The organism is Agrobacterium tumefaciens str. B6 (assembly GCF_001541315.1).
GTDB lineage: Bacteria > Pseudomonadota > Alphaproteobacteria > Rhizobiales > Rhizobiaceae > Agrobacterium > Agrobacterium radiobacter.
In genome coordinates, this window is sequence record NZ_LMVK01000006.1 from 1 (window position 1) to 57,671 (window position 57,671).

At 60.1% G+C, this 57,671-nt stretch carries 49 protein-coding genes (1 of these 49 running past the window's edge); 19 read left to right on the top strand and 30 right to left on the bottom strand.

From position 1 onward, the window contains the following. Positions 1 to 544 precede the first annotated feature (544 nt). Entirely contained in the window at positions 545 to 2,491 is a 1,947-nt protein-coding gene (locus tag ASB65_RS06520) for a M23 family metallopeptidase (protein ID WP_060723386.1), read from the top strand. Between the two features lie 83 nt (positions 2,492 to 2,574). Here ASB65_RS06520 and clpB read toward each other — a convergent pair whose 3' ends face one another. The 6 genes from clpB to ASB65_RS06555 all read right to left on the bottom strand — a co-directional run bounded on the left by clpB (position 2,575) and on the right by ASB65_RS06555 (position 12,437). Continuing rightward, positions 2,575 to 5,199: an ATP-dependent chaperone ClpB gene (clpB, locus tag ASB65_RS06525; protein WP_060723387.1), complete on the bottom strand. Its 2,625-nt coding sequence runs from the start codon at positions 5,197 to 5,199 to the stop codon at positions 2,575 to 2,577. Between the two features lie 367 nt (positions 5,200 to 5,566). Further along, a complete protein-coding gene (locus tag ASB65_RS06535; RefSeq protein ID WP_060723388.1) occupies positions 5,567 to 6,358 on the bottom strand; it encodes a DUF4167 domain-containing protein in 792 nt (263 codons plus the stop codon). A gap of 383 nt (positions 6,359 to 6,741) precedes the next feature. Beyond that, on the bottom strand, positions 6,742 to 7,611 hold the full coding sequence (prmC, locus tag ASB65_RS06540; RefSeq protein WP_060723389.1) for a peptide chain release factor N(5)-glutamine methyltransferase: 870 nt from the start codon (positions 7,609 to 7,611) through the stop codon (positions 6,742 to 6,744). After that, the gene (gene prfA, locus ASB65_RS06545; protein ID WP_003508763.1) at positions 7,608 to 8,687 is read right to left on the bottom strand and encodes a peptide chain release factor 1; all 1,080 of its coding nucleotides are present in this window, start codon (positions 8,685 to 8,687) and stop codon (positions 7,608 to 7,610) included. The genes prmC and prfA overlap by 4 nt, the downstream gene beginning before the upstream one ends. A gap of 29 nt (positions 8,688 to 8,716) precedes the next feature. Next, the gene (gene ptsP, locus ASB65_RS06550; RefSeq protein WP_003508762.1) at positions 8,717 to 10,984 is read right to left on the bottom strand and encodes a phosphoenolpyruvate--protein phosphotransferase; all 2,268 of its coding nucleotides are present in this window, start codon (positions 10,982 to 10,984) and stop codon (positions 8,717 to 8,719) included. A 175-nt stretch (positions 10,985 to 11,159) separates the two neighbouring features. Continuing rightward, the gene (locus tag ASB65_RS06555) at positions 11,160 to 12,437 is read right to left on the bottom strand and encodes an aspartate kinase (protein WP_003508761.1); all 1,278 of its coding nucleotides are present in this window, start codon (positions 12,435 to 12,437) and stop codon (positions 11,160 to 11,162) included. 390 nt (positions 12,438 to 12,827) lie between these two features. Between ASB65_RS06555 and ASB65_RS06560 the strand changes: the two genes are divergently transcribed. Then, entirely contained in the window at positions 12,828 to 14,675 is a 1,848-nt protein-coding gene (locus tag ASB65_RS06560; protein WP_060723390.1) for a DEAD/DEAH box helicase, read from the top strand. A gap of 288 nt (positions 14,676 to 14,963) precedes the next feature. Here the strand turns inward: ASB65_RS06560 and ASB65_RS06565 are convergent, their stop codons facing one another. Continuing rightward, a complete protein-coding gene (locus ASB65_RS06565; protein ID WP_003508758.1) occupies positions 14,964 to 16,202 on the bottom strand; it encodes a saccharopine dehydrogenase family protein in 1,239 nt (412 codons plus the stop codon). A 59-nt stretch (positions 16,203 to 16,261) separates the two neighbouring features. After that, entirely contained in the window at positions 16,262 to 17,359 is a 1,098-nt protein-coding gene (gene nspC / locus ASB65_RS06570) for a carboxynorspermidine decarboxylase (protein ID WP_060723391.1), read from the bottom strand. Positions 17,360 to 17,641: 282 nt separating this feature from the next. Here nspC and ASB65_RS06575 point away from each other — a divergent pair, with 282 nt between their 5' ends. The 3 genes from ASB65_RS06575 (at position 17,642) to galE (ending at position 19,589) form a co-directional block, all read left to right on the top strand. After that, positions 17,642 to 17,986, top strand: a complete 345-nt coding sequence (locus ASB65_RS06575) for a DUF883 family protein (RefSeq protein WP_060723392.1) — start codon at positions 17,642 to 17,644, stop codon at positions 17,984 to 17,986. 10 nt (positions 17,987 to 17,996) lie between these two features. Continuing rightward, the gene (locus ASB65_RS06580; RefSeq protein WP_003508754.1) at positions 17,997 to 18,434 is read left to right on the top strand and encodes a hypothetical protein; all 438 of its coding nucleotides are present in this window, start codon (positions 17,997 to 17,999) and stop codon (positions 18,432 to 18,434) included. A gap of 171 nt (positions 18,435 to 18,605) precedes the next feature. Further along, entirely contained in the window at positions 18,606 to 19,589 is a 984-nt protein-coding gene (gene galE, locus ASB65_RS06585) for a UDP-glucose 4-epimerase GalE (protein ID WP_060723393.1), read from the top strand. Positions 19,590 to 19,693: 104 nt separating this feature from the next. Here the strand turns inward: galE and ASB65_RS06590 are convergent, their stop codons facing one another. After that, entirely contained in the window at positions 19,694 to 20,266 is a 573-nt protein-coding gene (locus ASB65_RS06590; RefSeq protein ID WP_003508751.1) for a PRC-barrel domain-containing protein, read from the bottom strand. A gap of 236 nt (positions 20,267 to 20,502) precedes the next feature. On the opposite strand from ASB65_RS06590, the gene ASB65_RS06595 reads away from it, so the two are divergent. After that, positions 20,503 to 22,227 carry a sensor histidine kinase gene (locus ASB65_RS06595; RefSeq protein ID WP_003508750.1) on the top strand — a complete coding sequence of 575 codons (1,725 nt, stop codon included), beginning with the start codon at positions 20,503 to 20,505 and terminating at the stop codon, positions 22,225 to 22,227. 297 nt (positions 22,228 to 22,524) lie between these two features. On the opposite strand, the gene ASB65_RS06600 is transcribed toward ASB65_RS06595, so the two are convergent. Both ASB65_RS06600 and ASB65_RS06605 read right to left on the bottom strand, forming a co-directional pair. Then, positions 22,525 to 23,514, bottom strand: a complete 990-nt coding sequence (locus tag ASB65_RS06600) for a sensor histidine kinase (RefSeq protein WP_060723394.1) — start codon at positions 23,512 to 23,514, stop codon at positions 22,525 to 22,527. Positions 23,515 to 23,609: 95 nt separating this feature from the next. After that, complete coding sequence (locus tag ASB65_RS06605; protein ID WP_003508747.1) at positions 23,610 to 24,404, bottom strand: response regulator; 795 nt, start codon at positions 24,402 to 24,404, stop codon at positions 23,610 to 23,612. A 138-nt stretch (positions 24,405 to 24,542) separates the two neighbouring features. Between ASB65_RS06605 and ASB65_RS06610 the strand changes: the two genes are divergently transcribed. Then, positions 24,543 to 24,749 (top strand): NepR family anti-sigma factor, encoded by a 207-nt coding sequence (locus ASB65_RS06610; protein WP_003508746.1) that lies wholly within the window; start codon positions 24,543 to 24,545, stop codon positions 24,747 to 24,749. Further along, positions 24,749 to 25,315 (top strand): RNA polymerase sigma factor, encoded by a 567-nt coding sequence (locus ASB65_RS06615; RefSeq protein ID WP_003508744.1) that lies wholly within the window; start codon positions 24,749 to 24,751, stop codon positions 25,313 to 25,315. The genes ASB65_RS06610 and ASB65_RS06615 overlap by 1 nt, the downstream gene beginning before the upstream one ends. A gap of 59 nt (positions 25,316 to 25,374) precedes the next feature. Here ASB65_RS06615 and ASB65_RS06620 read toward each other — a convergent pair whose 3' ends face one another. Continuing rightward, complete coding sequence (locus ASB65_RS06620; RefSeq protein WP_003508741.1) at positions 25,375 to 25,845, bottom strand: Lrp/AsnC family transcriptional regulator; 471 nt, start codon at positions 25,843 to 25,845, stop codon at positions 25,375 to 25,377. Positions 25,846 to 26,020: 175 nt separating this feature from the next. Between ASB65_RS06620 and putA the strand changes: the two genes are divergently transcribed. After that, complete coding sequence (gene putA, locus ASB65_RS06625; RefSeq protein WP_060723395.1) at positions 26,021 to 29,695, top strand: trifunctional transcriptional regulator/proline dehydrogenase/L-glutamate gamma-semialdehyde dehydrogenase; 3,675 nt, start codon at positions 26,021 to 26,023, stop codon at positions 29,693 to 29,695. A 42-nt stretch (positions 29,696 to 29,737) separates the two neighbouring features. On the opposite strand, the gene ASB65_RS06630 is transcribed toward putA, so the two are convergent. The 4 genes from ASB65_RS06630 to ASB65_RS06645 form a co-directional block, all read right to left on the bottom strand. After that, the gene (locus ASB65_RS06630; RefSeq protein ID WP_060723396.1) at positions 29,738 to 30,565 is read right to left on the bottom strand and encodes an ABC transporter ATP-binding protein; all 828 of its coding nucleotides are present in this window, start codon (positions 30,563 to 30,565) and stop codon (positions 29,738 to 29,740) included. 8 nt (positions 30,566 to 30,573) lie between these two features. Continuing rightward, positions 30,574 to 31,353: an ABC transporter permease subunit gene (locus ASB65_RS06635; protein WP_060723397.1), complete on the bottom strand. Its 780-nt coding sequence runs from the start codon at positions 31,351 to 31,353 to the stop codon at positions 30,574 to 30,576. A gap of 15 nt (positions 31,354 to 31,368) precedes the next feature. Beyond that, positions 31,369 to 32,322: a sulfonate ABC transporter substrate-binding protein gene (locus ASB65_RS06640; RefSeq protein WP_020009954.1), complete on the bottom strand. Its 954-nt coding sequence runs from the start codon at positions 32,320 to 32,322 to the stop codon at positions 31,369 to 31,371. A gap of 242 nt (positions 32,323 to 32,564) precedes the next feature. Next, entirely contained in the window at positions 32,565 to 34,094 is a 1,530-nt protein-coding gene (locus ASB65_RS06645) for an aldehyde dehydrogenase family protein (RefSeq protein ID WP_003508731.1), read from the bottom strand. A 201-nt stretch (positions 34,095 to 34,295) separates the two neighbouring features. Between ASB65_RS06645 and ASB65_RS06650 the strand changes: the two genes are divergently transcribed. Beyond that, a complete protein-coding gene (locus ASB65_RS06650) occupies positions 34,296 to 35,198 on the top strand; it encodes a LysR family transcriptional regulator (protein ID WP_060723398.1) in 903 nt (300 codons plus the stop codon). Positions 35,199 to 35,215: 17 nt separating this feature from the next. Here the strand turns inward: ASB65_RS06650 and ASB65_RS06655 are convergent, their stop codons facing one another. From ASB65_RS06655 to ASB65_RS28090, 3 genes are all read right to left on the bottom strand, one after another. Next, entirely contained in the window at positions 35,216 to 36,184 is a 969-nt protein-coding gene (locus ASB65_RS06655; protein WP_060723399.1) for a glutathione S-transferase family protein, read from the bottom strand. A gap of 105 nt (positions 36,185 to 36,289) precedes the next feature. Beyond that, on the bottom strand, positions 36,290 to 37,177 hold the full coding sequence (locus tag ASB65_RS06660; protein ID WP_060723400.1) for a DMT family transporter: 888 nt from the start codon (positions 37,175 to 37,177) through the stop codon (positions 36,290 to 36,292). Between the two features lie 169 nt (positions 37,178 to 37,346). Then, a complete protein-coding gene (locus ASB65_RS28090) occupies positions 37,347 to 37,496 on the bottom strand; it encodes a hypothetical protein (protein ID WP_153463790.1) in 150 nt (49 codons plus the stop codon). Positions 37,497 to 37,559: 63 nt separating this feature from the next. Between ASB65_RS28090 and ASB65_RS06665 the strand changes: the two genes are divergently transcribed. Next, on the top strand, positions 37,560 to 38,876 hold the full coding sequence (locus ASB65_RS06665) for a UDP-glucose dehydrogenase family protein (protein ID WP_003508722.1): 1,317 nt from the start codon (positions 37,560 to 37,562) through the stop codon (positions 38,874 to 38,876). Between the two features lie 86 nt (positions 38,877 to 38,962). Next, positions 38,963 to 39,985 carry an NAD-dependent epimerase gene (locus ASB65_RS06670; protein ID WP_003508721.1) on the top strand — a complete coding sequence of 341 codons (1,023 nt, stop codon included), beginning with the start codon at positions 38,963 to 38,965 and terminating at the stop codon, positions 39,983 to 39,985. A gap of 2 nt (positions 39,986 to 39,987) precedes the next feature. On the opposite strand, the gene ASB65_RS06675 is transcribed toward ASB65_RS06670, so the two are convergent. The 3 genes from ASB65_RS06675 to ASB65_RS06685 are packed head-to-tail and all read right to left on the bottom strand — an operon-like array spanning position 39,988 to position 43,749. Next, entirely contained in the window at positions 39,988 to 41,034 is a 1,047-nt protein-coding gene (locus tag ASB65_RS06675) for a glutathione synthase (protein ID WP_003508719.1), read from the bottom strand. Positions 41,035 to 41,044: 10 nt separating this feature from the next. Then, positions 41,045 to 42,922: a flavohemoglobin expression-modulating QEGLA motif protein gene (locus ASB65_RS06680; RefSeq protein WP_060723450.1), complete on the bottom strand. Its 1,878-nt coding sequence runs from the start codon at positions 42,920 to 42,922 to the stop codon at positions 41,045 to 41,047. Continuing rightward, positions 42,919 to 43,749 (bottom strand): N-formylglutamate amidohydrolase, encoded by an 831-nt coding sequence (locus ASB65_RS06685; RefSeq protein ID WP_060723451.1) that lies wholly within the window; start codon positions 43,747 to 43,749, stop codon positions 42,919 to 42,921. The genes ASB65_RS06680 and ASB65_RS06685 overlap by 4 nt, the downstream gene beginning before the upstream one ends. A gap of 291 nt (positions 43,750 to 44,040) precedes the next feature. On the opposite strand from ASB65_RS06685, the gene ASB65_RS06690 reads away from it, so the two are divergent. From ASB65_RS06690 to ASB65_RS06715, 6 genes are all read left to right on the top strand, one after another. After that, positions 44,041 to 44,262, top strand: coding sequence for a hypothetical protein (locus tag ASB65_RS06690; protein WP_020009963.1), 222 nt, complete (start codon positions 44,041 to 44,043; stop codon positions 44,260 to 44,262). Positions 44,263 to 44,280: 18 nt separating this feature from the next. After that, positions 44,281 to 44,841, top strand: coding sequence for a DJ-1/PfpI/YhbO family deglycase/protease (locus ASB65_RS06695; RefSeq protein WP_060723401.1), 561 nt, complete (start codon positions 44,281 to 44,283; stop codon positions 44,839 to 44,841). A 61-nt stretch (positions 44,842 to 44,902) separates the two neighbouring features. Next, entirely contained in the window at positions 44,903 to 45,343 is a 441-nt protein-coding gene (locus ASB65_RS06700; protein ID WP_020009965.1) for a PPC domain-containing DNA-binding protein, read from the top strand. Positions 45,344 to 45,397: 54 nt separating this feature from the next. Beyond that, complete coding sequence (locus ASB65_RS06705; protein ID WP_060723402.1) at positions 45,398 to 46,258, top strand: TIGR02587 family membrane protein; 861 nt, start codon at positions 45,398 to 45,400, stop codon at positions 46,256 to 46,258. Positions 46,259 to 46,265: 7 nt separating this feature from the next. Continuing rightward, complete coding sequence (locus ASB65_RS06710; RefSeq protein WP_060723403.1) at positions 46,266 to 46,676, top strand: TIGR02588 family protein; 411 nt, start codon at positions 46,266 to 46,268, stop codon at positions 46,674 to 46,676. A gap of 18 nt (positions 46,677 to 46,694) precedes the next feature. Then, positions 46,695 to 47,921, top strand: a complete 1,227-nt coding sequence (locus tag ASB65_RS06715; protein ID WP_060723404.1) for an NAD(P)/FAD-dependent oxidoreductase — start codon at positions 46,695 to 46,697, stop codon at positions 47,919 to 47,921. A gap of 6 nt (positions 47,922 to 47,927) precedes the next feature. On the opposite strand, the gene ASB65_RS06720 is transcribed toward ASB65_RS06715, so the two are convergent. Continuing rightward, positions 47,928 to 48,413: an MgtC/SapB family protein gene (locus ASB65_RS06720; protein ID WP_060723405.1), complete on the bottom strand. Its 486-nt coding sequence runs from the start codon at positions 48,411 to 48,413 to the stop codon at positions 47,928 to 47,930. Positions 48,414 to 48,585: 172 nt separating this feature from the next. Here ASB65_RS06720 and ASB65_RS06725 point away from each other — a divergent pair, with 172 nt between their 5' ends. After that, complete coding sequence (locus tag ASB65_RS06725; protein ID WP_020009970.1) at positions 48,586 to 49,086, top strand: ferritin-like domain-containing protein; 501 nt, start codon at positions 48,586 to 48,588, stop codon at positions 49,084 to 49,086. Positions 49,087 to 49,156: 70 nt separating this feature from the next. On the opposite strand, the gene ASB65_RS06730 is transcribed toward ASB65_RS06725, so the two are convergent. The 7 genes from ASB65_RS06730 to ASB65_RS06760 form a co-directional block, all read right to left on the bottom strand. Then, positions 49,157 to 51,493, bottom strand: coding sequence for a glucose/quinate/shikimate family membrane-bound PQQ-dependent dehydrogenase (locus ASB65_RS06730; RefSeq protein WP_060723406.1), 2,337 nt, complete (start codon positions 51,491 to 51,493; stop codon positions 49,157 to 49,159). A gap of 103 nt (positions 51,494 to 51,596) precedes the next feature. After that, a complete protein-coding gene (locus ASB65_RS06735) occupies positions 51,597 to 51,938 on the bottom strand; it encodes a hypothetical protein (RefSeq protein ID WP_003508699.1) in 342 nt (113 codons plus the stop codon). A gap of 494 nt (positions 51,939 to 52,432) precedes the next feature. Continuing rightward, a complete protein-coding gene (locus tag ASB65_RS06740; protein ID WP_060723407.1) occupies positions 52,433 to 53,476 on the bottom strand; it encodes a helix-turn-helix domain-containing protein in 1,044 nt (347 codons plus the stop codon). A gap of 118 nt (positions 53,477 to 53,594) precedes the next feature. Continuing rightward, positions 53,595 to 54,380: a 3-hydroxybutyrate dehydrogenase gene (locus tag ASB65_RS06745; protein ID WP_060723408.1), complete on the bottom strand. Its 786-nt coding sequence runs from the start codon at positions 54,378 to 54,380 to the stop codon at positions 53,595 to 53,597. Positions 54,381 to 54,384: 4 nt separating this feature from the next. After that, a complete protein-coding gene (locus ASB65_RS06750; protein WP_060723409.1) occupies positions 54,385 to 56,340 on the bottom strand; it encodes an acetoacetate--CoA ligase in 1,956 nt (651 codons plus the stop codon). Continuing rightward, positions 56,337 to 57,221 carry a 3-hydroxyisobutyrate dehydrogenase gene (mmsB, locus tag ASB65_RS06755; RefSeq protein ID WP_060723410.1) on the bottom strand — a complete coding sequence of 295 codons (885 nt, stop codon included), beginning with the start codon at positions 57,219 to 57,221 and terminating at the stop codon, positions 56,337 to 56,339. Before mmsB ends, ASB65_RS06750 begins: the two co-directional genes overlap by 4 nt. Positions 57,222 to 57,234: 13 nt before the next feature. Then, positions 57,235 to 57,671, bottom strand: the end of a protein-coding gene (locus tag ASB65_RS06760; protein ID WP_060723411.1) for a GMC family oxidoreductase. 1,159 nt of this gene lie beyond the right edge of the window; only the last 437 of its 1,596 coding nucleotides appear in the window; the start codon falls outside the window, past its right edge; its stop codon occupies positions 57,235 to 57,237.

Below are 57,671 nucleotides of genomic sequence, written 5' to 3' on the forward strand. Positions count from 1 at the left end.
CTTCTCATATTCAATTGTCAAAAAACAGACCGTATCAAACAGTCACAAAATCATTCCCCCAAAGCCTAAACCCCGGGAAACAAACAAGCTATCAGCCCATCCGCTTGATTTCTTTAGAACGAAAGTCGTCGTCGCCAGCAGCGCCGCCGCCCTCGTTCAGTGAGCGGACTTATAAATCCACCCCACCAAACAAGTCAACACAGCAATATCAAAAAAATCAAGAAATGTGACAGATCCCTGATTTTAAAAGGGAATTTCGTTTTCACCAGCCGATCGGCTTAAAACCGCCCCGCCGTGCCTGTGGTTTTGCACAGGAGAACAGCCCAACGGGCGGCAAGGCGGGTCTCGCGCCTTCTTTTAGCCCCCTTCCTCGCTAATTGCTTTGCCAACGAAGCGTTAATACGAGACATGCCCGCGCGTGTCCTTATATGGGCTGTTGCGGCATGTCCGCCGGTGCGTCGACCGATTTGACTCACAGCTTTGAAAGTTGCACACCTTCGCCTGAAGTTTCTGGAGAACGCATGACCGACGGGGCACAGCTGGTATGACTGCGGATCGCAATGTGATCCGGTCGCTAGGCACAGAACCGCCAATTCTGGCGGAAGGACGCCGTGCACCCGATCGCCGCGAAATTTCGCTCAGATGGCTTTCCGGCACGTTCCTGACCGGCATTACCTCTTCCATATTGATGGGCGTGGCGCTGTTTGCCGCTCTCGACGGCCGCCAGCAGCTTGCCATTCCCGCCGAAGCCTTCGCCAAGGCGGATATGGGCAACAACGCTACGGAAGCCGCCCGTCGGGGCACACGCCTCGTCGCACCGAATATCGCGGCCCGGCCATCCGACCGGTCGATCATGGAAGTCTCCACCGTTATCAATGAAGGCGACAAGGAAGTGGTCCGCAAGGTCCCCTTCTCCCACGTCAAGATCCCGCTGGCGGCAAATTACGCCAAGCAGGACGACTATCCCGCCTTCGATCCCCTGAATATTTTCGCGAGCAACGAGGACAAGGACGCATCGGCGCCCGCACCAAGCCGGACTGGAACGATCTACGGCTCCGAGGTGGAATCCGAAGTCAGCCTGAAGACAGTCGCCTTTCCCGTTCAGCACTCCAAATATCCCTTCGCCGGCTCCCTGAGTTTCGACGAGGTTGAGGAGGCGGTACGTTCGAACGGCTCGATCCTGACGGATGGCAACGAACAGCTTACCGCGCTCTATTACATCGACCCCCGCCGTTTCGATAATGATGAAGGCGATGTCGATATCACCGCCGGCCTCGCGGCCCGCGTCGTTGAACAGAACATGTCGGTTTCGACCCCGCAGTCAGCCTCGGTGCCCGTCAAGGAATATGCCGACGACGTGATCCCTGCCCGCCAGACCGAGACCATCGAAGCCGCCCTCTTTGGCGCCGGCTATTCGAAGGCACAGTCGTCGGAAATCGCAAGCCTGCTGTCGCCGCAACTCCAGTCGAACAATGTCGAAAGCGGCGACGTGCTGCGCGTCGGCATTATTCAGGAAGACGACAAGAGCGACATCGTGCGCGTGAGCCTTTACCGCAAGGGCCGCCACATGGTCACCATGGCCATTGATGACCGCAAGCGTTTCATCAAGGCCAGCGAACCGCCGAAGCTCGACGCGGTGGCGACCGCCTTCGACAGCACCCCGGCACCTGCCGCCGGTCGCGATCTGCCGAGCGTTTATGACGGTGTCTACCGTGCGGCCCTGGCTTACGGCATGAACCAGAGCATGGTTTCCCAACTCATCAAGCTTCTGGCCAGCAGCGTCGATTTTCAGGCGCAGCTCAAGCCGGCGGATACGCTGGAAGCCTTCTTCTCCGTGGAAGACGCGGATGGCAAGGCGACGGACAAGTCGGAACTGCTCTACGTCAACGCCAAGTTCGGCGACAACGAGACACGTTTTTACCGGTTCCAGAATCCCGACGATAACAGCATCGATTATTTCGACGAGAACGGCAAAAGCATCCGGCAGTTCCTGTTGCGCAACCCCGTTCCTAACGGCCGCATGACCTCAGGTTTCGGCATGCGCCGCCACCCGGTTTTGAAGTTCAGCCGCATGCATACCGGCACCGACTGGGCCGCCGCCCGCGGTACGCCGATTATCGCGACGGGCAACGGCACCGTCGAGAAGGCCGGATGGGCCTCGGGTTACGGTAACCAGACCCTGATCCGCCATGCCAATGGCTACGTCTCTTCCTATAACCACCAGAGCGCCATCGCCAAGGGTGTCACCGAGGGCTCCAAGGTCCGGCAGGGCCAGGTCATCGGTTATGTGGGATCGACCGGCCTTTCGACCGGCGCGCATCTGCATTACGAGCTGATCGTCAACGGCACCAAGGTGGACGCGATGAAGGTGCGCCTGCCGGGTGGCAAGTCGCTTTCCGGCGATGCGCTCGCGCGGTTCTCCGATGAGAGAAAACGTATCGACAATCTGCTGAATATTGACGAAAAGCCCAATCAGGTGGCGAGCCGCTAATTCGCCGGACCTTTACCGCCCGAAAAGCTGCCAAATGAAAAGGGCTCCGTTTCCGGAGCCCTTTCGTTTTATGCCGCATCGGCTTATGCCGCATCGGCCGTTTCGGCTTCGGCCTCGCCCTTTGCGGGCTTGACCTTGAACAGCAGCCGGTCGGTGCCCGAGGTCACCTTGACCCGCGAACCGTCAGGAACTTCGCCGCCGAGGATCATTTCGGCAAGCCTGTCCTGAACCGCCTTCTGGATCACCCGCTTCAGCGGACGCGCGCCGTAAGCCGGATCGTAACCCTTGTTGGCAAGCCAGCTGCGGGCATCCTCATCCAGTTCGAGCGAAATCTTGCGATCGCCGAGCAGCGAGATGAGACGCTTCAGCTGGATTTCGACAATTGCACCCATCTCATCGCGCCGCAGGCGGTGGAAGAGGATGATATCGTCGATACGGTTGAGGAATTCCGGCCGGAAATGCGACCGGACCCGCTCCATCACCAGATCACGAACCGAATCCACATCGTCATTGTCGCCCATCTGCGTCATGAATTCCGAGCCGAGGTTCGAGGTCATGATGATGATGGTGTTCTTGAAATCGACGGTGCGGCCCTGGCCGTCCGTCAGACGGCCATCATCCAGCACCTGCAGCAGGACGTTAAAGACGTCAGGATGCGCTTTTTCAATCTCGTCGAACAGCACGACCTGATAGGGCCGGCGGCGAACCGCTTCCGTCAGGGCACCGCCCTCTTCATAACCGACATAGCCGGGAGGTGCGCCGATCAGCCGGGCAACGGAGTGTTTCTCCATATATTCCGACATGTCGAGACGAACCATCGCGGTTTCGTCGTCGAACAGGAAGCGGGCCAAGGACTTGGTCAGCTCGGTCTTGCCCACGCCCGTCGGGCCGAGGAAGATGAACGAACCGATCGGCCGGTTGGGATCCTGCAGGCCGGCGCGCGAACGGCGAACCGCCTTGGACACCGCCTGAACAGCCTCGCCCTGCCCGACAACGGACTTGGCAAGCTCGTCTTCCATGCGCAGCAGCTTTTCGCGCTGGCCTTCCAGCATCTTGTCGACCGGAATGCCCGTCCAGCGGGAAACGACATGGGCGATGTTATCGGCCGTGACAACTTCCTGAACCATCGAACCGACACCGCTGCTGTCGCGGGCTTCCGCCGCAGCCAGTTCCTTTTCGAGGCCGGGAATGATGCCATAGGTCAGCTCGCCAGCGCGCTGGAACTGGCCGTTGCGCTGGGCAATTGCCAGTTCGTTGCGGGCTTCGTCCAGCCGCTTCTTCAAGTCTGCGGCGTGGCCGAGCTTCTGCTTTTCCGCCTGCCAGCGGGCCGTCAGCGCATCTGCCTTTTCTTCCGTATCGGCCAACTCGTCCTCGAGCTTCTTGAGGCGGTCGGCGGAGGACTGGTCCGTCTCCTGCTTCAAGGCTTCGCGTTCGATCTTCAGCTGAATGATGCGGCGATCCAACTCGTCCAGTTCTTCCGGCTTGGAATCCACCTGCATGCGAAGACGCGAAGCGGCCTCGTCCATCAGATCGATTGCCTTGTCGGGCAGGAACCGGTCGGTGATGTAGCGGTTGGAAAGCGTCGCAGCTGCAACAAGGGCGGAATCCGAGATACGAACCTTGTGGTGCTGTTCGTATTTTTCCTTCAACCCGCGCAGGATCGAGATCGTGTCCTCAACGGTCGGCTCATCCACCAGCACAGGCTGGAAACGGCGGGCAAGGGCCGGATCCTTTTCCACATGCTTGCGATATTCATCGAGCGTGGTGGCGCCGACGCAGTGCAACTCGCCACGGGCAAGCGCGGGCTTCAAGAGGTTGGACGCATCCATCGCGCCATCGGCCTTGCCGGCGCCGACCAGCGTGTGCATCTCGTCGATGAACAGGATGATGCCGCCGTTTTCGGCCTGCACCTCGTTCAGCACAGCCTTCAGACGCTCTTCAAACTCACCGCGATATTTCGCACCGGCAATCAGCGCGCCCATATCGAGCGCCATCAGCTTCTTGTCCTTCAGGCTTTCGGGCACATCGCCATTGACGATGCGCAGCGCAAGACCTTCGGCAATCGCCGTTTTACCGACACCGGGTTCACCGATCAGCACGGGATTATTCTTGGTACGGCGCGACAGGACCTGAATAGTGCGGCGAATTTCGTCGTCGCGACCGATCACCGGATCGAGCTTGCCTTCGCGGGCTTCCTCCGTCAGATCGCGCGCGAACTTCTTCAGCGCGTCAAAGCCCTGTTCGGCGTTGGCGCTGTCAGCCGTGCGGCCCTTGCGGATGTCGTTGATGACCTGATTGAGCGCCTGCGCCGTTGCACCCGCCTTCTTCAGGGAAGCCGAGGTGGAAGCGGAGCTTTCAATGGCAAGCGCCTGCAGAAGACGCTCGACGGTGACAAAACTGTCCCCGGCCTTCTTGGCAATATCTTCCGCGGTCGAGAACACTTTGGCGAGCGGCGCGGTGAGCGAAAGGCCACCATTTCCACCGGAAACCTTGGGCAATTTCGCAAGTGCCGCATCATTGGCAAGACGCCCTTCCTTGGCGCTGCCGCCGGCGCGCTCGATCAGCGATGCCGCCATGCCCTGCTCGTCATCGAGCAGAACCTTCAGAACGTGTTCGGGCGAAAACTGCTGATGGTTTTCGGCAAGCGCAAAGGTCTGCGCCGATTGCAGAAAACCACGAACGCGCTCGGAGTATTTTTCAATATTCATAGTCGAACCTCCATAGACCGGCCCGCCCGCTTTCGGCACGGCTCCGGGTGTTAGGGTTGAGGCTCCCTCAAAAGGCAAGCCCCGCTACGACAGCCGTGTTCAAAGGATTTCACGATCGCCGCCTCTTGAAGGTCGGTTGCCGGCGAATGCGGCTTCCGTCCTTCCTGCACGAATATGGGAGGCATTTTCATCGGTTTAAAGGGGAGAAAATCCACCATCCGGGAAATTTTCATACGAACCGACAGGCGTCAATTCGCCGCGTGAAATCCACGCTGACGGCCAGCGGAATGTTCATAGCCAATCGCAAAAAACAAAAAACTCCGGCAAGCCGGAGTTTTTCGATCGCAGAGTGGTTTGCAGAAGCTGCTTATTCGGCAGCGTTCTCAAGCGTGGCAGGTGCAGCGTCGTCACCGGCCGGCGCATCTTCGCCTTCGGCGCCTTCCGCAGCGGCGGTGCGGCGCGGGCGGCGCGGGCGCGGCCCTGTTGCACGGCGTGTCTTCGGTGCACGTTCAGCCGCCGGAGCTTCCGCCTGCTGCTGCTCTTCCTCAACGGCCACTTCCATGGGAGTGCCTTCGATGACCGGCTGCGGCGCCTGGCTGGCGTCGTAAACCGGCGGCTGCTGTTCGGCGGCCACCTGCGGCTGGCGTGGCTGACGTTCCTGCCGCTCGCGGCGGTCCGGACGCTCACGACGCTCCTGGCGCGGTTCGTTCCGCTCAGTACGCTCCTGGCGTTCGGGCTGCTGCGCGCGCTCGACCTGTTCGGCCTGCTGCTGCGGTGCAACGCCGCCTTCATCGCCGTCATTCACATCCATATCGTCGCCATCGGCACCGCTATATTCGCCGCGATCGTCGCGCTGGAAGCGTTCCTGCATCTGGGCCTGAGCCGAAGCGATGATGCGGTTATAATGTTCAGCGTGCTGCAGATAGTTCTCAGCGATCACGCGGTCGCCGGAACTCTGCGCGTCGCGCGCCAGAGCCGCGTATTTTTCCGCTATATGCTGGGCTGTGCCACGGATTTTAACATCGGGGCCGGAGCTGTCATAAGTCCTGGTGAGCGGGTTGCCGCCCTTGCGGTTGAAGTTGTTGTTGTTACCGCCACCATTGTTATTGTTGTTGCTTCCACGCCCCCGGCCGCGCTTGTTTTGCTGTCCTGGCCTCATCAATTGCTCACCTGAATTCTGTTTTGCTGACAATCTGGTTGTTTTCATGCAATTCCGGGCGGAAAACCGCTGGAAATTTTTCCTGAAATTGCTCCATCACGCGCCTTGCCGAAGATAACCCCGGGACAAGACCTCGCGTATGACGACCGGCTGCGCAAATGCTGCACCGAGCCGCCTGCGAACAAAGTTTACTGATTCACATGCCGGAAACGCCCAGCCTTTCAGGGCTCTCAAAAGAACCCGCTTCGGGACTGACCCATACCCTGACGAATCTGTGTTCGTCCTCAGCCACCCGGCATGTGGCCGCAAACTATCCCGCTTCATGCGGAAATCCAAGCCTTTTCTTTTGCTGTGCAAAAAATCCGCAGACATATCGCGAACAACTATCTCCGGAAGGTCAAAACTCTGTCGTTACCGCCATAATCCTTCACGGCGTCCAGAAGAGAGAAGCCGTGGGAAGCAAATATAGCGGAAACATCAAGCCTTTGATCGAAACCGATCTCCACACCGACAATCCCGTTTTCCACAAGAAAGCGGCCTGCATCGGCAGCGATGAGGCGGTACGGTGCAAGGCCGTCCTGACCTCCGTCCAGCGCCGTCATCGGATCGTGGTTACGAACCTCTTGGTCAAGCGTTGCGACGATATCAGTCCTTATATAAGGCGGATTCGACACAATTATGTCAAAGCTGCCAGAGATTTTTTCAAACCAGTCGCTGCGTATGGTCTCAAAGCGCGCGCCAAGATCATTTCGGGCCGCATTCCTGGCCGCCGTTTCCAGCGCATCGGCGGAAATATCGCTGCCGATGCCGGTGGCATCGGGGCATTCTTTCAACAGCGCCAGACAGATCGCGCCCGTGCCGGTGCCCATGTCGAGAATGCGGGCGCTGCCCTTGGCGGAGATGGCTTTTTTCAGCTCCGGCAACAGCGTGTCGACCAGAACTTCCGTATCCGGCCGGGGCTCGAGCGTCTCCTTTGACAGAAGAAGATCGAGGCCATGAAATTCCCGGTGGCCGAGAATGCGGTGAACGGGTTCGCCATTCGCCCGCCTGTCGATCATGGTGGCGATACGGGCGCGTTCTTCCGGCGTAACGACACGATCAGGCTTCATCACGAAATCGGTCAATGAAAAATCGATGACCTCCGCAATCAGGAGCCGTGCATCGAGAAGCGGATCATCGATCCCTGCCGCCTGCAGCCTTTTGCGGGCGGCGGCAAGCGCGCTCGCAACGCTCGCTTCGGCCGCCGTGCTCAAAGCTGCTCGCCGAGCTGGGCAAGCTGACCGGCCTGATAATCGGCGATCAGCGCATCCACGAGTTCATCGATTTCGCCCTCGATCATCCGGTCGAGCTTGTAGAGCGTGAGGTTGATGCGGTGATCGGTGACACGACCCTGCGGGAAATTATAGGTGCGAATGCGCTCGGAGCGGTCGCCGGAACCCACCTGGCTCTTGCGGTCCGCCGAACGTTCGCTCTCCACTTTCTGGCGTTCGATATCGTAAAGCCGCGAGCGCAGAACCTGCATGGCCTTGGCGCGGTTCTGATGCTGGGATTTCTCCGAACTGGTGACGATCAGACCTGTCGGAAGATGGGTGATACGAACGGCCGAGTCGGTGGTGTTGACGTGCTGGCCGCCCGCACCGGAAGCACGCATCGTATCGATGCGAATGTCTTCCGGGCGAATTTCGACGTCGATGTCTTCCGCTTCCGGCAGCACGGCAACCGTGGCGGCCGAGGTGTGGATGCGGCCGCTCGCTTCCGTTTCCGGCACGCGCTGCACCCGGTGTACGCCGGATTCGAACTTCAGCTTGGAAAATACCCCTCGCCCGCTGATCGTGGCGATGATTTCTTTGTAACCGCCCGCTTCACCCTCGCTGGCGGAAAGCACTTCGACTTTCCACCCCTTGGTCGATGCAAAACGCTCATACATGCGGAAGAGATCACCGGCAAAAAGTGCCGCCTCGGAGCCGCCGGTGCCGGCGCGGATTTCAAGGATCGCGCTTTTTTCGTCCGCCGCATCCTTCGGCAGCAACAGGACCTGCATGTCCTTTTCAAGCTCGCCGATGCGGGTCTCGATTTCCGGCAGCTCCATTTCCGCCAGGTCGCGCATATCCCTGTCGGTCGTCTTGTCAGCAAGCAACGCCTCGAGATCGGCCGCTTCGGAGACCGCCTTCTCGTATTCGCGGATCTTCTTCACCACCGGCTCGAGTTCGGAATATTCCGAAGCCAGCTTCACATAAACATCCGCTGCAGGCCCGGCCGACATACGCGCTTCGATCTCGCCGAAACGTCTTTCCAACTCGCGCATTTTTTCGACGGGAAGCTTCGCCACCAGTCACTCCAATATTGAAACAGGTCTTTTTAAATGGGAATGGAATGCGTCGCCGCAAAGCGTAACAACACCTCGCGCGCACTTTCCAGCGAATTATGGTCGTCCAGCGCCGCGTTCAGCTCATCGGCAAGGCGCGCGGCATCAAGCCCGAGCAGCATGGCCTTCACGGGGCCGATCGCCGTCGGCGACATCGAAACCGAACGAAAACCGAGACCAATCAAAGCCATGGCCGACAGCGGCTTGCTCGCCATTTCACCGCACAGCGTCACCGAAGTGTGGTGCCTTTCGCCGGCGCGCACGATATCGCGCAGAATGCGCAGGAACGGCTTGCCCAAATTATCGAAACGATCCGAAACACGAGCATTGCCGCGATCGACCGCCATCGAGAACTGGAACAGGTCATTCGAGCCGACGGAGACGAAATCCACCTCCTGCATCAGCTCATCGAGCTGCCACATCAGCGAAGGCACTTCCAGCATCGCGCCGAATTGCAGCTTTTTCGGCAGCGCGTGGCTGAATTTCGAGAGATGCTGCACTTCCTTCTGGAGAAGGTCGCGCGCGGCGCGGATTTCGGACACTTCCGTCACCATCGGCAGCATCATGCGCAATTCAGCACCGGAGGCGGCGCGCAGCAGCGCGCGCATCTGCGTGCGCATCAGGCCCGGACGGTCGAGCGACAGGCGGATCGCCCGCCAGCCAAGCGCCGGGTTTTCCTCTTCCTGGCCGCGCATATAGGACACAACCTTGTCGCCGCCGATATCCAGCGTGCGGAAGGTGACGCTTTTTCCCTTCGCCTGCCGCAGAACGGACCGGTAGAAAGCCTCCTGCTCCTCGCCCTTCGGCATGTTGGAGGCAATCATGAATTGCAGCTCGGTGCGGAAAAGGCCGATGCCGTCAGCGCCGGATTCCTCCAGCTGCGGCAGGTCCACGAGAAGGCCTGCATTCATTTTCAAGTTGACCTTCTGGCCATCCTTGGTGATCGGCTCGACATTACGAAGCGCGCGGAACTGCTCCTGCCGCTTGGCACGCAGGCGAACTTTTTCCTCATAGGCGCGCTGCAGATCCGACATCGGACGCAGATGCACCTGACCGTCATCACCATCGATGATGATGGGATCGTTATTTTCAGCAAGTGCGACGATGCCCGTCGCCTGCCCGATGATCGGAATGCCCATGGCACGCGCCACGATGACGACATGGCTCGTCACCGCGCCGTCTTCGAGCACAAGACCGCGCAGTTTTTCGCGCGGATAATCCAAGAGTTCGGCGGCACCCATGGCGCGGGCCAGAACGATGGCGTCGAGCGGGAAATCCTGCTCGGGACCACGCCCGCCGAAACCGATGAGCTGGCGCAGCAGCCGGTTGGCGAGATCGTCGAAATCATGCATGCGTTCGCGCAGGTAAGGATCGGTCAGGCGCATCATGCGCGCCTTGGTGTCGCTCTGCACCTTTTCGACAGCCGCTTCCGCCGTCAGGCCGTTGCGGATCGCCTCTTCCATGCGGCGTACCCAGCCCTGATCGTGGGCAAACATGCGATAGGTCTCGAGAACTTCGCGATGTTCTCCCTCGGTCGGCACGTCACGGCGCTGCAACATGTCGTCGATCGACAGGCGTAGCGACCCAATGGCATCGGCAAGACGCCGGATTTCCGTATCCGCATCTTCATTGAGGAGATTGGTGACGACAATGCGGGGATCATGCAGCACGACGTGACCAAGACCGATGCCTTCGCCATAGGCGTCGCCATCGATGGAAACGGCACGCGTCAGATCAAGCTCCACACCGGGGCGGGTGATCTTTTTCAACTCGCCGCTCGCCACTATTTCAGCGATAAGCATCGCGGTTGTCTCGAGCGCTTCAATTTCATCCTCCCGGTATGTTCGGCTGGCCTTGTTCTGGACCACAAGAACGCCAAGAGTGCGACCGGAGCGCAAAATCGGCACGCCGAGGAAGGAATGATAAATTTCCTCACCGGTTTCAGGAAGATAGCGGAAAGCCGGATGCGCCTGCGCATCGGAAAGATTGAGCGGCTGGGCCGAAGCGGCAATCGTGCCGACAAGACCCTGCCCCATTTTCAGCTGTGCGAGATGCACGGCATCCTTGTTGAGACCTTCGGTGGCGTAAAGTTCCAGCACGCTGTCGGAGCGCAGCACGTAGACCGAGCAAACCTCCGCCACCATGTTGCTGGCAATCTGACGGACGATCTGGTCCAGACGGTCCTGCGGTTCAAGGTGCTCCGCCATCATTTCGCGCAGCCGCTTGAGCAGGACGCGCGGACCTGCGGAAAGGTCTCTCATCGCGTTTGCTCCCCGACGCTTCCGATCCGAATGTCATAATATTCGAGAATCAAAACGTCATTTAAAAATTTATAGCGCGAGAAGCGCGTCCCGCAAGGGACACGCTTTCATGAAACGCCACATCGGAAGAACGCAACTCCGAAGAATCGGAGCATCGGGAACCGATGTCTCGGCTTCAAGCCTTATCGAGGCCGTAGGCGGAATGCAAAGTGCGGACCGCAAGTTCGGCATAGGCGCCGTCGATCAGGATCGAAATCTTGATCTCGGACGTGGTGATGGCCTTGATGTTGATATTCTTCTCGGCAAGCGCCTTGAACGCGCTGGCCGCAACGCCCGCATGGCTGCGCATGCCGATACCGATCACCGAAACCTTGGCGAGACCCGTTTCGTTCTGCGCGACGTCGAAGCCGATCTGGGCCTTGTTGTCATCCAGAACCTTCAGAGCCTTGGCAACATCGCCCGAGGGAACGGTGAAGGTCATGTCGGTGCGCGAACCATCTTCGGAGATGTTCTGCACGATCATGTCGACATTGATATGCGCTTCCGCGAGCGGCCCGAAGATCGCGGCGGAGACGCCCGGACGGTCGGCCACGCGGCGCAGCGAGATCTGTGCTTCATCCTTGGCATAGGCGATGCCGGTTACGACTTCCTGTTCCACGATTTCATCCTCGTCACAAATCAAAGTACCGGGCGGGTTGATGAGGTCGCCCATGCCCGGCGCATCGGGATCCTCGAAACTGGAGCGAACGAAGGTGCGCACCTTGTGTACCATGGCAAGCTCGACCGAGCGAACCTGCAGAACCTTCGCGCCGAGAGACGCCATTTCGAGCATTTCCTCGAAGGCGATCTTCTTCATGCGGCGAGCCTTGGGCTCGATGCGCGGATCGGTGGTGTAGACGCCATCGACGTCAGTGTAGATGTCGCAGCGATCCGCCTTGACGGCGGCAGCGATGGCGACAGCGGACGTATCCGAGCCGCCGCGACCGAGCGTCGCGATGCGGTTGTCAGGACCGATACCCTGGAAGCCGGCAACGACGGCAACCTGGCCTTCGCCCATGCGGTGGACGATATCCGAACCGTCGATCTCGAGAATGCGGGCGGCGCCATGCGCATTGTCGGTGCGGATCGGAATCTGCCAGCCCTGCCAGGAGCGCGCATTGATGCCCATGGATTGCAGCGTGATCGCCAGAAGACCCGATGTCACCTGTTCGCCTGATGCGACAACCGCGTCATATTCGCGCGCGTCGAAGAACGAAGCGGCGTTGGCGCCGGCAACCTTCGCGGCGTTCTGCACCCAGTCCACCAGCTCATTGGTTTTGCCGGACATGGCGGAAACGACCACGGCCACTTCATGGCCGGCATCCACTTCGCGTTTCACATGCCGTGCGACATTGTGAATGCGTTCGAGGTTCGCGACGGACGTGCCGCCGAATTTCATGACAATGCGAGCCATAGCCTTGACCAGTACCATCCCATTTTCCCGCCGGCTCCCTCTGGAAACGGACGGACAAGAACAAACCCAGTCGGCCCTTCCTGACAAAGAGCCTCAAGTTGCGGGTCTCTTAGCGAAAAGGCGGGGGGCACGCAATGCCGTTTATGAACCATGCGGTACGCCTTTTTCGGGAGCCTGAGCATGGAACAATGGCGCAAGGAAGCGCCGGCGGGATAAAGCACACGCAAAAGAGCGTACCGCAGTGCACTGTACAAACGGGCCCATTCGCAGTATGAGCGCGGCAATGCAACCGGCCAGATGGCCGAAATGGCCTGTATCGGCTGCCCCGGAGACTTTAGGACCTATTGGTTTCGGGCGGATGCGGGCAGCTTCATATCCGAAAGACGGTAGATGACAGACACCCAGGGTATCGCCCCGGCGATCGCGCAGGCGTTGGAAAAACGCGGCTACAAAGATTTGACCCCCGTGCAGCAGGCCATGCTTGCGCCGGAACTCGCCGACAAGGACGCGCTGGTTTCCGCGCAGACCGGTTCCGGCAAGACGGTCGCCTTCGGCATCGCGCTTGCGACCACGCTGCTGCGCGACGACAACCGCTTCGGACAGGCTTCCGCGCCGCTGGCGCTTGCCATTGCGCCAACCCGCGAACTGGCCATGCAGGTCAAGCGCGAACTGGAATGGCTTTATGAGTTTGCCGGTGTTTCCATTGCCTCCTGCGTTGGCGGCATGGACATCCGCAATGAGCGGCGGGCGCTGGAGCGCGGCGCGCACATCGTCGTCGGCACGCCCGGTCGTCTCTGCGACCACATCAAGCGCAATGCACTTGATCTGTCCTCCATCCGTGCGGTTGTGCTTGACGAAGCCGACGAGATGCTCGACCTCGGTTTCCGCGAAGATCTGGAATTCATTCTGGAAGAATCGCCCGACGATCGCCGCACGTTGATGTTCTCGGCCACCGTGCCGCGCAGCATCGCCAAGCTTGCCGAAAGCTACCAGAAGAATGCCGTGCGCATCGCCACTGCTTCCGAACAGAAGCAGCATGTGGATATCGAATATCGCGCCATGCTGGTGTCCCCGGCAGACCGCGAAAACGCCATCATCAATGCGCTGCGCTTCTATGAAGCCCGCAACGCCATCGTTTTCTGCTCCACCCGTGCGGCCGTCAACCATCTGACAGCGCGACTGAATAATCGCGGCTTTGCCGTCGTGGCGCTGTCAGGCGAATTGACCCAGAACGAGCGCACCCATGCGCTGCAGGCCATGCGCGATGGCCGCGCCCGCGTCTGCGTTGCGACCGACGTTGCCGCGCGCGGCATCGACCTGCCGGGTCTCGAACTCGTCATACACGCCGACCTTCCGACCAATTCCGAAACGCTTCTGCACCGCTCCGGCCGTACCGGCCGCGCCGGCCAGAAGGGCGTCAGCGCCATCGTGGTGCCGGTCAACCAGCGCCGCAAGGCAGAACGCCTGCTTGAGGGCGCCAAGGTCAGCCCAGCATGGGTTCGTCCGCCTTCCGCCGAAGAGATCGTCGAGCGCGACGGCGCCCGGCTTCTGGCCGATCCTTCGCTGACCGAGGCTGTAGCCGACGACGAACGCGATTTCGTCACCAAGCTCCTGGAACAGCATGGCGCGGAAAAGGTCGCCGCCGCTTTCGTGCGTCTTTACCACGCCGGACGGTCTGCACCTGAAGACATCACGGAAGTCTCGCTGGACAACAGCCGCAAGCCGCGCCGCGACAGTTTCGAGACGGTCGAAAACGATGCCCCGCGCCGCGAACGCTCCGATTTCGCCGACAGCGCGTGGTTTTCGCTGTCCGTCGGCCGCAAGCAGAGCGCCGAGCCGCGCTGGCTCATCCCCATGCTCTGCCGCTTCGGCAAGATCCCCCGCCAGGATATCGGCGCGATCCGCATGCAGCAGACGGAGACCTTCGTGGAACTGGCGGCCGATGCCGTCGACCGTTTCACCTCCGCCATCGGCAAGGACATGATGCTCGAAAAGGGCATCCGTCTGAAGGCGCTGGAAGGCAAGCCGGAAATAACCGGCGGCTTCCGCGAAGATACGCGTCCGGCCAAGGCCCAGCGCAAGTTCAGCAAATCGGACAATGCGGCCGCTCCCCGCGACGACCGCAAGACTGACGACAAGCCCTGGAAAAAGAAAAAGCCCTTCGGCGACAAGCCGAAATACGAGGGCAAGAAGGACAGGCCCTTCGAAAAGCGTGGACCGAAGCCGACAAAGGGCTGAGGTCGACCCTTCGCAAGCCTCGGAAATTTCGGATCCCGTTCATTCGGGGCCTGAGGCCGGCGGCAAGGTTTCTGCCGTCATGCCGGCCTTGAGCCGGCATCCAGCCACGGCGCTTCGCGCCGTGAGAAGACTCTCCCGCGATCAAGGACTTGATCGCGCTGGACCCCGGACTAAATCCGGGGTGACGGTGGGGTGCTACGAATTCGCCAAACTATTTGGGTCGCCTCCAACAAAAAAGCCCCGCTTTCGCGGGGCTTTTTCTATTTCCCTCAATCAAAACGCCTGCAATCAGAACTCCAGCGCGCGGTCGCCGTTTTCGTCCTTGATGCGGTTCGGAAGACCGATCTTGTTCAGAATGTTCAGGAACGGCTTCGGCGGCAGTTCTTCAACGTTCGCCATCTGCTTCACGTCCCATTCGCCTGTCGCAATCAGCATGGCGGCGGCGACCGGGGGAACGCCGGCGGTGTAGGAAATGCCCTGCGAGCCGACTTCCTCATAGGCTTCCTTGTGGTCAGCCACGTTATAGATGAAGACTTCGCGTTCCTTGCCGTCCTTGATACCCTTGACGATATCGCCAATGCAGGTCTTGCCGACATAATCGGGCGCCAGAGAAGACGGATCGGGCAGCACGGCCTTCACCACCTTGAGCGGCACGACTTCAAGGCCTTCAGCCGTCTTGACCGGCTTCTCCGACAGGAGGCCGAGGTTCTTCAGCACGGTGAAGACATTGATGTAGTGATCGCCGAAACCCATCCAGAAGCGCACATCCGCGCCGTCCATGTTCTTGGACAGCGAATGCACTTCGTCATGGCCGGTCATGTAGGCCTTCTGCTTGCCGACGACAGGCAAGTCGAATTCCTGGCCGACTTCGAACATCTGGTTCGTCTGCCACTCACCCTTCTGCCAGGAATAAACGACGCCGGTGAATTCGCGGAAGTTGATTTCCGGATCGAAGTTGGTGGAGAACCAGCGGCCGTGGCTGCCGGCATTGATATCGACGATATCGACCGAGGTGACCTTGTCGAAATAGTCATCCTTGGCGAGACGCGCATAGGCGTTCACCACACCCGGGTCGAAGCCGACGCCGAGAATGGCGGTAATGCCCTTTTCCTTGCACTCTTCCGCGCGCTTCCACTCGTAGTTTCCGTACCACGGCGGCGCTTCGCAAATCTTGGTCGGATCCTCGTGGATCGCCGTATCCATATAGGCAACACCCGTGTCCATGCAGGCACGAAGAACGGACATGTTGACGAAAGCCGAACCGACATTGATGACGATTTCCACGCCGGTTTTTTTGATCAAGGCTTTCGTCGCCTCGATATCCATCGCGTCAAGCGCATGGGCCTCAAGTTTCACATCAGTCTTGAGGCTCTTCTTTTCGCGTACGGACTCGACAATCTTGCGGCACTTTCCCAAGGTCCGTGACGCAATATGAATGTCTCCCAATACATCGCTGTTCTGGGCGCACTTATGCGCCACGACCTGTGCTACGCCACCGGCGCCGATGATCAGAACGTTCTTCTTCATTTCAGGTGATGCCTCCTTTTCCCCGCAGGGATAAGCTTCGTTGGATGTTGAAACAGGGTTTAAGACAGGCTTTGCTCGAAATCGGCAAAGTCGAATTCACGAACGGCGCGCACGGTGCCGTCCAGTTCCTTGATGGCGATCGCCGGCATCTTCACGCCGTTGAACCAGTTCTTCTTGACCATCGTGTAACCGGCCGCATCCTGGAAGGAGATGCGGTCACCGACCTTCAGCTCCTTGTCGAAACGGAAGTCGCCGAAAATATCGCCGGCGAGGCAGGACTTGCCGCAGACCATATAGGGATGTTCGCCCTCATTCGGCGACACCTTGGCGGTTTCGCGGTAGATCAGCAGATCGAGCATATGCGCTTCAATCGAGCTGTCGACGATGGCGAGGTTCTTGCCGTTGAACAGCGTGTCGAGAACCGTCACTTCGAGCGTCGTGCTCCTGGTGATCGAGGCTTCGCCCGGCTCCAGATAGACCTGCACGCCGTATTTTTCCGAGAAGGCGCGCAGACGGTCGCAGAACTGGTCGAGCGGATAATTGTCGCCGGTGAAATGAATGCCGCCGCCGAGGCTCACCCATTCGGCGCGCGACAGCAGCGATCCGAATTTTTCCTCGATCTGCGTCAACATGCGGTCGAACAGCGAGAAATCACCGTTTTCGCAATTATTGTGGATCATGAAGCCGGAAATGCGATCCATGACCTTGTCGACCTTGGCGACATCCCATTCGCCGAGGCGGCTGAAGGGGCGCGCGGGATCGGCAAGATCAAAGCTCGAGGAGCTGACCTGCGGATTCAGACGCAGACCGCGCGTGATGCCGGAAGCCTTGTCCGCGAAACGCTCGAGCTGACCGATCGAATTGAAGATGATCTTGTCGGCATTCGCAATCACCTCGTCGATTTCATAATCGGCATAGGCGACGGAATAGGCATGGGTCTCGCCGCCGAATTTCTCGCGGCCGAGACGCACCTCATAAAGCGATGACGAGGTGGTGCCATCCATATATTGCGACATGAAATCGAACACCGACCATGTGGCGAAGCACTTCAGCGCCAGCAGCGCCTTGGCGCCGGATTTTTCCCGCACATAGGCAATCTTCTCCATGTTGCGAAGAAGTTTTGTCTTGTCGATAAGGTAATAGGGCGTCTGGAGCATGTCGTTTCACATATTGATTGAAGTCAAGGTACGTCTCGATGATGGGCCTTATATGATGCTTGTGACAGGAAAACAAATGTCCGGCACCGAATTCCCGGAAAATAGCCCCCGAGCCGAAATGCCTGTGAAGAAAACCCCTTCCCTTGCGGAACCAAGCCGGCATGGGCGCGTTTTAATGACGGACAGGCGGGTTTTTCGGCCGCCGTAACGAAGGTTCGTGAGCGGCGGCAATCTGTAACATACCGCCATTCCCATCAACGATGTTCAGGAAGGACTTCACCTATGGCAAGCGTGCGTAGCAACGTGAATGACAAGATCCAGCAATCCCTCGAAAACGGTGATGCAGCCGATGTGGCGGCGCAGCTCACCCAGCTTCGCGAAGATCTGGCAAATCTTGCCAAGAGCGTGAAGGCGCTCGGCGTCGGAGCATCGCACGAGCTAAAGGCGCAGGCAGCCCGTGTGGCCGATGACGCGCTGACCGCGTCCGGCGAAATGGCCGACAGCGTCCGCAGCGAAATCTCCACGCTGAATGACAATCTGACCGACCACGTCCAGAAGAACCCGCTGCAATCGCTCGGCATCGCCGTCGGCGTCGGTTTCGTGCTCGCCCTTCTGACGCGTCGATAAGGCCGCGCTCATGCTTGAGGCATTGCTGGTCTATCTGGGGGAGACCCAGCGCGAAGGGCGCGTCGTCACAAGGCGATTGCGCGCGACCATAATCCTGTCGGTTCTGACCGGGATATTCTTTCTGATCGCCTTCATCGCCGCCGTGGTGGCGGGGTCCATCTATCTTGCCCGGCATGTGGGTGCAGGCCCCGCAGCGCTCGTCGTCGCCGGCACGGCATTCCTGCTCGGCGTCATCATGCTGGTGGCGCTGGCGATCGTCAAACGCCCGAGAGTCTATGCCGCACGACCTGCTGTCGCACCTTTGACGGCAGCGCCGCTTGCCGCAGCGCCGCTGGCCCTGCAATCGCTGCTGACACTGGCGATCCAGGCGCGTCCCTATGCAACGCTCGCCGTGGCTGTCGCGGCCGGTTTTCTGGCCACCAGGGTCAATACGAAAAAGTCCAAGTAATTTCTTGGCGACACGGCAAGGCAAACCGCGCATCCAGACGATGGATGCGCGGTTTTTTTTATGTTACCCGCGAAGGATAGACTGGTTGATGGCATCCTGCGCCACGCCGCCCTTATTTGAACAAAGTGACATAGAGTCTCGGCGCGTCCGTAATTTTCTGAAAGGCAATTGATGAAGAAGAAAGTCCTTGTCGTCGGCGGTGCCGGCTATATCGGTTCGCACACCTGCCTTCTCCTGTCTGAGCGAGGATATGAACCTGTCGTTTTCGACAATCTGTCCAACGGCCATGAGGAATTCGTCCGCTGGGGACCCTTCGAACAGGGCGATATTCGCGACCGGGCGCGGCTGGACGAGGTCTTCGCCAAACACCGGCCGGAAGCCGTTCTCCACTTCGCCGCACTGATCGAAGTCGGTGAATCGGTCAAGCAACCCGTGGCTTTCTACGACAACAATGTCATCGGCTCGCTCAACCTGCTCTCCGCCGCCATTGATGCCGGCGTCACGTCATTCGTTTTCTCCTCCACCTGCGCCACGTATGGTTTGCCGGAACAGGTGCCGATCGACGAGACGCACCGGCAGGCGCCGATCAACCCCTATGGCCGCACCAAATGGGTAGTGGAGCAGGCGCTGAAGGATTACAGCACCTATAAGGGGCTGCGCTCCGTCATGCTGCGCTACTTCAATGCCGCGGGCGCGGATTTCGAAGGCCGCATCGGCGAATGGCACAAGCCGGAAACCCACGCGATCCCGCTGGCCATCGAGGCGGCGCTCGGCCGGCGTCAGGGCTTCAAGGTGTTCGGCACGGATTACGACACGCGCGATGGCACCTGCGTGCGCGACTATATCCACATTCTCGATCTCGCCGATGCGCATGTGCGGGCGGTGGATTATCTGCTTGCCGGCGGAGAAACCGTCGAACTCAACCTCGGCACCGGCACCGGCACCACGGTGAAGGAACTGCTGGCGGCGATTTCGGAAGTCTCCGGCCGCCCCTTCCCCGTTGAATATACCGGACGCCGCGACGGCGATTCCACGACGCTTGTCGCCAATAATGACAAGGCGAAAGAGGTTCTGGGCTGGGAGCCGCGTTATTCCCTGGCCGACATCATCAAATCCGCCTGGGCGTGGCATTCCTCCCGCAACGCCGGGGAGTGAGCAATCAGCGACCAGATACAAAAAAGACACCGGCCTTCTGGCCGGTGCCTCCCGCGGGACGGCTGATGAAAGCCGGTCCCGCTCCTGCCTCCCAGGTATGGGAATTAGGGCTTGGTGGCGGACGTCGTCGTGCTGTCGGGAGCCGCCGGCACTGCCGCATTCTTTTCGCTGGCCTTCTGTTCCAGCGTCTTGAATTCGGGAGCGGCCTTCAGCGTTTCCGCCGTTTCCGTCGTCGTCAGGCGGATCGTGCCGTCCTGCGCATTACGTGTCATCGTTACCTTGTCCATGGGAACGGCAACGTCCTTTGCGCCGATGCCCAGGAAGCCGCCGACGCCAATCACAGCCGCAACGAGACCACCATCTTCTTCCATGATCAGGTTGGTGACGTTACCGATGCTTTCATCGGCCGCTGTATAGACCGACTTGCCGATATAGTCGTTGGCACTGACCTGCGTTTCGCCCTGTTCGGTCAGATAGGCGCCGCCCGTCGTTGCAGCCGCGCTGTCATTGGCCGCGGGAGCTGCAGGCGTCATGGGGGTGGCAGGGGTTGCCGGCTCCGTCTGCGCGCTCGGATTTGCCGGCGCAGGCTGGGTGGTGCCCTGAGCGATGGCCAGCGGCGCGAAAGCCGTCGTGCCCATCAGGGCGGCGGTGACGAGTATCGTAAGTTTCTTAGCCATTTCGTACCTTCCTTTCATCGTTCTCAACTGGCCGGCGGGGATGAATTTCATGTCCGCTTTTCGGCCGGTTCGTCTGGCAAACGGGTTGGTCGTTGAAATAGTTCCGATTTTTTCAATCACACCGACGCAATTGCGGCCTGCCGCAACAACCGAAGGTAAAAATCAGGCATTGCTAAAGGGGGATGGCACGGTATTATCCGTGTCGTAACAATGCCATAACTGCCGGAGTTTTTTGTATGCCTCGACCCGGCGACAGACTGAAAGACATGATCTCGGCTTTGCGTCGGCGCAGTGCGAATTTTTTCCCTACCGCCTCCATCGGCACCTATCTGGTGGTGATGGCGACTGTCATCACGCTCCCGCTCATTCTTTTCGGCGGCTATCTGATGCTCCGCCTCGAGGCGGAAAAACGCGACGACCTGCAGCGGGAAACCATCGAGGATGTGCGGGTGGTCTCCCGCAACATCGACCGCCGCCTGCAGGAAATCGCCACCTCGCTCAATCTCCTGTCGCAATTTCCGGAACTCGAGAACGGCAACCTTGCCGCATTTCAGGGACGCGTCGCAGACAGCCTGAAGCGGGAGGGCCTCTACGCCATTCTCGCCACCAAAGACGGCCAGCAGCGTCTCAACACCCGGGTGCCCTATGGCCAGCCACTCGGCAAGGTGCCGGAGGAAGCCAATCTGGCCAGGGCGGTCGACTCCCGTCGCATCACCGTCTCGGACATGTTTTTCGGCTCGACCAGCAAGGAATGGGTGTTCAACGTTACCTTGCCGCTTGGCCCGGAACTGGATTCGGCCGGGGATGCCCTGATCCTGACGCAGAATGCCAGCGACCTCAGCCGGCTGATCCCCACGGAAAACCTGCCGCGCAACTGGGCGGTCGCCATTATCGACGGGACCAATCGCGTCGTCGTTTCCAGCGCGCAGGATGAGGCGGAAGTGGGCAAACCCTTCGTCAACCCTGACGTACTCTCGGAAATGCAGGCCTTTAGCGGCAATTTTTTTGATGGCAAAGGTAATCTCTATGCCTATGCCCAATTGCCGGGCTGGCAATGGAGGACCGTGATGTGGGGGCCGCTTGCGGCGAGCCAGGCGGTGCTGGTGGATACATGGCGACAGATGATGATCGGCAGCCTTGTGCTGGTGCTGATCGCCATTGGTGGCGCCTATCTGGTCGGCCGGCAATTGCGCAGCTCCATTCGTGACCTGACCCTGATGGCCGAGCGCATCGGCGAAGGCGAAATCGTCGCCCCTGTCGATACCAAGATAAAGGAAGCGAACCAGGTCGCCATCGCACTCTCCAACGCGTCTTTCGACAGAAGCCAGTCGGAAGAGCGGCTGCAATTGCTGCTGCACGAACTGGTGCACCGCTCCAAGAACATTCTGACGCTGGTTCAGGCGATGATACGGCAATTGGGGCGCGAGAATAAAAGCATTCCGGAATTCCAGAAAGAGGTGGATCACCGCCTGCGCGGTCTTGGAATGTCGATCCGGGCATTGGCGGAGGTTCAATGGCAGGGCCTGCCTATCCGCAAGCTGATCGAGACCCACCTCGATGTTTTCGGCACCGTGGCGCAGCGCATCATGCTGGTGGGAGATGATTTCATGCTCTCTCCGGAAGCGGCGCAGAATTTCGGCCTGGTGATCCATGAGCTGACAACGAATTCCATCAAATATGGCTCATTGTCGGTTCCATCAGGAAAAATCACGGTTCGCTGGCAGTCGCTTGAAAAGGACGGGCGGCAGATGATCCATCTCGTCTGGACCGAAACGGGCGGACCACCGGCGCGAGAGCCAAGCCGCAAGGGCTTCGGCACCACGGTCATCAAAAGGCACGCGGAAGGCGCCTTCGGCGGGCAGGTGGTGACGGAATATCGCGAATCCGGCTTCGAGTGGTCTCTGGAAGCGCCGATCCGTTATTTCACGCCAAAACGATCGGAACAGACAGGCACGCACTGAGGCTGTCCGCTGGCGGACCGTCTCCGCCATACGGATAGAAAAAAGCAGCGAAAAATGGCTGATATCTTGCGTAATGTTAAAAAAACGCATTTTTCGGGAACCGAATCCGGCCATGCGTGTTTTTACTGCAGGCCAAGCAATTCCCCCGTCCCCGCCTGAAGCTTGGCTGAAAATAAACAGGTTTCACCCCTGAAAACCTGTCATAAAAATAGCACGGCTCTTTCATGGGCCGTGCTTTTTGTTTTTTATCTTCACAAAATGGAAGTTAGACCCGGCTCTGCAAGGAACAGACGGATTTCAGGTGTCCGCGCTGTCGCCGGAGGGAAATCTCAGCCGGTAGACGATCCGTTCTGGCGTCAGCTGATACTCGGCGCTTCCCCCCAATGCAGACGGAACCACCTTTTCCAGCACGACACTGCCGAAGCTGCCGCGCCGGGCCTCCGCCGGCTCTTTCGACGGCATCATCGGCTCATTCCATTCGACGACATAAAAATCACCCTCCTGGCGACATTGCAGGGTTATGGGCGGGTGGTAGGCAAGATTGCCGCTATGGCTGACGGTGTTGACAACCAGCTCATGGAAGGCAAGTCCGATATAGAGCGCACCATTCGGGTTGAGGAGAAGGTTCTCCCCTTCCATATGGATGAGGTTCGGATATTCCGGCACGTAAAGATCAAATTGCTGGCGCAGCAGCTCGAATATACGCGCACCCCGCCAGTCCGAATCCGTGATGAGATCCTGACTTTGGGCAAGAGCGTGCAGCCGCCCCCGGAACTTGCGCAGGAAATCATCCTTGGTGAGGCTGAAGCGGGCCGTCTGGCCGGCAAGGCTCTGGATGATCGCCAGCAGGTTCTTGGAGCGGTGGCTGACTTCGCGCAACAGCGAGCGCAGAAGCTGCTCGCGCCGCCTTTCCGCCGTCACTTCGCGAATGGTGGTTTTCATCACCACCTGGTCCGTTTGGTTGAAGGTGGAATGGACTTGAAACTGGAAGACGCGATCATTGCCGGCATTGACTTCCAGCATGCCGCGGCTGCCCGCCGTGTGCATGTCCTTCTTGAGTTCGGCAAGCCGCGCTGAGAGATCGTTGCCAAACAGATTTTCATCTGTCGGGTGGGAATCTGCCGGAAGTTTCCAGACATCCGGCAGATTGGCCACGAATATATAGTCGCGGTTCCAGTCCTGCAGCATGACTGTCTCACCCGAATCGAGCAAGGCGAGGACGAGCGAGTCGTGAAGTTCGCTTTCGTTCCTCTCCGCGTTATGCCATGCCAGCCGATGCAAATTCATCTCCTTGCAGAAAGCCGCGGGGCATCCCCACGACCGTAACCGCCAACGCCCGGGCACCAGACTGGTTCCCGGTCAGTCCGCGGTTTCGGCAAAATTCACGCCGCGACGCGTGAGCTTTCGTTGAAAAACAGGGCTTGGCTGATAAGCGCTTTCACCATGTCCGGATTAAACGGCTTCGTCACAAGGAAGGTCGGCTCCGGCCGCTCGCCCGTCAGAAGACGCTCAGGGAAAGCCGTGATGAAGATCACCGGGAGGGTGGTCATCTGCAGGATGTCCTTCATCGCATCGAGACCGGAGCTGCCATCGGCGAGCTGGATATCGGCGAGGATCATCTTCGGCTGGGTGCGATGGAAGAGCTCGAGCGCTTCCGTGTGGGTGCGGGCAATGCCCGTGACACGGTGGCCGAGATCGGTGACCATCTGTTCGATATCCATGGCGATCAGAGGCTCGTCCTCGATGATCATGATATCGGTCGCCACCTGCCGGGCGATTTCAGACGCCGCCTCATCGATCAGCTTGCCGACCTGATCTTCGGAGACCTTCAGAACCTCTGCGGTTTCCGATGGCGTGAATTCTTCAACAGTCGTCAAAAGGAAAGCCTGACGGGCCAGCGCCGGCACGGCGGAGAGGTTGGCCGAGGCGCGTTTTTCCCATCCAGACAGGTTTTCATCGGTCTTAATATTGATCGTGACGGAACTAAAGATCGATACGAACAATTGATAGAGCGAAACGCGATCGCCGCTTGTCTGCGGAAAAATGCTGATATCGGCGATCAGAGCTTCGAGTGTTGCCGCAACATAGGCATCGCCCGTTGATTGTGAGCCGCAAACGGCACGCGCGAACCTGCGCAGATATGGCAGGTGCGGTGCGATGCGTGTAGAAACTGACATGGAATTCTCCCCTTTCATGCGGTCTGCAGCGCAAACCCACGATAGCAACGTGCGCATCGCAAAAATAGTTCCGGATCGCCGGAACTATTTTTTTTACCGCGCATTATTTGCCACGACACAAAAGGAATACCGGACGTTATGAACATATTTCAATCGGACCAAGAATCTCCGGACAATCCAGCCGCCCCCCAGGTCCCGCACTCCGGGCGGGCGGTGATTTCCCGTAAGCTCAGGGAGCTCTACGATGCCGTTCAGGAAGAGGGCATCCCTGACAAATTCCTCGATCTTCTCGAGAAACTCGATGAAGCCGAAAATAAAGCCAAAGCCAAGGCTTCGGAGGAATGATGGCGAAAGAGCCAGAGCAGACAGAATACAATTTCAAGCGGGAAATGCTGGCGGCGCTGCCAAACCTGCGGGCATTCGCTATATCGCTCATCCGCTCGAGGGATCGTGCTGACGACCTCGTGCAGGACACGATCATGAAGGCCTGGGCCAAACAGGACAGCTACCAGCCGGGCACCAACATGCGCGCATGGCTGGTGACGATCCTGCGCAACGAGTTCTATAGCCAGATCCGCAAATCCGGCCGTGAGGTGCAGGATACGGACGGGGTCTATACCTCGCGCCTGTCAGTCCCGCCCGAACAGCATGGTTCGGTGGATCTTCAGGATTTCCGGGCAGCACTCGCAAAGTTGCCGGATGACCAGCGTGAAGCCATCCTGCTGATCGGCGCCTCGGGTTTTGCCTATGAGGAAGCCGCCGAAATCTGCGGCTGCCCGGTCGGTACGATCAAGAGCCGTGTCAGCCGTGCAAGACTGCGCCTGCAGGAATTGCTGGGCATCGAAAACGAAAACGAGTTTGGTCCGGACGCGCAGATGAGCGCGGTCACCGCCGCCGCCACGGCGCGCTGAGGAAACTGAACGGCAAAAACGGGCAGGCAGGCGCCTGCCCGTTTTTTTATGTCCGCTTTTCAGATGCCGGTTTCCTTCACCGATTGCATGACCACGAATGTCGAGGTGTTGGAGACGGATGGCAGGCTGGAGATCTTCTCACCGAGCACCCTTCGGTATTTGCGGATATCGCTGGTGCGCACCTTCAGAAGATAATCAAAGGCGCCGGCGATCATGTGGCACTCCTCCACTTCCTTGATCTTGCGCACCGCCGTGTTGAACTCCTCCAGCGCCTTTTCCCGCGTATCGGAGAGTTTCACCTCGGCGAAAGCGATGTGATCGACGCCGAGCTTCTCCGGGTTGAGCATGGCGCGGAAGCCGAGAATATAGCCCTCATCCACCAGCCGCTTCAGCCGCGTCTGGCAGGGCGTCTTGGAAAGGCCTACCCTTTTCGACAATTGCAGAACGGACATGCGCCCATCCTCGCTTAGCGCCTCGAGAATCTTGAGATCGAAGTGGTCCAGACCGTCTGTTTTCTGACTGTTTGCCATGTGATTTCACGCCAAATCTGAAAAATAAAAGTTCATATTGCCTGTTTTATCCTGAAAATAGGGCCATAGCAATTTCTGCGATGATGATATTGTCTGCGACAGGATTACAAGCGGCGGGCGGAGGACACGCTGCCGCCGACGGTCTGTCTTCAACAGCTTTTTCAGGATTTTCAGAATGGCCGATGGTGCAAGCAACGCCGGTGTAATGGCGAACGGTATCTTCCAGAATTTTGCACCGCCGGTGCGCGAGCAGAGCCTGCTACGCAAGGCAATCACCGCCGCCTATCGCCGCCCCGAAGAAGAATGCCTGACGCCGCTCATCGACGCGGCAACGGTGACGACTGAAGAGGCGAAAGCCATTCGCGACACTGCCCGAAAACTGATCGAGGCATTGCGTGCCAAGACCAAGGGCACCGGCGTCGAGGGGCTTGTGCAGGAATATTCGCTTTCCAGCCATGAGGGCGTGGCGCTGATGTGCCTTGCCGAAGCGCTGCTGCGCATCCCCGACACCGCCACCCGCGACGCGCTGATCCGCGACAAGATCGCGCGCGGTGACTGGAAGTCCCATATTGGCGGCGGGCGCTCGCTTTTCGTCAATGCCGCCACCTGGGGCCTCGTCATCACCGGCAAGCTGACCTCGACGGTCAATGACAGCGGCCTTTCGGCGGCGCTCACCAAGCTGATCGCCCGGGCCGGCGAACCCGTCATCCGCCGTGGCGTCGACATGGCCATGCGCATGATGGGCGAGCAGTTCGTGACCGGGGAGACGATCGGCGAGGCCATCAAGCGGTCGAAGCCGCTGGAAGAACAGGGCTTCCAATATTCCTACGACATGCTGGGCGAAGCCGCGACCACTGCAAAGGATGCGGAGCGTTATAACAAGGATTACGAAAACGCCATCCACGCCATCGGCAAGGCGTCTGCCGGCCGCGGCATCTATGGCGGGCCAGGCATTTCGATCAAGCTTTCGGCGCTGCATCCGCGTTACGCCCGCGCCCAGGCCGAGCGGGTGATGGCGGAGCTTTTGCCGCGCGTCAAATCGCTGATGCTGCTGAGCAAAAAATACGATATCGGCCTCAATATCGATGCCGAAGAAGCCGACCGGCTGGAACTGTCGCTTGACCTTCTGGAGGAACTGGCGCTCGACAAGGACCTCGCCGGCTGGAACGGCCTCGGTTTCGTCGTGCAGGCCTATGGCCGCCGCTGCCCCTTCGTTCTGGATTACATCATTGATCCCGCCCGCCGTTCGGGACGCCGCATCATGGTGCGCCTCGTCAAGGGCGCTTACTGGGACGCGGAAATCAAGCGCGCGCAGGTGGAAGGGCTGGAAGATTTCCCGGTCTTCACCCGCAAGGTCCACACTGACGTCTCCTACATCGCCTGCGCCCGCAAGCTGCTCGCCGCGCACGATCTCGTGTTCCCGCAATTTGCGACCCACAACGCGCAGTCCATGGCGACGATCTACCATCTCGCCGGTCCTGACTTCAAACTCGGCGACTATGAGTTCCAGTGCCTGCATGGCATGGGCGAACCGCTTTACACCGAAGTCGTCGGCAGGAAGAAGCTCGACCGGCCCTGCCGTTTTTATGCCCCCGTCGGCACCCATGAGACGCTGCTGGCCTATCTCGTCCGCCGCCTGCTGGAAAACGGCGCAAACTCTTCCTTCGTCAACCGCATTGCCGATCCCGCTGTACCAGTGGACTCCCTGCTGGAAGACCCGGTCGCGGTGGTCAAGGCCTATGCCGTTCCCGGCGCACGGCATGACCGCATCGCCGCGCCCGCCGACCTGTTCGGCCCGGAACGTAAAAACTCCGCCGGCCTCGATCTTTCCAGTGAAACGACGCTCTCTGCACTGGACAATACCCTGAAAGCAGGTGCTGCGACCGAATGGAAAGCCACAGCGCCACAGGCAGGTGGCAACACGCGCCCGGTTCTCAATCCCGGCGACCACAATGATATTGTCGGCCATGTGACAGAACCGACGCAAGCCGATGTCGAAACCGCCATGCAGCGGGCAGCAGCCTCGAACTGGCCTTCCACCCCGGTGGAAGAACGCGCCGCCTGCCTGGAGCGTGCCGCCGACGCCATGCAGGCCGAAATGCCCGCCCTGCTCGGCCTCATCATGCGCGAGGCGGGAAAATCCATGCCGAACGCCATTGCCGAAGTGCGCGAGGCCATCGACTTCCTGCGTTATTATGCGGCGGAAGCCCGCAGGAACTTCAAGACCGGCGAGATGCCGCTCGGTCCGGTCGTCTGTATCAGCCCCTGGAATTTCCCGCTCGCCATCTTCATCGGTCAGGTCACGGCGGCGCTGGTTGCCGGCAATCCGGTTCTGGCGAAGCCTGCCGAAGAAACGCCGCTGATCGCGGCTCAGGGCGTGCGTCTGCTGCATGAGGCCGGCGTTCCGCAGGACGCCGTGCAGCTTCTGCCGGGCGACGGCAAGACGGGAGCCGCACTTGTCGGTTCACCCCTTACAGCCGGTGTGATGTTTACGGGCTCGACGGAAGTGGCGCGGCTCATTCAGGGCCAGCTTGCCGGCCGGGTTCTGGCCAATGGCCAGCCGGTCCCGCTGATTGCCGAAACCGGCGGCCAGAATGCCATGATCGTCGATTCCTCCGCACTTGCGGAACAGGTCGTCGCCGACGTTATCGCCTCCGCCTTCGACAGCGCCGGCCAGCGCTGCTCGGCGCTGCGCATTCTCTGCCTGCAGGAAGATGTGGCGGACCGCACGCTGACCATGCTGAAAGGCGCGCTGCATGAGCTGCGCATCGGCCGTACCGACCGGCTTTCCGTCGATGTCGGCCCTGTCATCACCGCCGGGGCGAAGGGCATCATCGAAAAGCACATCGAGGGCATGCGCGGGCTCGGCCACCGGATCGAACAGATCGAGCTTGCTGGCGAAACCGGCAAGGGCACCTTCGTGCCGCCGACCATCATCGAGATGAAGTCGCTCGCCGATCTGAAGCGCGAAGTCTTCGGGCCGGTGCTGCATGTCATCCGCTTCAAGCGCGACAATCTCGACCGGCTGATCGACGAGATCAACGCCACCGGCTATGGCCTGACCTTCGGCCTGCATACACGTCTTGACGATACGATCCAGCACGTCCTGTCGCGGGTCGCGGCCGGCAATCTTTATGTGAACCGCAACATCATCGGCGCGGTGGTCGGCGTACAGCCCTTTGGCGGACGCGGCCTTTCCGGCACCGGCCCCAAAGCCGGCGGCCCGCTCTATCTCGGCCGCATGACGCAGGAAGCGCCAAAGATAGACCGCGTTGCGAGCCAGCAGGATCAAGCAGCCGTCGATCTCGCCCGCTGGCTGGACGAAAACGGCGAAACCGTCGCGGCCGAAGCCGCACGACAGGCGGCAGCACTTTCCGGCCTTGGCTTCGAAACCGAGCTGGCGGGTCCTGTCGGCGAACGCAACGTCTATGCGCTGCATCCACGCGGCAAAATCCTGCTGGTGCCGGCCACTGAACAGGGGCTTTACCGCCAGCTTGCCGCGGCGCTTTCCACGGGTAACTCGGTTGTCATCGACAATGCGTCGGGACTGGAAAAATCCATTTACGGACTGCCCGCAACCGTGACCTCACGGATTGTCTGGGCGGATGACTGGGCAAAGTCCGGTCCCTTCGCCGGCGCACTGGTCGAGGGTGATGCGGCGCGTATCGTGGCGGTCAACAAAAAGATCGCCGCCCTGCCCGGCCCGCTGGTTCTCGTTCAGGCCGCAACAACGGAAGCGCTTACCAGTGAAAGCCAGCCCTATAATCTCGACTGGCTGGTCGAAGAAGTCTCCGTCAGCGTCAACACCACAGCCGCCGGCGGCAATGCCAGCCTGATGAGCATTGGCTGATGATATTGTCCGGCGGGGCCTTCGGCCCTGCCGGTTCATCCTTCATCCGTTGGTCTCACCACGGCCGAAGAGCTGGTTCAGAACCTGCTCTTCCAGTCTCGCAAATTCCGCCGTGCCGTGGCGGCGCGGGCGCGGCAGTTTCACATCGAGATCGAGCGCGATGCGCCCCTCATCGATGACGACGATACGATCCGCGAGCGCGACAGCCTCCGAAACGTCATGGGTGACGAGGACAGCGGTGAATTTCTGCTTGCGCCAGATGCGCTCCAGCAGAAGCTGCATTTCGATGCGGGTAAGTGCATCGAGCGCGCCGAGCGGCTCATCCAGCGCCAGGATCTGCGGATGGGCGACAAGCGCGCGCACCAGCGCCACACGCTGCTTCTGGCCGCCGGAGAGCACATAGGGCCATTCGCCCGCCCGGTCTTTCAGGCCCACCTCATCGAGAATGGCTAGGGCCTGCTCCTTTGCCGCCTCGCCTTTGGCGATGCCGGTCAGCCCCACGGACACGTTATTCGCGATACGCTCCCACGGCAGAAGACGCGGCTCCTGAAACATCATGCGGGTGCGGCTCGATGGGTCTTTCGAGACGGTTCCGGTCGTCGGCGTGTCAAGGCCGGCCAGAATACGCAGGAGCGTGCTCTTGCCGCAGCCGCTTTTACCGATGACGGCCAGAAATTCGCCTTCCCGCACATCGAGATCGATGCCGCGCAGAACCGGCTTGTCACCAAAGCTCTTCGTGACGTTGCGGAAGCTGAAGGCGACCTTGCCTTCAGTCGATTTCGTGCGGTGTTCGGTCTTCGCCTCCGTTTCAGGCGGAATGGGTGGCCGGGCATCGGGGCGTCTCAGCGTCGTCACATTACCGGTCGACATGGGTTACCTCAGACTCTCTTGAAGGCTGGATGCCATTGCAGGAAGATGCTTTCGAGGAAGCGGGCGAAACTGTCGGCCAGCTTGCCGAGAAGCGCATAGATGAGGATCGACAGCACGACGACATCGATCAGCAGGAACTCGCGCGCCTGCATGGCCATGTAGCCGAGGCCGGAGGAGGAAGAGATGGTTTCGGCCACGATCAGCGTCAGCCACATGATGCCGAGCGCGTAACGCAGGCCGGTGAAGATGGCGGGCAGTGCGCCGGGCAGAATGACCCGGCGAAACAGCGTGAAGGGCGACATGCCATAAGTGCGGCCCATCTCCACCAGTTGCGGATCGACACCCTGAATGCCGAGAAGCGTGTTGATGTAGATCGGGAAAAACACTCCCAGCGCAACGAGAAAGAGCTTCGCCTCCTCATCGATGCCGAACCACAGGATGACGAGCGGAATGAGCGCCAGATGCGGAATGTTGCGGATCATCTGCAGCGTCGTATCGGTGAAGCTGCGGGAAAATCTGGACAGGCCATTCGCCAGCCCGAAGATGAAGCCTATGGAACCGCCGATGGCGAAACCGGCGAGTGCGCGGGCGGAACTGACGCCAATATTGGCGGCAAGCTCACCCGAGAGCAAAAGCCGCCAGAAGGCTTCCGCGACAGCGGAAGGGGCCGGAAGCACATTGGCGGAAATCAGACCGGCGCGCGCCGCCGCCTCCCACCCTGCAAGAATGAGTGCGGGGAGCAGCCAGCCTGTGATTCCGCCAATCTCGATACGCTTTCCGGTGCTCACGGCGTTTCCTCCGGCTCAGTTCGTCGCGCCCGACCAGACGGCATCCTTGATGCTGATCTGTTTCGGGATCAGGCCGAGACGATAAAAGCGGTCGGCGGTTTCCTGCTGGCTGGCGACGATCTTGTCGTCGATCTTTGTAATGCCGAATTCCGAGCGGTTCGCGGCCAGCGTCTGCGCCTCCAGCGGAACGCCCGTCACCTCATGCAGGGCGGCAGCAACCTTGTCGCGATTGGCGGCGGACCATTTCGCCGCCTCGCCCAGCGCATCAATGGTGGTGTTGATGGTGTCCGCATGGGATTTCGCATAATCACGATTGGCGAGGAAATAGGTGCTGACCGCAAGCACATCGCTGGTGCGGGCAAGCGTCACCGGCTTGTAGCGGGTTTCTGCGATCGCGTAGAACGGATCCCAGACGGCCCAGGCCTCGATCTTGTCGCTGGCGAAAGCGGCCGCGGCATCGGCGGGGCTGAGATAAACCACCTCGATATCGCTGAACTTCAGGCCGTTCTTCTCCAGCGCCGCGACCAGCAGATTGTGGGCGCTGGTGCCTTTGCCGACGCCGACCTTCCTGCCCTTCAAATCGGCGACCGACTTGATGCCGCTTTCGGGCTTGGTGAAGATCGCCTCGCCCTTGCCGTTAGAGGGAAGAGCCGCGACATAAACGATGGCCGAACCCGCCGCCTGCCCGAAGATCGGCGGCGCATCGCCGGTCCAGCCAACATTGATGGAGCCGACATTCAAAGCCTCCACCAGCGGCGGGCCTGCGGTGAATTCGACCCAGGAAACCTTCACGCCCTTGGCCTCGAGCGCCTTTTCAATGACGCCCTGCTGCCGGGCGATAACCGGCAGGCCGGTTTTCTGATAACCGATCTTCAGCTCTTCCGCCGCCTGCGCCTGCAGCGGCAGGACGGAGAATGCGGCGGCAACAAAAAGGCTGGCGGAAAGCGCACGGCGGGTGATGGCTGGCATTTCATCTCCTTGTCACCAGCCCCTCTGGCCGGTTCACGATATGGAGCAATGCTAGGGTTTTCCAGTAAAACGATAGAGAGACGATAATTCAATATGAGCGATATTGCGGGAATAAAATTCCGCGCAAATGCGTCTTTTCCGCAAATCGTCTCGGGCACCCTCGTCTGACCCATCAAATAGAAATGCCGGCGCGGATGACGCCGCGCCGGCACGATGGATCAATTTTTCTATCGCCGAGGCGATTATTCGATATCGAAGGAAACGCCCTGCGCCAGCGGCAGCGCCTTGGAGTAGTTGATGGTGTTGGTGGCGCGGCGCATATAGGCCTTCCACGCATCCGAACCGGATTCACGGCCGCCGCCGGTTTCCTTCTCACCGCCGAAGGCGCCGCCGATTTCCGCACCCGAGGTGCCGATATTGACGTTGGCAATGCCGCAATCGGAGCCTTCCGACGACAGGAACCGTTCCGATTCCTGCATGTCGCGGGTGAAGATCGATGAGGAAAGACCAGCAGCGACGGCGTTATGGTCGTCTATCGCCTGATCGAGATCGCTGTATTTCATGACGTAGAGGATCGGCGCGAAGGTCTCTTCCAGTACCGGTCCCGCCTGCTTCGGCATTTCGACAAGCGCCGGCTTGACGTAATAGGCATCCGGCGCACCCGTATCCACACGGCCGCCGCCATTCACCACGCCATCATGGACTTTCGCCGCTTCGAGCGCCTTCTGCATGCCGTCGAAAGCCGCCTTGTCGACCAGCGGGCCGACGAGCGCCGATGTTTCCAGCGGGTTGCCGACGGAAACGGAGGCATAGGCCTTTTTCAGGCGCGGCACGAGCTGGTCGTAAACGCTGTCATGCACGAAGAGACGGCGAAGCGTGGTGCAACGCTGGCCGGCCGTGCCCATGGCGCCGAAGGCGATGGCGCGCAGCGCCATGTCGAGATCGGCGGACGGGCAGACGATACCGGCATTGTTGCCGCCAAGCTCCAGAATGGCGCGGGCGAAGCGTTTCGCCAGACGCGGGCCGACATCGCGGCCCATGCGGGTGGAGCCGGTGGCCGAGACGAGCGGCACCTTGGGATTGTCCACCAATGCCTCACCCACGGCGCGGTCGCCGATCAGCAGCTGGGACAGGCCTTCCGGCGCATCGCCGAAACGGGCGGCGGCACGCTCGAAGATGCCCTGAACCGCCAGCGCCGTAAGCGGCGTCTTTTCCGAAGGCTTCCAGACAACCGAGTTGCCGCAGACGATGGCGAGTGCCGCATTCCACGACCACACCGCGACCGGGAAGTTGAAGGCGGAGATAACGCCGACGACGCCGAGCGGATGCCAGGTTTCCATCATCCGGTGGCCGGGGCGTTCGGTGGCGATGGTGAGACCATAAAGCTGGCGGGAAAGGCCGACTGCGAAATCGCAGATATCGATCATTTCCTGCACCTCGCCGAGGCCCTCGGAGGGAACCTTGCCTGCTTCCAGCGAGACGAGACGTCCGAGATCGGCCTTGAAGGCGCGCAGCTCTTCGCCGAGCAGCCGGATCAGTTCGCCACGGCGGGGCGCCGGTACATTGCGCCATACCTTGAAGGCGGCATCGGCCCTGTCGACCACGGCGGCGACACCTTCGACCGAAATGGTCTTGAGGCTCGCGACCTGTTCACCGGTCACCGGGCTGAAGGAGGCCATATCGCCGCCGGTATAGAGATCGCGGGCAACGCCCATCCTGTCGAGCAGGGCCGCGGCTTCCTGTTTCACGTCGAGCTTCGTGGTCGCATCCATGTCCATCGTCCTTTTGGCTGAAAGGGGAGGAAAGGCCGTTTTGATACGGCGCTTTCAACTCCCGTCACTCGTCTTTCCCCGAATTTGTCATTCGTTCTTTGAAACTGGCGTTTTGCACCGTTCCATTCTTTCCCGTAATCATATATGGCCATAATGACCCTTTTCCAATGAGGAAAGCGGGTAAGTTGATGCGAGAATGGAATGGATCCGCGCAGAAGACTGGTCCCTGACATCGTTACCCTGCAGGCGTTCGAATGCGCGGCACGGCACGGCAATTTTACGCGTGCTGCGGAAGAACTCAACCTCACGCAGAGCGCGGTGAGCCGGCAGATCGGCGAACTCGAAGCGCAGACGGGAATGCAGCTGTTCGAGCGCATCCGCAGGCGGGTCGTGCTTTCAGAGGCGGGGCGCAAATTCCTGCCCGATGTGCGGCGCCTCCTGCAGCAATCCGAGCAGCTGATGGTGCGCGCGGTTTCGGCAGGAACATCGCAGGCATCGCTTTCGGTCGCGACACTGCCGACATTCGGCAGCCGCTGGCTGATGCCGCGCCTCTCCCGCTTCATCGAGACCAATCCGGACATGACGATCACGATCGGCTCACGATCGCACCCCTTCGATTTCGACGAGGAAGGGTTCGATCTCGCCATTCATTATGGCCAGCCGGTCTGGGCGCATGGCACCTGCACATTTTTATGCAATGAGGTGATCGTGCCGGTCGCGAGCCCCGCCCTGCTGCACCGCGCCGGCGTGAGCCAGCCGCAGGACCTGACCGGGCAACCGCTCCTGCATGTGACGACGCGGCCGAAACTATGGACGGAATGGCTGGAGATGAACGGGGTGACGGCGGAGAATGCCTATCAGGGCAGCCGTTTCGACCAGTTCTCGATGATCATCGAGGCTGCGGCGAGCGGCATCGGTTTTGCCCTTCTGCCGAAATATCTCATCGAGGCGGAGATCGCCTCCGGCCGCCTCGAAATAGTCTTCGACATCCCCCTGCAGACCGACAAGAGCTACTACGTCGCCCTGCCGGAAGGACGGCAGGACAATGCGCTGGCCCGCGCCTTTCAGGCCTGGCTGCTCGATCAGGTCGGCAAGCCGGTCTAGTCCGTTATCCGTTCACCTCACAGGGAAACGTCATCCAGCCCCGGAAGATCAGGACCGACAGGCACGATGTGGGTCGGGTTGAGCGCCTTGATGGAATAATAACCGCGCTTGATATGGTCGATATTGACCGTGTCACGCACGCCCGGAACGTTCAGCACCCGCATCATATAGGCCTGCAGGGCGGGATAATCGGCGATGCGGCGGAGATTGCATTTGAACAGGCCGTAATAGGCGGCATCGAAACGCACCAGCGTCACAAAAAGCCGGACATCCGTTTCGGTCAGGAGATCGCCGAAAAGGAAAGGCCCGCCTGAGACGAGGCGGCTTTCAAGCTCCTGAAGCGTCGCGAACACGTCGGCGAAGGCTTCTTCATAAGCGACCTGCGTGGTGGCAAAACCGGTTCTGTAAACGCCGTTGTTGAGCCGCGGATAGATGTGGTCGTTGAGAGCATCGATCTCATCGCGCAGCGCTTCCGGATACAGGTCCACGCCATTGTCGGCCAGAGCGCCGAAACCGGAATTCAGCATGCGCAGAATATCGGCGGATTCGTTGTTGACGATCGTCTTCGTCTTTTTATCCCACAGAACCGGCACAGTGGCGCGACCGGTATAGTGCGGATCCGCGCTGGTATAGACTTCGTGCATATAGGTGAAGCCGTTGAGCGTGTCGCGATCCGAACCCGGATAGTCGCCGAATTTCCAGCCCTCGTCGGAAAGGGCGGGCTCGACAACGGAGACCGAAATCGCCTCTTCCAGCTTCTTCAGCTTTCGGCCAATCAGCGTGCGCGATGCCCAGGGGCAGATCAGCGCGACGTAAAGATGATAGCGGCCGGCCTCGGCCGCAAAACCGCCCTCACCCGTCGGCCCCGCCGAACCGTCAGGTGTCACCCAGTTGCGGAAGCCGGAGGTCTGGCGGACAAAGCCGCCTTTCTTGTCTGTCGCCTGCACCGGATGCCAGTCGGCGGTCCATTTTCCATCCACGAGCATTTGCGGCTCCCCGTTCATCTAAAGATGAAAGCCTTATGGGCCGGGTCGCCGCCGCTTCACAAGCCGCGCTTCGGTTGACGCACTGTTTCCGATCGGCGAATGGGCTCAAAGGCGATTGCGGAAAAACGGGTTCCAGCGCACGGTGCCGAGCCTTACCTTTTCGCGGATCATCGTCAGCAGACCCGATGCGGCGATGACGCTCAATCCCAGCACCGCCATGGCGTCAGGATATTCGTGGAAGAAGGCCATGCCGATCGCCACGGCCCAGAGGATTTGCGAATAATGCGACGGCGCGATCTGGCTCGCCGGCGCGATGCGGATTGCGACCAGAAGCGTGATCTGCCCCGTCGCCGTACAAAGTCCGATGAAGGCGAAGGCCAGAAGCTGGTGCAGGGTGGGCATGACAAAATCGGGGATGGAGGCAATACCGTTGAAGGTGAGGCCATAGATCAGCAGCACGCCCATGATCGAAGTGCGCTTTTCCTTGCCCGCAAGCGAGCGGAGCAAAACGATGGTCATCGCCGCCAGGAAGGCGACACCGATGGCGGCGATATGCCCGAGTTCCAGCGTCTTGAAGCCCGGCCGCACAACCAGAATGACGCCGACGATGCCGGCCAGAACCGCCGCCCAGCGCCACGGGCCGATATTCCCCTTCAGCACGACGGCGGAAAGCACGGTCACGAAGAGCGGCGACAGGAAGATCAGCGCATAGGCTTCCGCCAGCGGAATGGTGGTGAAGGCATAGATGCCTAAAATACCGGCGAAGAGGCCGGAAATGGCGCGGCCGTGCACGGCGAAGGGCCGGCTCATGCGCCAGAATTCACGCCATCTTTCCTCGCGCGGCTTGCTGAAGAAGATGAAGATGCCGGAAAAGAGGATGCTGAAGAAGCCGATTTCGAAAACGCTGATCTGCGATCCAAGCGACTTGATGGTGGCATCGCCCAAGGAAAAGGTCGCATAAGCGAACAGGCCGAGCAGAAAACCCTTTTGCATTTGAACGTCCCCGAACACCGACCGCAAGGCAAAGCTTCCCCCGGCCGCGTGGAACGCGACCCGGACGCCCCTTTAAGGGACAGACAGTCTGGCAGATTTGATCCTCACCCTATGGCTAGACCCGGCTACCTATGAGTGCAAGCCGCAAAACAGGCAAAAATGCGCGATCTCACCGCATCAATGCAATCGGCTGCAAGGTGCGGCAAATTTGTCCCGCCACAGCCATCACATCACCGTCATGGAAAGAGGTTAGCCGGTGTTGATCGTGGCGCTTGGCGACGGGCATGAAGGCGGCTAAGTATGTCATGGTATTTTTCACCCGCCGATTTCCCCGGCCGGTGTCGCTGCGTTAACATGACCTCGCTAACCGAAAGGAAAAAGAATGCGGATTGTGATGATCGGTTCGGGTTATGTCGGCCTCGTGTCCGGCGCGTGTTTTGCAGATTTCGGCCATGACGTGGTCTGCGTCGACAAGATGCCGGAGAAGATCGAAGCCCTGAAAAACGGCCATATCCCGATCTTCGAGCCGGGTCTCGATGTCATCGTCGCCAACAACGCCAAGGCTGGCCGATTGAGCTTCACGACGGATCTTTCCGCTGCGGTCGCCAATGCCGAGGTCGTCTTCATCGCGGTCGGCACCCCCTCGCGGCGCGGCGATGGCCATGCCGATCTCGGTTATGTCTATGCGGCGGCGAAAGAGATCGCCCATGCACTCGACGGCTTCACCGTCATCGTCACCAAATCCACTGTTCCCGTCGGCACCGGTGACGAGGTGGAACGCATCATCCACGAGGAAAACCCCTCGGCCGATTTCGCCGTGGTCTCCAACCCGGAATTCCTGCGCGAAGGTGCCGCCATTGAGGATTTCAAGCGGCCGGACCGCATCGTCGTCGGCCTTTCGGATGAGCGCGCCCGCCCCGTCATGACCGAGGTTTACCGCCCGCTTTATCTCAACCAGTCGCCGCTGCTCTTCACCACCAGACGTGCGTCCGAACTCATCAAATATGCCGCCAACGCCTTTCTGGCGATGAAGATCACCTTCATCAACGAGATGGCTGATCTGTGCGAAAAGGTCGGCGCCAATGTGCAGGACGTCTCGCGCGGCATCGGTCTCGATGGCCGCATCGGCCCGAAATTCCTGCATGCCGGCCCCGGTTATGGCGGCTCCTGTTTCCCGAAGGACACGCTGGCGCTCGCCAAGACCGCGCAGGATTATGACGCCCCGGTGCGGCTGATCGAGACCACCATCGCCATCAACGACAACCGCAAGCGCGCCATGGGCCGCAAGGTCATCAACGCGATGGGCGGTGATGTGCGCGGCAAGAAGATCGCCGTGCTTGGCCTCACCTTCAAGCCGAATACCGACGACATGCGCGACAGCCCGGCAATCGCCATCATCCAGACCCTGCAGGACGGCGGTGCGAAAGTGGTCGGTTACGATCCGGAAGGCATGGCGAATGCCCGCCACCTGATGGAAGACATCGACTATGCGGACGGCCCCTACGAGGCAGCGGAAGACGCCGACGCCGTGGTGATCGTGACGGAATGGAACCAGTTCCGCGCACTCGACCTGCCGCGCCTGAAGGCGATCATGAAAAGCCCTGTTCTGGTGGACCTGCGCAATATCTACCGCACGGATGAAGTCGCCGCGCATGGCTTCATCTATGCCGCAGTCGGTCGTCCGCACGAAGGCGCGTAGAGGTTTCGTTTTTTCAATTTCATTAAAAGGTTTTCTGCGCTTCGGTCAGACCGAAAACGCACCAACGGATTCGGGATATAATCATCATGCGTTATCTGGTTACCGGTACGGCTGGCTTCATCGGCTTTTACGTTGCGAAACGGCTGCTGGACGCCGGCCATTTCGTGACCGGCTTCGATGGCATGACGAAATATTACGATGTCAGCCTCAAGGAAAAACGCCACGCCATTCTTTCCCGCTCCAACGGCTTCCGGGCCGAGATCGGCATGCTGGAAGATACGGATGCGCTGAAACGAGCCGCGGAGGCAGCGGAACCGGAAATCATCATCCATCTCGCCGCCCAGGCGGGTGTCCGTTACAGCCTTGAAAATCCGCGCGCCTATATCGATTCCAATCTCATCGGCTCGTTCAACATGCTGGAGCTCGCCAGAAGCCTTGATGTCAAGCACCTGATGCTGGCATCGACCTCCTCCATCTACGGCGCCAACGAGAAAATCCCCTTCGCGGAAAGCGACAAGGCCGACGAACCGATGACGCTTTACGCGGCCACCAAAAAATCGATGGAACTGATGGCGCACAGCTATGCCCATCTGCACAAGCTGCCCACCACCGCCTTCCGTTTCTTCACGGTCTATGGCCCGTGGGGACGGCCGGACATGGCGCCGATCAAATTCGTCGACGCCGTCTCCAACGGCAGAGCGATCGATATTTACGGGCAAGGCAATATGAGCCGCGATTTCACCTATATCGATGACCTCGTGGAAGGCATCGTCCGGCTGAGCGCGGTCATCCCTTCCGAGGAAAACCGGGTCACGCAGGAAGGTGTCACCGACACGCTCTCGCACCATGCGCCGTTCCGCATCGTCAATATCGGCGGCGGCCAGCCGGTGGAGCTGATGCGCTTTGTCGAAACGGTGGAAAAGGCGGTCGGCAGGCCGGCTATCCGCAACATGCTGCCGATGCAGCAGGGCGATGTGCCCCGCACCTTCGCCTCGCCCGATCTTTTGAGAGCCCTGACCGGCTACGTGCCGCAAACCCCGGTCGAGGAGGGCATCAAGGCCCTCGTCGCCTGGTATCGCGAGATGCACCCGGCCGAATTACGGGAATAAGCTCACAGCGTCGCCAGCAGGCGGTTGGAGATGGTGCCGCCGGACGCGCTCTGCATGCTGATCTTGGTTTCCACGGCCTCGATGATCGTGTCGCTGAAATCCATCTCGGTGAGATCGCGGATATTGGAAAGGCCGCCCGGCGAAAACACGTTTACTTCCAGTATCTTGTCACCGACAATGTCGAGCCCGACGAGGAACATACCGTCCTCCACGAGCTTCGGCCGCACCATCTCGGCAAGCGCCACGATTTCATCCGTCACCTTCACCGCCTCGGCGGTGCCTTTGGCATGGATGTTGGAGCGCAGGTCGCCCTTGGCCGGTACGCGGCGAAGGGCGGCATATTTGCCGTCACGCATCAACGGTCGGCCATTCATCATGAAGAAGCGGATATCACCATCCTTCGCAGCCGGCAGATAGGCCTGCGCGATCAGATAACCCTCAAGGCTGACCGCTTCGAAAATCTGGTTGAGATTGGCCTCCTTGCTGGAGCCGATCTTGAAGACGTTCTTACCGCCGGAACCCTGCAGCGGCTTGACGATGACGCCCTTGGGGTGGCCATCGGCAAAGGCGCGTATTTCATCGACATTGCGCGAGATGATCGTGGTGGGGCGGACGATTTCAGGAAAGCTCTGGAAATAGAGCTTGTTTTGCGCCAGCGCCAAGCCTTCTGGATCATTCAGCACCACGACGCCGCGCTGTTCTGCAAGCCGCCCGAACAGGATGCCGGCATGCACCGCCCACGGTCGCGTTGTCTGGTCGAGCGAGGGGTCGTTGCGCAGCATCAGCGCATCGATTTCCTCCACATCCATGGTGCGCCGCTCCAGCGCCTTGTCCTGAAGGGCGGCATGGAAGCCTTCCGATTTCTTGTATTTTGTCTTCGGCAATACGGTGGCATGGATGGTCAGGCTGTCATCCGCGCGCAGGGTAAAATCCCCTGGTGTCAGATAGACCACCTCATGGCCGCGATTGAGTGCCGCCATGGCAAGCAGGCCGGTCGCGTAGTTCGGCCCCTCGGTTTCGATGGAATTGACGAAAAATGCGATACGCATGAAGCCCCTCCTATAAAGTCGCCAGTTCGGCAATGGATAATCCCGCCCGTATTTTTTCCAGCCGCTCATTGGCCTTGGCGGGCAGCAGAAATGCGGGTCGGACACCCGGCGGACGAAGCAGGCCGCGCAGGGCGAGCTCCTGCATGACAGGAAAATGGGCGGCGGCGATCTTGCCCATCCAGAACGGATCGAGCGCGCCGCCCCTGCGCAGATGGTCCATCACCTCGGCCAACCCGCGCAGATAAATCGCATCCTTGGAGAGACCCCCGCCGCGATAGATGCGCAGCACCATGTTGAAGGCCGCGGCCTCGTCGAAACCGTGTTCGCGGGTCATGATGCGGAAAGTGTCCACGAAAGACGCACCATCCAGCATGGCGGCGCAGCCGACGACGCGGCCGGCGATCAGCCGCAGGCGCTCGCGCGTCATGCCGCCGGCCAGATGTTCCGCCAGCACCGCCAGCCCTTCCTGCACGCCCTCATAACCGGAAAGGCCGGTGCGGAAGAGCCGCAGCCCCTGAAACGAGCCGTTGAAATAGGTAAGAAGATGCACACCGATCTCATGCGACAGGAGCGCCTCGACACGGCGCTGTTCCATGACAGTATGGCGGGAGATCAAGAGCTTCTCGCCCGTCACCATCAGGCCGGGTGGCAGGTCATCACGGATTTCGACGCGGGCCTTGAATTCCGGCTCCTCGCCCAGATAGGTCTCGACCATTTCGCGCGACTTCCTGGCGACCACGTAACAATCCACCATGGCGATTTCGCCGCTTTCTTGCCTGTGCGGGCAATCCTCAAGCACGCGAAGCGCCAGCGTCAGAAGAGCGGGTTCGACGGCACCATAGAGGGCGCGTGAAAAATCGGTGAAGGTGCGATGATGCAGGCTCGCCAGCATCGTCAGCTGCAGATCGATCTCCCGCTGTTTCTCCCGGTAGAGATGATAGAGCACCGGGTCTTCAAGATGGTCGAAGACGACGGAATAGAGCTTGCGCTTCTGCTCCTCCACATCCACGCCCAGCGGCCGGTAAAGCAGGCGCGGCGCGTACTGGAAGCTGCCATCGCGAAATTCCTCGAACGCCCGGCGCGCATTGATGGGCGTGACGGAGAGAAGAAAATCGAAGGAGGAGACAATCTCGTCGATCGACCGGTCGGCACGTTTGACCGCATCGACAAAGGCCTTGCGGCCAAGCGCCCGGTGACTGGTGACCTTCAGCGCATCCATGCCTGAGGAAAAGGACGAAAAGGCCTGCAGACCGGCATCGAAGAGATCGGCAATCATCGTCTCGCGCAGACCGGGATAATCCGCACCGGATTCCGGCTGGCGATAGATCGGCGCGAAGCGCACGCTGATGCAGGGAAAATCCAGTCCGGCATTCTGAAACCGCAGGACCGGGTCAGCTTCCGGCTCCGGCCGGGTGATGCGCGGCGTGCGAAAGCGCACTTCGGCATCACAGACCGCCTTGATGAAGACCCGACGCGCTTTCTGGGTTTCCGGTTCTGACGTCGCGGAGACCGAAACCTCATAATGCGGCAGGAAGGGAGAGTCGTCGGCGAGCAGGATGTCGTGTTCAAGCTCGCCAATATCGAGAACAATAAAGGCGCCGAAACGCTCGCGCATCACCGCGCCGACCGCCTCGATCAGCGGCGCGGCCTCCTGAATGTTCGAAGCGATGAGATAGGAGGCATGGGCGGCGGCGATGTCGCGCGCGGCGACATCTTTCGTGCCGCCCGTCAGATGCAGACAGAGGAACGGCAGCGGCCGGTCGATGTGCAAACGGCCGTCTTTTCCGACATCGCGGCGGATGGCCTTGCCGGCTTCCAGGCATGACACGACGTCGTCGACCAGATCGGCGATGGGGGAAGGCGCGCTGCAGACGGATGAGAGGTTCATCGCCGCGCCCTCAGACATTCTTCAAGAACCGGCTGGAGCGTTGCGATCGCTTCGCGAATATCCGCCACCACGCGCGCATCCGGCTTTCCCGTCCACTCGTCCATGAAGAATTTCTTGAACTCGATTGCGATGGCGCAGCCATTTTCGGCGAAACGCTCGTGGATGAAGCGCGTCTGCTCGCCCTTGCCCTGAAACGCCACATTCTCGCGAACATCGAGACGGCGTCCGCCGATGGTCGCAGACGCAAAATGATGACCGACCGCGCTGACGACATCACCCCAGCGGCTACGATCCATGGAAAAGGTGCCGATGTTGATATCGGGTGCTTCCGCCTGCGCCGTCGCCGGTGCGTCGGCGCCCTGGCGGCGATGATTGTAACTGTGCACATCCAGCACCACGAAAGCACCATGCCGTCGCTCGAGCGTTGAGAGAACGGTTTCAAGCATCGCGTAATAATCAGCGTGGAAATCGAGCGATTGCCGGCTGGCCTGTTCCGGCAGCGTCTGGTTCCAGACCTCCAGCCCCCAGGATTGTTCCGGCTTCAGATAGATCGCCTCATCGGTGGCGCGATTGAGATCGACTTCAAAACGGGAATGGTGAACGACGATCCGGTTCGTCAATCCGGCGACCATCTCGCCGGTAAAGGGATCCTCCTCTCTCAGCCGCTTTTCCGGCGAAAGAGCCATCAGATCGGCTATATCCATGCGGATGAAATGACCGTCATGGATGGCCGTGCCGATAACGGGCGAATTGCCGAAATCGACCGACCAGAAGCCCCTGTTTTCGTTGTTACCCCGGTATTCGCCGTCACTCTGTGTGGCTGCCATGCTGCCTCCCTGCATCGGGGATAAAACAACACGACATGTCCGTTTGTTCCGGTAAAAAATTGCGCACTATTCATTTGTGCCTGGCAATGATGCCGCCCGAAAAAACTGCGGAACCATCCTTTAAAGCTCACGTTGTTCCAGCAGGAGGGCCGCCGTGTCAAACGGACACGATGGTGCCGAAGAACACCGGGATTTTTCCGTTTTCTCCCGGTGGCCAACGAAATGGCAGCCGAGCTTCTTACCCATCCGGCGCCCCTCCGTTCCCGTTTTCCACGCACAAGGAGCTGCGACATGGAAAAGACCGAAACACGCAAACTTGCGGAAGAATATCTGCGGCTCGGCGGCACCCGCAAGGTCATGATCGACGACAACAAGACCTTCGTGCGCCAATGGAAAGCCGAACCGGCGGAAGCCGAGCGATTTTGGCAAACCAACATCGAAAATCTCGATGAGAAGCGCCTCAAGGACGTGGAATTCTTCCTCCCCTCCATGAATTCCGACAAGGACGACTGAACCCAGAAGGAGACAGATATGACTGCCATCAACGCCGCAAAAATCCTCATTCTCGCAACGGACGGATACGAACGTTCCGAGCTGCGGGTGCCGTATGACCAGTTGAAGGCCAAGGGTGCGGACGTGAAGATCGCCTCCATCAAGGAGGGCGAAATCAAGAGCTGGGATAAGAAGAACTGGGGCGACAGCATCACCGTCGATCTCTCGGCCAAGACCGTAAAAACCGAAGATTTTGACGCACTGGTTCTTCCCGGTGGCCAGATCAACCCGGATATTCTGCGCCATGACGAGGATGCGATACGGGTGGTTCGCGATTTCGTCAAATCGGGCAAGGTGGTTGCCGCCATCTGCCATGCGCCGTGGCTGCTTGTCGAAGCGGACGCCCTGCGCGGCCGCGACGCCACTTCCTATTGGTCGATCAAGACCGACCTCAAGAATGCCGGCGCCAACTGGAAGGATGAAAAGGTGGTAACGGACAAGGGTATCATCACCTCCCGCAGCCCTGACGATCTCGATGCCTTCGTCGCCAAGATCGTGGAAGAGATTGAGGAAGGCCGTCACGAACGTCGCGCCGCTTAAGACACGAACGACATTCCCGTGCCGCCGGTTTCCGGCGGCACTTTTATTTTGGAGGAAGAATATGAAAAGCAGATTGCTGGCAAGCGGCGCGGAGCGCACCTTCATCCTCGTCATCGATCCCGAGGAAGAAGCCTTCGAGGCCATCAGGCGTTTTGCCAGGGCCGAGAACATCAACGCCGCCTCTGTCACCGCGATCGGCGCCTTCGCCACGGCAACGCTCGCCTTTTTTGATCTGTCCACGCAGGACTACAAGGAAATACCGGTCACCGAACAGAGCGAGGTCCTGAGCCTGCTTGGCGACATTACGCTTGACGAGAACGACACGCCCAATCCGCACCTGCATGTGGTTCTGGGTTTTGCCGACGGGTCCACAAAAGGCGGCCATTTTCTGAAGGGCGTGGTTCGTCCCACTCTGGAAGTCGTCATTCGCGAAACGCCCGCAGAATTGCGGCGCAGCTATAACAGGGAATTCGGCATCGCCCTTATTGACCCTGCGAAATAAACCCAACGGAACCGGAAAAACGCCATTGCGTTATCCTCCGCACAAGGGGACGGCATGGCGGTTACGGTCAATCAAAAACATGGGGAAGATGACGAGGTCAGGCAGTTCCTGATCGGCCTTGCGCGCGGCACAGCGGGTGCATTGCTGTTTGCCCTGCCCATGCTGATGACCATGGAAATGTGGTTCCTCGGTCTTTACGTCAACTCATGGCGGCTTCTGCTGCTCTGCATCCTCAACCTGCCGCTGCTTCTTCTTCTTGCCCGCCGCATCGGTTTTGAGAATATCAATTCCTGGAGCCAGGCCCTGCGCGACGCGATAACCGCCTATGGGCTGGGCATCGCTGTCAGCGCGGGCGTGCTCCTGCTGTTCGGCGTTCTGAACGACCAGCTCACCGCCTCCAATATCGTCGCCAAGGTCGCGCTGCAATCCGTTCCCGCCAGCATCGGCGCGCTGCTCGGCCGCAGCCAGCTCGGCCAGCATTCCGACGCAGAGGACGAAGAGGAAGGCGAGTATTCCGGCGAGACAGGTTATCTGCACGAGCTTTTCATGATGGTGGTGGGCGCGCTCTTCCTCAACCTCAATGTCGCCCCGACGGAGGAAATGATCCTGATCGCCTACAAGGTGACGCCCTATCACGTTCTGGCCCTTTGTCTGCTGTCGATCGCCATCATGCATGGCTTTGTCTATGCGCTTCACTTCAAGGGCTCGCATCAGCTGCATGAAGGACAGCAATGGTGGCAATCCTTCATCCGCTTCACCCTGCCCGGCTACGTCATCGCCATCGCCATCAGCATCTATACGCTCTGGACCTTCGAGCGCCTCGACCACACCTCGCTGTCGCAGATCATGAATGCCGCCGTCATTCTCGGTGTTCCAGCCTCGATCGGCGCGGCGTCGGCCCGGCTGATCCTGTGAGGACAAGATGACGATATCGAAAAACGGAAAACAGACGGAAAGCGCCGATCCGCATTGGATCGAATGGGTGACGGGAACCATCTGCACCTTGCTCGTCGCCGCGATGCTCGGCTGGATCGCCTATGACATCTATCGCTATGTACCCGAGGATGCCCGCTTCGACATCGCCGTCACCAGCGTGGAGGGGCAGCCCGGGCAATATCGGGTGAAATTCGACATCCGCAACCTCTCCATGACCACCGCAGCGCAGGTGCAGGTGCGCGGCGACCTGCAGCGGAATGACGCCGCGCCGGAAAACGCCGATGTGACCTTCGATTATGTCGCCTCGGAATCGAAGGACAGCGGCACGCTTTTTTTCCGCAGCGATCCCCGCAGCGGAACGCTCACCCTCACTGTCGCCGGTTATACCGAGCCTTGACCCATTCAGGACATCTTCATGACGACACCGGAACTGACGAAAGAACGCGATCTCAGGGATTCAAAACCGGTCTGGGCCGATAGCCCGCGCATCGGCATCCGCAGCGGGCACACACCCGCCTCCGACCATTACGACACGATCGTCGTCGGCGCCGGCATCAGCGGCGCACTCGTATCCCACGCCCTGCAAAGGCCGGGTCAATCCATGCTCATCATCGACCGGCGCGAACCGGTCATGGGCAGCAGCGTGGCAAGCACCGCGATGATACAGCACGAGATCGACACGCCGCTGACGGAACTCAGAAAGATGATCGGCAGGCCCGCAGCCGACAGGGCATGGCAGCGTTCCGCACGCGCCGTCCTGCGTCTGGAGGAAATCGTCTCCTCGCTTGGCATCTCCTGCAGCATGAAGCGCAAGCAGGCGCTTTATCTCGCCGGAGACGAAATGGGATCGCGCGCGTTGAAAGCCGAAGCGGCCGCGCGCAAAGAAGCTGGCATCGAAGCCCGCTTCCTCTCCGCTGCAGAACTGCGAGAGCAATATGGGCTGGACCGGACCGCCGCCATCCTCAGCGATATCTCGGCCTCAGCCAATCCCGCACAGCTGACGGCCGGCCTTTTGCGCCATACGGCCGGCGCAGGCGCCGAAATCGTCTCCCAGCTTGAGATCACCGATCTCAGAAACCTCGGCAACAAAGTTGTCCTCGCCACCGCCGGCGGCAAGATCCTTTCCGCACGCAATGTCGTTTTCTGCACCGGCTATGAATTCCTGAAAATGCTGGAGAGCCCGAAACACCAGATCATTTCCACCTGGGCTCTGGCGAGCAAAAAGCGGCTCGATCTACCCGGCTGGCTGGAGAACCATATCCTCTGGGAAGCGTCCGATCCCTATCTTTACCTGCGCACCGACCGCGAGGGGAGGATGATCGCCGGAGGCGAGGACGAGGAAAACCCCACCGCCTATCTGTCGGAGCGCAAGCTTTCCGCGAAGGCGAAGACGATCAGCTGCAAGATCGAAAGGCTTCTTGGCGTCGATATGGGAGAGCCGGACTATCGCTGGGCGGCGGCCTTCGGCACCACCACCACCGGCCTGCCGCTGATCGGCGCGGTGCCCGGCATGAAAAACGTCTATGCCGTGATGGGTTTCGGCGGTAATGGCCTCACCTTCAGCCAGATCGCCGCCGAAATCGTGGCGGCCGCCGTTAATGGCGGCAAGGACCCGGACGCCGATCTCTTCCGTTTCGGCTGATGCCCGTCAATCCTCCTTGATACCGGTGGCCACCGGCAAGCGCCGGAGCGTCCAAAGGACAACGATACCGGCGCCTGCGGCGACAAGGGCAAGCGGCCACATGCCGAGACCTGCCGAGAGGCCGATTGCCGCCGAAAGCCACATGCTGGCGCCCGTCGTTAGGCCTTTGACATCCCCTCTCGTATAAACGACCACACCCGCTGCGAGAAAGGCGATGCCCGCCGTCACGGCTTCCACCAGACGGATAGGATCGAGCCGCGCGGCCTCATGACCTTCCGCCATCGTCTCCATCATATGAATGGTGATGATGCAGAAGGTGACGGCAGCAAGGCCGATGAGCATGTTGGTGCGCAAACCGGCCGTGTTCTTGTGAAACTCCCGCTCCAGACCGATCAGGCCGCACAGGATGACCGCGCCGAACACGCGCACCAGCAGCACCTCGAAGGGGATGGAAATATTCATGGAAAATTCTTCTGCAAGGCTCTGGGGCACGTCATGTCTCCTCCCGACATTTATTCCCACTAAGTTCGGAAAGGCTGCGTTGGTTCCGCGCAGCAATATAAACGTTGCGCGCAACCGAGCCGGAACCATGGCAGCAGCAAAGGGTTTGTCTCCCGTGCGCATGGGCGCACATCATGCATTTTTACACATGGGAGAAGGACCAATGGCCGAGAAGAAACTCGACGACCTGTTTTACGACACGCTGAAGGATATCTACTACGCCGAAAGGCAGATCCTGAAGGCCCTGCCGAAAATGGCACGGGCGGCGACAGATCCGAAGCTGAAACAGGCTTTTGAAAAGCACAAGGAAGAAACCCAGGGCCACGTCGAACGCCTGCAGGAAGTATTCGAGATCATTGGCAAGCGCGCACAGGGCAAGACCTGCGAAGCCATCCAGGGCATTATCGCCGAGGGCGAGGAGATCATGGAGGACTTCAAAGGCACACCCGCGCTTGATGCCGGTCTCGTTTCGTCGGCACAGGCGGTCGAACACTATGAGATCGCCCGCTACGGCACGCTTAAGGCCTGGGCGGAAAAGCTGGGCCACACCAAGGCGGTTTCGCTGCTGGATGCCACGCTCAAGGAAGAGGCAAAGACCGACGATGCGCTGACCGCGCTCGCCGAGACTTCGGTCAACGCCGCCGCCCAGAAAAAGGCCGCGTAATACCCCTCAACAACAAAAACCGGAATGGTCACCCATTCCGGTTTTTTATGTGTCTTGAAGACTGCAGAGATTACGGCAGGGTATAGGCGATCACATAATCGCCCGGCTTGGTTCCGACGGAACCGTGACCACCTGCAACCATCACCACATATTGCTTGCCGCCCTCCAGCGCATAGGTCATGGGCGTTGCCTGGCCGCCGGCCGGCAGGCGCGCTTCCCATAGCTGCTTGCCGGTGGTGAGGTCATAGGCGCGCAGATAGTTGTCGACGGCAGCACCGAGGAAGGCCACGCCGCCCTTGGTGATCATCGGCCCGCCAATACCAGGCACACCCACCTTGAAGGGCAGCGGCAGCGGCGTCATGTCATAGACCGTGCCGTTCTTGTGCTTGTAGGCGATATCGCCGGTGCGCAGGTCGGCACCCGTGACATAACCCCATGGCGGGGCCTGGCAAGGGATTTTCAGCGGACCGAGGAACGGACCCATGAACACGCCGTAGGGTGCGCCGTCATTGCGGTTCAGGCCCTGTTCGCTACCCTTTTCGTCCTGCCCCTTCGGCGGAATGTCGGCGCGCGGCACGAGCTGCGAGGTGAAGGCGAGATAGGTCGGCATGCCGAACATGACCTGGCGTTCGGGGTCGACCGCGACGCTGCCCCAGTTGAAGGTGCCGAAATTGCCGGGATAGATGATCGAGCCGGTCAGTGACGGCGGCGTATAGCGGCCCTTGTAGTTCAGCTGATGAAAGCGGATGCGGCAGGCGAGCTGGTCGAACATGGAGACGCCCCACATGTCCTTTTCCTGCAATGGCTCCGGCTTGAACGACAAGGCCGTCGTCGGCTGCGTCGGTGAGGTGAAGTCCTCAGGGATCGCACCGCCCGGCGCCGGCTCCTCCGTGATCGGCAGAAGCGGCTCGCCGGTGCGCCGGTCGAGAACGTAGATATCGCCCTGCTTGGTCGGGCCGACGAGAGCCGGGATGGTCTGACCGTCCTTGGTGATGTCGAGCAGCACTGGCTGGGCCGGCACGTCCATGTCCCAGAGATCGTGATGAACCGTCTGGCGCACCCAGCGATCCTTGCCGGTGTTAATATCGAGCGCGACGATGGAGGAAGAATATTTCTCCACATTCTCGCTGCGGCCCATGCCGAGCTGATCCGGCACCTGATTGCCGAGCGGGATATAAACGAGACCGAGGCCTTCATCATAACTGAAGACCGACCAGCTGTTGGGCGAATTGGTGGTGTAGGTCTCACCCGCCGCAATCGGTTCGGTTTTCGCCGGATCGCCGGAATCCCAGTTCCAGACGAGCGCACCGCTATTCACATCGAAAGCGCGGATGACACCGGACTGTTCCTGCGTGGAATAGTTGTCGTTCACCGCGCCGCCGATGATGATCTTGCCCGCCGCGATGACCGGCGGCGAGGTCGAATAATAATAGCCGGCAGGATTGTATTTCATGCCCTGCTCAAGATGCAGCACACCCTGATCGGCAAAGGAAGTGCAGACCTGACCGGTGGCCGCATCAAGCGCGATCAGCCGCGCATCCGAGGTCGGCAGGTAGACGCGTTGGGCGCAGGCCGTGCCTTCAGCGGCATTGGGCTCGGCATAATAGGACACGCCGCGGCAGGTCTGGTGCTGGCGGTCCGGATTAAGACCGACATTCGGGGCATATTTCCACTTTTCCTTGCCGGTGGCGGCATCGATGGCAATCGCCCAATTATGCGGCGTGCAGATATAAAGCGTATTGCCGATCTTGAGTGGCGTCACCTGATAGGTGGTTTCCCCCACATCATCAGGCAGCTTCACATCGCCAGTCTGGTAACGCCAGGCTTCCTTGAGCTGCGAGACATTCTCGACATTGACCTGGGTCAGCGGCGAATAACGCTGTCCATAGGGCGTGCGGCCATATTGATGCCAGTCACCGTCAGGCACATTGCCGCCATAGGCGGGCGTCGCCGAGGCGGTTTCCTGCGGCAGGGAACCTGCCGTGTCGTGTGGATCCTGCGCCATGGAATATCCGGCCACGACGATGGAGGCGAGCACGGATAGCGCAAGCGGCCAGGCGTTCGGCCCATAGCGAAGCCCGGTGGGGCTCGCAAAACCGAGCGGCTTCCGGACCCATGGAACCAGAAGCCACAGCCCGATGAGAATGACGATGCCACCGCGCGGGCCAAGCTGCCACCAGTCGAAGCCAACTTCCCAGATAGCCCAGGCGAGCGTGGCGACAATGAAGACGGCATAGACGTGAAGGGCTGCGCGATTGCGCTTGAACAGCAGAACGGCCGTCAACAGGAAGGCCAGTCCGGAAAGCACGTAATAAAAGCTCCCGCCCAGCATGACGAGCTGAGAGCCGAAACCGAACAGCCCAAGACCGATCAGCGTAAGAACAACTGCAGTGACGGTGACTGCCATGAATGAAACCCCCGATTCCTGTCACTTTGCGTGAAATGAAATCGGGCGCAATCTGGTTCCATGGAAATTATCATCATCGCGAAAAAACTTCACGCTAGGGTGGTCACGGGTTTTGCGGCGCCCCTGTCGAATCCTGTGGCGAGGGGTTTGTCTCTGTCGATGACGGTGGTTGCGCGCGGCCATTCGCGGGATTGTTGTCGAAGCTTCCCGATCCGGACGGCTGCTGCGGCACGGGCGCAGTCTCGGTCTGCGGGTTCTGCGGCAGGTTTTGGTCGGGTTCGAAAACGGAATATTCGACGACACCCCAGACCACCAATGCAAGAAGCACGCTGACGATCAGAATGACAAGGACGGGACGTCCGCGCGATCCCTGCCGCGCACGCGTTGCCGTTTCGCTTTTCGGAGTATCCCGACTGTCGAGATAGCTGGCATTTTCTCTGGCCATGTCTTTCACTCCCTGTAACCCTGTTGATCTAATCCTTGGGGTCAGGGTTTTGTTCCAGATCGCCGGAGAACGACGTTAACCGCACTCGGCCGGCAAACGCGCCCTGTCACAGTCTTCCGCATCCAGCGCGCTGAAGCTTTGTCCAAGGCCGAGCCAGGAAACCGGCAGGCGTGCTTCGCCGTCGTCCGTTTCCGACGGATCGTCTGCGGGGCTGTCTGAATTCGCCGATGGCAGGGGCGATGGCGACCTGTGAAATGTGGCGCCGGAAAAGGATAGGTGTTGTTTTACCGCACGGCGCCATTGGCGACACAGGTCCAGAAAAGCGAGGATTCTCAGCATCATGATTGTCAGGCAATATATTGATAAAAATAACGCGCCCTGTTTGGCACGTCTGGAAGACATGCGCATCCCCATCGCGCCGCAGCCGCAGCGAATGGTCGGATTGTGCCAACAAACCGTCATAAAGTGTCAGAACGGCGCGCGGCCAATCGTCATCAGCGGCCGAGCTGCAGGATCCAGCGTGTCCATTCCGCGCTATCCGGCTTCAGAATATCCGACGTGAGGTCGCGGTTTTCCGAAGCGAAATGCCGCATTTGACGCGGCGAAAGGCCGAAAGTCTTCTTGAAGACGCGGCTGAAATTTTCCGGATTGGTGAAACCATAGGACGCGGCAACCTCGGCAATCGTCATATGCGCCGATTGCGGCGCCCGCAGGAAATCCATCGCGCGTTCGAGACGCCGATGGGTGATGCAGGCCGAAAACCCGCCAAGCGGCTCGAAGAGCCGGTAGACGGTGCGTCGCGACACGCCGAATTCGCCCATGACCTTTTCCACCGACAGGGCCGGATCGAGAAGGTGACTGTCGATATAACGGCGGATGGATGCCCTGAGCGCCCGCTGCACGCCCTGCGCATTGTCTTCCCGGACATGATTGTTGATGGCGGCCGCAGCCAGTTCCAGAAGCGGCGAGACCGTGGCTGCGCCCTCGCTGGCATTCATGACGTCGAAATGGCGATAGATGCTCGTCATCGTTTCGCGCAGCAGCGATACCAGCGGCAAGCCGGCCGGCAGCACGCGTTCATGATGATTGCCGGAACCGGCAAGCCTGCCTTCCAGCAGCCGGCGCGGCACGACGAGGCTGAGATGATCGTGATCCGAGGTGGCGGTGGCCAGCGGCTGCGCCATATCGATGAGATAGAGGTCGCCCGGACCAGCGGTCTCGCCCGAACCGCGCCGCGACATGCTCTTCCCGCTGGCGTAAAATTGCAGGAGAAAACCATCCATGCCGTCGCGGGCAAGCTTGTGGCGCGAACGGTCGAAATCCTGCGCCGAGGACTGGGTGCGGCCGAGCGCGACATTGCCGATGAAAGCGGCGTCCACGCTGGCGAAAAAACCATCATCCTGCGAGCGGCGCAGGCGAGCATCAAAAAGCACGTTGATCGAATCCCGCCACAACGCCATGGCGTCGCGTTTCGGCACTTGGCGCGTATCGAAGCGCGAACGCGCCAGCGGCGCTTCAAAAGACCCTGTGTTCATCATGCCGCTTTTCCGTGAACACGGCGCTGACCCCGCCGTCCACGAAAACTATACAGGATTGAAATCGCCTAACAATACCGGAAACCGGCGCGATCGTTCGCTTCAAGCGCATGTGCGAAATTTATTTCGCCGTCCAGCCGCCATCGATGGAAATGGTGGTGCCGGTGATGGAGCGCGCCATATCACCAGCGAGATAAAGCGCCATTTCCGCCACTTCTTCCGGTTGCACAAACCGTCTGGTCGGCTGCGGCGCAAGCATCACCTTCTTCACCACTTCCTCCTCGCTCATGCCGTGCACGCGCGCCTGATCGGCGACCTGGGCGGCGACAAGCGGCGTCCAGACATAACCTGGGCAGATGGCGTTGCAGGTAATGCCGAGTTCGGCGACTTCCAGCGCCACGCTTTTCGTCAGGCCCACCACCGCATGTTTGGTCGCCACATAAGGCCCCTTGAAGGGTGACGCGCGCAGGCCATGGGCGGAGGCGATGTTGACGATGCGGCCCCAGCCCCTTTCCTTCATGCCGGGCAGCGCCGCATGGATGGTGTGAAACGCGCTGTCGAGAGAGATGGCGACGATGCGGGAGAAATCGGCGAAATCGAACTCGTCGATCGGCGCGACTTTCTGGATGCCGGCATTGTTGACGAGGACGTCGATATGACCAAATTCGGCGATGACGGTTTCCGGCAGATGCGCGCTTTCATCATAGTTGGCGAGATTGGCGGAAAAATAGACCGGCCTGTGCCGCGCCACCTGCGCCACCATCTCCAGGGCCTGCGTCGCCTCCTCCGTCGTCTCTATGCCATGCACCGCGACCAGATATCCCGCTTCGGCGAAACGCCTGGCGATGGCGAGCCCGATGCCGCTGGTGGAACCCGTGACGAGCACGGTTTTCGGTTGATCCTCCATCGGCCTAGTCCTTCAGCTGCGGCAGGTTGCGGAAAAGTTCGAGCGCTTCAGGATTGGCAAGCGCATCGGCATTCTTCACCGGCCGGCCATGGATGGTATCGCGAACCGCGATTTCGGAAATCTTGCCCGAACGGGTGCGGGGAATGGCGCTGACGGCAATGATTTTTGCCGGGACATGCCGCGGCGTGGCGCCCGAACGGATGCGGCTGCGGATGGTTTTTTCCAGCTCTTCCGTCAGGGTCGCGCCGCCCTTCATGCGCAGGAAGAGGATGACCCTCTGGTCACCGTCGATATCCTGCCCGACGGCAATCGCCTCCTCCACTTCAGGCACGGTTTCCACTTGCCGGTAGATTTCCGCAGTCCCGATGCGGACCCCGCCGGGATTGAGGGTCGTGTCTGAACGCCCATGGATGACATATCCGCCTGAAGGGCGCATTTCGGCAAAATCGCCATGCGCCCAGATGCCGGGAAAGCGGTCGAAATAGGCGGCCTGATACCGCGAACCGTCCTCGTCACCCCAGAACTTCACCGGCATGGACAGATGCGCATTGCGGCAGACGAGTTCACCGGCAACGCCGCGAACGGAACGGCCCTCATCATCCAGCGTGTCGATATCCATGCCGAGCATCGCACCCTGCAATTCGCCGCGATGCACGGGCTGCAGCGGATTGCCGCCGAGGAAACACGCGCAGATATCAGTACCGCCGGAAATGGAGGCGAGATGCACGTCAGCCTTCCAGTCGCGATAGATGTAATCGAAGGATTGCGGGATGAGCGGCGAGCCGGTGGAAAGGATCGTTCTGAGCGACGAAAGGTCATGGCTTTCGCGCGGCTTCAACCCGGCCTTCAGGCAGGCATCGATAAACTTCGCCGATGTGCCGAAAGTGGCGATCCGTTCGGCGTCGATGAGATCAATCAGCCGCGCGGATGTTGGATAACCGGGATTGCCGTCATAGGTGACAAGCGTTGCGCCGAGCGCCAGACCGGAGACCTGCCAGTTCCACATCATCCAGCCGCAGGTGGTGAAATAGAAGAAGCGCTCGCGCTCCTGAATATCGCATTGCAGTTTCAGCTCCTTCATATGCTGAAGAAGCAGGCCGCCGCCGGAATGGGTGATGCATTTCGGCTTGCCTGTTGTGCCCGAGGAATAAAGGATCGCCAGCGGCGCCTTGACGGGCAGACGATTGAAGGCAATCTGCCCCGCCGCATAAGGCGCGACGAAATCCTTGAGCGTCACACAGTCGAGATCGGCGAGGCTTTCGGGAACGGCATCGCCGATCAGCACGATCTTTTCAGGAGCCGCACTTTCCGCCACCGCACGGATGGTCGGGCCGACATCGATGCGTTTGCCGGCATAACCATATTCCGACACGGCGATGAGGATTTTCGGGTCGATCTGCGACAGGCGGTCGGAAGCGCCGGCCGGGCCGAAATCCGGCGAGCAGGAAGACCAGATGGCTCCAATGGCGCTGACAGCCAGATAGCTGACGATCGCCTCGATATCATGGGTGACGATGGCGCCGACGCGGTCGCCTTCCTTCACGCCCGCATCAACGAGCGCCTGCACCATCAGGGACACTTCGTCGTAAAGCTGTCTGCGGCTGATCTCGCGGCGCGTGCCATCGTCGCGATGGGCAATGATGGCCAGCCGATCGTCGGCATCGCGCAGCAGATTTTCGGCGTAATTGAGCCTTGCGCCCGGATAGAACTCAGCGTCTCGTATAGTCTTGCCGGGTTTGAATGCCATCTCGCTGCGGGTTCCGATAATGCCGAGTTCGTCCCAAAGCGCATCGTAAAATTCGTTCGGCGCGTCGATCGACCAATGCAGCAGGCCGGCGTAGTCATCAGCCGCCTGCTTGTGCAGCTCTGCAGTTCTGGCCGCGAATGAAAACAGAGCCGAGTACTTCACCCTCTTTTCGGGCGGCGCCCATAAAATGTCGGATGGCGCGACGTCCGTCATGCTTTGCCCCCGCGCAGCATTTCGACGATGGCGGAAAAATCGCGCCCGCCGCTCCCGTCATCAACGAAATTCTCATAAAGCGCCGCCGCAGCTGCGCCGAGCGGGGTGGTGGCCCCGGCACCGTTCGCAGCCTCCTGCGAAAGCTTCAGATCCTTGAGCATCAAGGCCGCCGCAAATCCGGGCTGGTAATCCTTGTTGGCGGGTGATGTCGGCACCGGTCCCGGCACCGGGCAATAGGTGGTGAGCGACCAGCATTGCCCCGAAGAGGTGGAGGCGACATCGAACAGCGCCTGATGCGAAAGGCCGAGTTTTTCGCCCAGCACGAAGGCTTCGGAAACGGCGATCATGGAAATGCCGAGGATCATGTTGTTGCAGATCTTGGCAGCCTGGCCGTTGCCGCCCTTGCCGCAATGCACGATCTTCTTGCCCATCGCTTCCAGCACCGGTTTTGCCGCAGAGAAGGCCTCCGCTTCGCCGCCGCACATGAAAGTCAGGGTGCCCGCCGCAGCCCCGCCCGTTCCGCCGGAAACGGGCGCATCGACCGAGGGGCAACCGGCGGAAGCGGCCAGTTCATGCGCCTTCAGCGCGCTTTCCATATCCACCGTCGAGCAATCGATGAGCAGCGTGCCGGCAGAGATCTTTTTAACCAGATCGCCATAGGCGGAAACGACATGTTCGCCCTTCGGCAGCATGGTGATGATCACCTCAGCCGCTTCGATGGCCTCGGCGGAATCCGCGGCAACGGGAATGCCCGCCTCTTTCGCCGCCGCGCGGCAGGCGTCGGCAAGATCGTAACCCCTGACGGCATAACCCGCCTTGACGAGATTGGCGGCCATCGGCAGGCCCATATGTCCCAGCCCGAGAAAAGCGACGGTCTTCATCGGTGCGCTCCTTTCAGCGATTATCCGCAAGGATCATGTCGGCGGCCTTTTCGGCAATCATGATCGTCGGCGAATTGGTATTTCCGGATGTGATGCGCGGCATGACGGAGGCGTCGGCAACGCGCAGCCCGGCAAGCCGCCGGAACTTCAGCCGCGCATCGACAACGCTTTCCATATCCGACCCCATGCGCAGCGTGCCCACGGGGTGGAAGATAGTGGTGCCGATATCGCCCGCCGCTTTGGCGAGATCATTGTCATTTTCAAAGGAGGGGCCGGGCCGGTATTCCGCCGGCTTGAAGCGTGCGAAGGCCGGCTGGGCGACGATGCGGCGCGTCAGCCGCATGGCGTCGATCGCCACCTGACGGTCGCCTTCGGTGGAAAGATAGTTCGGGCGGATTTCCGGCTGCATGGCGAAATCCGGTCCTTTCACATGCACTGAGCCGCGGCTTT

Coding starts and splice junctions, on each gene's coding strand:
- ASB65_RS06520 (WP_060723386.1), top strand. CDS start 545: ATGACTGCGGATCGCAATGTGATCCGGTCGCTAGGCACAGAACCGCCA.
- clpB (WP_060723387.1), bottom strand. CDS start 5,199: ATGAATATTGAAAAATACTCCGAGCGCGTTCGTGGTTTTCTGCAATCG.
- ASB65_RS06535 (WP_060723388.1), bottom strand. CDS start 6,358: ATGAGGCCAGGACAGCAAAACAAGCGCGGCCGGGGGCGTGGAAGCAAC.
- ptsP (WP_003508762.1), bottom strand. CDS start 10,984: ATGAGAGACCTTTCCGCAGGTCCGCGCGTCCTGCTCAAGCGGCTGCGC.
- ASB65_RS06555 (WP_003508761.1), bottom strand. CDS start 12,437: ATGGCTCGCATTGTCATGAAATTCGGCGGCACGTCCGTCGCGAACCTC.
- ASB65_RS06560 (WP_060723390.1), top strand. CDS start 12,828: ATGACAGACACCCAGGGTATCGCCCCGGCGATCGCGCAGGCGTTGGAA.
- ASB65_RS06565 (WP_003508758.1), bottom strand. CDS start 16,202: ATGAAGAAGAACGTTCTGATCATCGGCGCCGGTGGCGTAGCACAGGTC.
- nspC (WP_060723391.1), bottom strand. CDS start 17,359: ATGCTCCAGACGCCCTATTACCTTATCGACAAGACAAAACTTCTTCGC.
- ASB65_RS06575 (WP_060723392.1), top strand. CDS start 17,642: ATGGCAAGCGTGCGTAGCAACGTGAATGACAAGATCCAGCAATCCCTC.
- ASB65_RS06580 (WP_003508754.1), top strand. CDS start 17,997: ATGCTTGAGGCATTGCTGGTCTATCTGGGGGAGACCCAGCGCGAAGGG.
- galE (WP_060723393.1), top strand. CDS start 18,606: ATGAAGAAGAAAGTCCTTGTCGTCGGCGGTGCCGGCTATATCGGTTCG.
- ASB65_RS06590 (WP_003508751.1), bottom strand. CDS start 20,266: ATGGCTAAGAAACTTACGATACTCGTCACCGCCGCCCTGATGGGCACG.
- ASB65_RS06595 (WP_003508750.1), top strand. CDS start 20,503: ATGCCTCGACCCGGCGACAGACTGAAAGACATGATCTCGGCTTTGCGT.
- ASB65_RS06600 (WP_060723394.1), bottom strand. CDS start 23,514: ATGAATTTGCATCGGCTGGCATGGCATAACGCGGAGAGGAACGAAAGC.
- ASB65_RS06605 (WP_003508747.1), bottom strand. CDS start 24,404: ATGTCAGTTTCTACACGCATCGCACCGCACCTGCCATATCTGCGCAGG.
- ASB65_RS06610 (WP_003508746.1), top strand. CDS start 24,543: ATGAACATATTTCAATCGGACCAAGAATCTCCGGACAATCCAGCCGCC.
- ASB65_RS06615 (WP_003508744.1), top strand. CDS start 24,749: ATGGCGAAAGAGCCAGAGCAGACAGAATACAATTTCAAGCGGGAAATG.
- ASB65_RS06620 (WP_003508741.1), bottom strand. CDS start 25,845: ATGGCAAACAGTCAGAAAACAGACGGTCTGGACCACTTCGATCTCAAG.
- putA (WP_060723395.1), top strand. CDS start 26,021: ATGGCCGATGGTGCAAGCAACGCCGGTGTAATGGCGAACGGTATCTTC.
- ASB65_RS06630 (WP_060723396.1), bottom strand. CDS start 30,565: ATGTCGACCGGTAATGTGACGACGCTGAGACGCCCCGATGCCCGGCCA.
- ASB65_RS06640 (WP_020009954.1), bottom strand. CDS start 32,322: ATGCCAGCCATCACCCGCCGTGCGCTTTCCGCCAGCCTTTTTGTTGCC.
- ASB65_RS06645 (WP_003508731.1), bottom strand. CDS start 34,094: ATGGATGCGACCACGAAGCTCGACGTGAAACAGGAAGCCGCGGCCCTG.
- ASB65_RS06650 (WP_060723398.1), top strand. CDS start 34,296: ATGGATCCGCGCAGAAGACTGGTCCCTGACATCGTTACCCTGCAGGCG.
- ASB65_RS06655 (WP_060723399.1), bottom strand. CDS start 36,184: ATGCTCGTGGATGGAAAATGGACCGCCGACTGGCATCCGGTGCAGGCG.
- ASB65_RS06660 (WP_060723400.1), bottom strand. CDS start 37,177: ATGCAAAAGGGTTTTCTGCTCGGCCTGTTCGCTTATGCGACCTTTTCC.
- ASB65_RS06665 (WP_003508722.1), top strand. CDS start 37,560: ATGCGGATTGTGATGATCGGTTCGGGTTATGTCGGCCTCGTGTCCGGC.
- ASB65_RS06670 (WP_003508721.1), top strand. CDS start 38,963: ATGCGTTATCTGGTTACCGGTACGGCTGGCTTCATCGGCTTTTACGTT.
- ASB65_RS06675 (WP_003508719.1), bottom strand. CDS start 41,034: ATGCGTATCGCATTTTTCGTCAATTCCATCGAAACCGAGGGGCCGAAC.
- ASB65_RS06680 (WP_060723450.1), bottom strand. CDS start 42,922: ATGAACCTCTCATCCGTCTGCAGCGCGCCTTCCCCCATCGCCGATCTG.
- ASB65_RS06685 (WP_060723451.1), bottom strand. CDS start 43,749: ATGGCAGCCACACAGAGTGACGGCGAATACCGGGGTAACAACGAAAAC.
- ASB65_RS06690 (WP_020009963.1), top strand. CDS start 44,041: ATGGAAAAGACCGAAACACGCAAACTTGCGGAAGAATATCTGCGGCTC.
- ASB65_RS06695 (WP_060723401.1), top strand. CDS start 44,281: ATGACTGCCATCAACGCCGCAAAAATCCTCATTCTCGCAACGGACGGA.
- ASB65_RS06700 (WP_020009965.1), top strand. CDS start 44,903: ATGAAAAGCAGATTGCTGGCAAGCGGCGCGGAGCGCACCTTCATCCTC.
- ASB65_RS06705 (WP_060723402.1), top strand. CDS start 45,398: ATGGCGGTTACGGTCAATCAAAAACATGGGGAAGATGACGAGGTCAGG.
- ASB65_RS06710 (WP_060723403.1), top strand. CDS start 46,266: ATGACGATATCGAAAAACGGAAAACAGACGGAAAGCGCCGATCCGCAT.
- ASB65_RS06715 (WP_060723404.1), top strand. CDS start 46,695: ATGACGACACCGGAACTGACGAAAGAACGCGATCTCAGGGATTCAAAA.
- ASB65_RS06725 (WP_020009970.1), top strand. CDS start 48,586: ATGGCCGAGAAGAAACTCGACGACCTGTTTTACGACACGCTGAAGGAT.
- ASB65_RS06730 (WP_060723406.1), bottom strand. CDS start 51,493: ATGGCAGTCACCGTCACTGCAGTTGTTCTTACGCTGATCGGTCTTGGG.
- ASB65_RS06735 (WP_003508699.1), bottom strand. CDS start 51,938: ATGGCCAGAGAAAATGCCAGCTATCTCGACAGTCGGGATACTCCGAAA.
- ASB65_RS06740 (WP_060723407.1), bottom strand. CDS start 53,476: ATGATGAACACAGGGTCTTTTGAAGCGCCGCTGGCGCGTTCGCGCTTC.
- ASB65_RS06745 (WP_060723408.1), bottom strand. CDS start 54,380: ATGGAGGATCAACCGAAAACCGTGCTCGTCACGGGTTCCACCAGCGGC.
- ASB65_RS06750 (WP_060723409.1), bottom strand. CDS start 56,340: ATGACGGACGTCGCGCCATCCGACATTTTATGGGCGCCGCCCGAAAAG.
- mmsB (WP_060723410.1), bottom strand. CDS start 57,221: ATGAAGACCGTCGCTTTTCTCGGGCTGGGACATATGGGCCTGCCGATG.